Origin of the sequence: Streptomyces sp. NPDC058086 (assembly GCF_042885015.1) — a bacterium.
GTDB lineage: Bacteria > Actinomycetota > Actinomycetes > Streptomycetales > Streptomycetaceae > Streptomyces.
In genome coordinates, this window is sequence record NZ_JBHVST010000099.1 from 1 (window position 1) to 41,386 (window position 41,386).

Sequence of the window (41,386 nt, forward strand, 5' to 3'; positions counted from 1 at the left end):
GGACACACACGACCGCACAGCCCAAGGACACGGACCGGGGACCGTCGTGCTTGGTGTGAACCGAGTATGAGCTCGGTGTGACCGCGGCGAGTCCGGTGTGTGCGCGACCGGGACCGGTCGTGCGCGGCATAGAGTGCCACGGCAGATCTGGCATGCCGTGGAGGTAGAACGCGATGGGGAATCCGCCACAGCTCACCGTGGGACGGCTCCTCTCCTCATGGGAACTGGACGTGCCCGCGCTGCTGGTGGTCGTCGTCCTGGGCGCGCTGTACGGCTGGGGCGTGCTGCGTCTGAGACGCCGGGGCGAGCACTGGCCCCTGCCGCGCGTCGGCGCCTTCGCACTGATCGGCCTGGGCACTCTCGTCGTGGCCACGATGTCCGCGCTGGCCGTGTACGACCACGTGCTGTTCTGGCCGGCCGCCGTCCAGAACGTCCTCCTCGACCTGATCGCACCGCTCGGGCTGGCCCTGGGCGATCCGCTGCGGCTGGCCCTCCGTTCCCTGCCCGAGCGGGCCGCCGGGCGTGTGCAGCGGGCGCTGACCGGACGGCTGGTACGGCTGCTCACCTTCCCGCTGGTCAGCACGGCTCTGGTGCTCGCGACGGAGCTGACGGTGTACTTCACGCCGTACTTCGAGACCGCTCTGGGCAACGACTGGCTGCACGAGGTGATGTATCTGCATCTGCTGCTCGCCGGAAGCCTGTTCGTCATGCCGATGCTCACCCGCGAGGAGGCGCTGCCGAGGTGGTGTACGCATCCGGTCCGAGCGGCGCTGGTGTTCCTCGACGGGATCATCGACGCCGTACCGGGCATCGTGGTGATGACTCACGGCACGCTCATCGCCGGGGCCTGGTACCTGCGTCACGCGCCGTCCTGGGCGCCGGACGTGCTCCATGACCAGCAGCTCGGCGGTGGCGCGATGATCAGCATCGCCGAGTTGGTGGCGCTGCCCTTCCTCCTCGTGATCCTGGTGCAGTGGGCCCGTACCGAACGCGCCGAGACCGTCGTACTGGATCGCCGCCTGGAGGCGGAGCTGGTCCCGGCAGTACCCGCGCCGGGAGCGGCACAGACATCCGAACTCGTACGTCCCTGGTGGGAGACCGAGAACAGCGAAGTCGCCCAGCGCATCCGGCAACAGCGGCCGGGACGTTGACACACGCAAGTCGGGTGTGGGCCTGGGACAGGGGAGGGACAGTTGGCTGTTGACGGAGACGAGACGGCTGCGAGAGGCGCGGGGAGCGCCGCGCAAGGGTTCATGGCACTGCCAGGGCGCACGGAGGATGGGAGGCAGCTGTTCCTGAAGTGCCTGGCGGACATGGTTCGGGTTCTAAGGCTCGATGTCGCCCCCGAGTCAGACGCTGGTGATGAGCGGCAGTGGCGACACCAAGTGCGCGGTGCCTTGCGCGAGGCATGCCGCCAGGAGTTGGTGCTGTCCGAGGCGTCCTTCGGCGTCCTCATGAAGGCGGCGGTCTATGACCCGGACCCGAGCTTCAACCGCCAGTTCGTTGAGCCGGCTCTGAATGCCTTCGGATACCGACGCGTCCGCTCCGCGCTGCTGGACTATCTGCGGACGGGAACCAACCAGGAGCGGGCAGGCGCCGCGCGGGCTTGGTACCGGTCGGCGCTGCCGCTTCGGCTCTCCAAGGGCAGGGCAGAGGGCTCAGACATCGGAGGCCAGGCAGAGGTCGACGACAGGTCTGTCATGGTGGGCGAGTGGTACGAGGCTGCGCTCCGAGAGTTCGTGCGTAACGAGCACCTCGACGTTCGGCGCTGCATTCTCCCCGGACTGCCGCTCCGGAAGTCGGCGTACCCGCCTGAGCTGCATGACCTCGTGGAGGCGGCAGTGATGATCGCCCGATCGCATCCAGACGAGTACATCCGTCACCGCGTGGAGCACCAAGTCCGTGGTTGATGAGCCGTTGTGGGCCGTGGCTACGACCTGGGCCGACCCCCGGGTCGTAATTTCGCAGCGATGTACGGGCGCATGGTGGCCGGGTCCCTGGCCTCCCTTCGCCCAGAGATTGACCCACCCCCCCCGTGCGTCCAGACATGAGAAAGACCGTCCACCACTGTGGGCAGACGGTCAGTCGCTTGCGCTTCCTGGTCGCTGTGCTCACCCATTGGGGTAGCGGAGAGCACATTTCCAATCGCTCGGCGTGGGCTAGGTCTGCCAACGCGCTCGCAGGACTCCGTCGTTGTCGGGCATGACAGCGGTGAACAGAGGCGCACGTTCATCGGCGTACACGGACAGGAGCGCTGCGGCGCAGGCGCTGGACATCTGGGCGCGCAGCTCCGGGAAGTCGTTCTCGTCGGCGATGGCGCTGTGGATGCGGCCCTCGCTGTCCTGCCAGACGCCCTCGACGAGACCTTCCGCAGGGAGGGCTCCCAGGACAGCGTCGATATCGGAAGACAAAGGCGCCCATACAGCCAGCCGGGCCCGGGGAGCCACTCTGGCGCGAATTGTGTCGACGGTGTCGCCGGTGACGTGGTGCCATCGTGAGGCGCCTTCGAGATACATCTCCTCCAGGATTCCGGCACTGCCGTTGGCGACTGCCCGGTGCAGGTCAGCCCAGAAGTTATCGTCGCCGGGTCGCTGGCCACCGTCCTCTTCGGCCTCGAAGCCGTACGGGGAGGCATCCATGCGTCCCGGGAACAGCCCGAGCTCGCGGGTCCGGGCCAGGGCCTCCTCGCAAGGGCGGCTGCTGCTGATATAGACGTACTGATCCCATCCGACGTGCACTGCGAAGGTGCCCTCCGCTTCCAATCGGCACCAAGCGCCGTTGTCGCGCAGCATGCGTCGCACCAGCTCCAGCCCGATATCGAGCGTCACCTCCGCTCCGTCGTGGAAGCCAGCGAGGCCCGTCGGAAGGAGCCCGTCAAGTCCAAAGTCCTCCAGGGGCCGCTCAAGGCCGAAGTGCGCGAGGGACGGGACCTGCGGCTCACGCACAGCCAGGCGATCAATGCCGGTTTCCACGGCGAATGCGTCGATGGTCTGAAGATAGGCCGCCTCGATCTCGCCGTGATCGCTGATGGTGTCCTCGGTGCCGGTGTAGTGCCCGTGTTCGTCACGGTCGGCGGGGTCGTACTTGGTAACGCAGTACACGTAGGGGAGCTGCATGCCCCCATTTTCCAGCGCAGCCCTGACATCGCACCGCTAACGTACTGGTCACCAGCGATTTGGTCGCTGAAGTCGGCGGTTCGAAACCGTCCACGCCCCACCTCCCAGTGCGTCCAGACATGAGAAAGACCGTCCACCACTGTGGGCAGACGGTCTCTCAAAGCGGCCGGGTCACTCCGTGTCGGCAAGCGCCCGGTACAGCGTCGCGCGGGACACGTTGAGCGCCTTTGCGATGGCCGTGACGCTCTCCCCCTTGGCCTTGCGCGCCTTGGCCGCAGCGAGCTTGTCAGCGTCCATCACGGTCGGTCGTCCGCCCGTACGACCCTGGGCCTTGGCAGCGTCCAGACCCGCCCGAGTGCGCTCAACGATCATGTCTCGTTCAAGCTCAGCAAAGGCAACCATCATCGTAAAGAAGAACTTGCCCTCACCTTTCGGGGAGTAGCTACCGGCCAGCGTGCCGGTCAGAATCCGCAGCGCAATCCCACGGGCGTGGAGATCCTCGGCGATCGTGAGCACATCCTTGGTGGAACGGCCCAATCGGTCCAGCTTCCACACGGTGAGGGTGTCGCCCTCCCGCATGTAGTCGAGAGCAGCGAGCAGGCCGGCACGGTCAGCGTTCTTGCCGGACGCCCTGTCCTCGAAGATGCGGGCGCACCCTGCCTCAGCGAGAGCGTCCGCCTGAAGCTGCGCATCCTGCGCGTTGGTGCTGACTCGCTGGTAGCCGATCAGGGTTCCGCTGCTCTTCGTCGCCATAGCCCGATCGTCTCATAACTCGTCTCAAAACATCAAGCTTTTCGGGTACGTTCTGAGACGGGTTTTGAACACCGCAAGCACCCCTCGGGTCACCTTGGTGTGACCGTCTCAATAACCATCGTTTGATAGACGAGGCCACCCGTCGCACGACTGGCCCGGACAACGGCCATACTGTTCGAGCGGCGATCAGTCGTGCCCCCAGCTCAGCCGAAGGCACCAGCCCCGTGGAGGTCGATCCAACTTTGTGGACCGAACTGGTCAGCTCCCTGCCTGGTCCGGCGGTCTTCCATCCCCCGACCCCGGAGGCGTCGCTGGTCAGATGCGCCGCTGTCCTCGGGCATCCGCTGCCTGCAGACCTCATGGCTCTCCTTCGTGAGAGCGATGGCATCGAGGGCGAGTACGGAGCAGGTTTGATCTGGTCGACCGAGCGGATCGCCTCCGAGAACAGCACCCTTCGCGGGGACGTGGAGCTCGCCACGCTCTACATGCCCTTCGATCCGCTGCTCTTCTTTGCGGACGCAGGCAATGGAGACCTCTTCGCGATCCTCCCCGGACTCCGGCGCCCCGATGTCTTCGCCTGGAACCACGAGGACGACAGCCGCACCTGGGTTGCTCCGAGCCTGGCCAAGTACCTCGAGTGGTGGCTGACCGGGCGGATCGCCTTGTAGTCCTGTTGGGGTCCCGCCAGGTCACGGTGACATGATCTCAGCGCGGCTGGTGTGATCACTGCGTCGGAACCTTCATGGATAGCCCCGTTTACTGGGCTGAGTCCACGCGACTTCCGCAAGCTGATCACGATGCTGCGCCGAGAGGGAGCCGATGCTCCCCCGTGCGGGCCGACCCTGGTCGCTGGCCGTGGGCGGGGGTGCCCAGAAGCGAGCCGGAAAAAATTTCAGACCTGCCCTTCTCCAAGCTGTCAGGGACCGTCAGCGCGTCGCCATGTGCAGCGGGGACCACTCGTCCATCAGCTGATCCTTCTTCGACGCGTTGCAGAGCACGCAGACCACGCGCATGTTCGCGACCGTCGAGAGGCCGCCCCGCGATATCGGGATCAGGTGGTCAATCACACCCCCCTCAGGCAGCGGAACAGAGCAGTGGAAACACCCGGCGTCCCCGTGTGCCTTACGTACGCGACGCTGAAGGGTGACCCGGCGCGCCGCAGTGCGCTGCACCTTCTGGCATGAACGGCACACTCCATCACGGAACTTGAGAACCACGGGCTTACCGCAGCGACGACACGGCACCGGCTCAGGCTTGGTGCGGGCACGCTTACGGACGTGCTCAGTGGCACGTCGGCATGCTTCAGAGCAGTAGGTACGAGCAGGGCCGCTCGACAGCCCTACAGGCTCCGAACACTTCGGCCCCCGGCACGGCTTGAGGGCTGCCTCTTCCCTCCCGCGCTGCACCTGCTTGCGACGCTCAGCCCGGCGTGACTCGTCCACCTCCTCGGCGCAGCGCACGCAGTACAGCGCCCAGGGGGCCCGACCGTGCGGTTCGTCACAGCGGTGGCAGCGTGGAGCGCCAGCGGCAGCACGGACGGCCTCGCGCGCATGACGGGCGGCCACCTGCAACCGGGCTGACTCAACACACCGGCTTGCGCCGCACGTGCCGTGATCCGCACGGGGACGTGGGGCACCACATTCCGAACACGTGGCGCGCGACTCATCAAGGGCAGACAAGCGTGATCACCTTTCCATTTTTGTTGATCATGAACCGCTCCGGCGAGGGCGCTACAGGCCAGCAACCGCAACGGTCGAGACAGGGTTCCGGGCAGGGGGTAAAGAAGCAAAGCAGGGGAATAGCGGGCCCCACCCCCGGACGTCACTTGGTCACACCGCCGACGAAAGCTGAACCGAAGTGCGCCGCCATGCCCGACTCTAGACACAGCCGCCGACAGCACCTCAGGGGGGCACACACACCCCCAGGAGTGCCGAACAACCCGCCGCCGGGGGGTTACCGACAACGGGCCGTGGACGGCGCTCAGGTGGGCGCCTACTTACGACATTGGGATCTATTAGCGGCAGAGCGGCCGCTTGAGGGGCGATGTGCCGGGTCGCCTCTGGGCTCCCAGGGCCAGGGTGTCAGTGGTCCATGCAAGGGTGCCCCCATGGAACCTTGGGGAGTGATTGAGGCATTGTGGGATCGAATCCAGGCGCGCGATTGGTCAGGTGTCGCCGACTTGGTCGCAGAGGACGTCGTGGTCGAGTGGCCGGTCAGCGCGGAGCGCATCGTTGGCAACAAGAACTTCGTCGCGGTGAACAGCGAATACCCGGGGGGCTGGTCGATTCGGGTGCTGCGGATCGTGGCTGACGGCAGCGAGGTGGTCTCCGAAGTCGAGGTGCCGCATGACGAGTTCGGCGTGTTCCGCGTGGCCTCGTTCTGGACCATCCAGCAGGGACGGATCGTGCGTGGCCGGGAGTACTGGACGAGTGTTGGGGCTGATCCGCGCCCGGAGTGGCGGGCGGCTCTGGTTGAGCCCATGTGAAGCGGTTGCCGCTCGCAGCGACGTTCCGGCTGATTTGGCCGTGCCGTAGCAAGGGCCATGCGGGTTAGGTGAGTTGTGAAGCTGACCTGGGCCCGCGCGGCCTGCTCCCATCCTGCCCTGTCTGGTGTCTCCCGCGCACACTTCGGCGAGTTGTTCGCCGAACTCGCCGCCCTGTGGGAGGCCGCACGGCAGTCCGGACTTCGCGAAGCCCGAGGTGGGGAACGCCGCAGGGCGGCCGGCGCCGCGCGCAAGCCGAAGCTGGTCTTCTGCGACCGGCTGCTTCTTGCCCTGGTGCACCTGCGCCATCAACTGCCGCACGAGGTCCTGGCCGAGCTGCACGGCGTCGACCGCTCGACCGTCTCGACGGCGATTCGGCAGGTGCGGCCGTTGCTTGCGGCCCGGGGCTTCGCAGTGCCCGACCGGCCTGGAGTGCGGCTACGGACACTGGAGGATGTCTTCGCCTACGCCGAGGCCGAGGACGTCGAGCTTCGGCTCGACGGCGCCGAGACCCAGGTCAGATGCCCGCGGGCGGGCCGACCCGGGCGGCGGGCCTTCGTCTCGGGCAAGCGCCGACAGAACACGATCAAGACCACCACGTTCAGCGACGGGCAGGGCCGCATGCTGCTGTCCGGGGTGGTCCGGCCCGGCCGGATGCACGACCAGACAGCCCTGCGCACCGAGGGCCTCGCCGAACAGCTCCGACTCCACCCCTCGGTGATGTCCCAGGTCGACGCCGGGTACGCGGGGCTGGCCAAGGAGTTCCCCCGCCAGGTCACCGCCCCGCCCAAGAAGCCGAAGAACGACGCGTGCGACGGTGACAAGCGGGCCTGGCACGAGGCGCGGCGGCACCAGTCTTCAGCCCGGATCTGTGTCGAGCACACCAACGCCGAGCTGCGGCAGTGGGCACCCCTACGGCGCTTTACCGGACGCCGTGAAATCTACGAGGAGACCCACCTGGCGATCGCCGGCCTGGTCTCCGACCGCTCCGCACAGCGGCCCACCCGGCGCCGGACGAGCACCGCACTCATCCTCGTCCGCAACAGCGCCTGCTGATCACACCAGCCGAACCGCCAGGCCAGCACGTCCCGACCTCAATTTCCCCCGAGGTCGTTAGCTGGTACCTCCGTCCAGTGCACGGCCACCCGTTCCGCCGTGTTCGCGTTCCGGCCCCTGCCTACGCTGCGTGCCACGCTCACACGGTCAACGAACAGCGCAAGGAACTCCCGCCGTTCAGAAAGGTCCCAACCGGCCCACGTCGACTCCGGGCCAAGCGGGTCCCCCTCCGGCGCAGTCCACTCTGACGGGATGGCTACCGTGTCAGCCTCAGCGGTTCCCAGCGCTTCCACGCGCCCGGCCGTACGCGCCTCATGTGCTGTCAGTCGTTCCACGGACTCACGGAACATCTGATCACCCACGGCACCCGCGTACAGCCCTGCCTGCCGGTCGACGTACAGCGTGCGAAGCGCTTCTCGTACGTGCTCCAACTCGGCTCGTGCGGCTGCTAGTTCGGTCTGTCGCTCGCCCGTGTCTGCTTGCGCTGCAAACCGGCGTGCGGCCTCGGCGAGCCATTCGAGATCTTCGGGGTCTTCGGGGTCTTCGGGGTCCAGCGCAGTCAGGCGGGACCACACCGTACGGGTCACCACGTCATCAGCTGCGTCCATGTTGATGGCCAGACCACCGTGTCCCGGCACAGCGCCGGACTGGGCCCGGTTGCAGCGATAGAGCGGCTTGCCGTTGCGCTTGTCCGTGACCATGGAGCTACCGCAGACCTCGCAGAACAGCATCCCGGCGGAACCGAGCAGGGATGGCACGGAACGGCCACCCTGGCGAACCACCTGGGGCGTACGGCCGTCGAGTACGTCCTGAAGCCGCCACCAGTCATCGGCGGGAACGATGCCCTCATGCGCCACCAGCGGGGCCCCTGAGTCGCTGCGCAGGATGACGCGCTTGGTCCCCTGACGTTCGGCGGCGTAGCCAGCAAGGCGCGGGTCACGGAGGATGCGGAGCACAGTGGACGACACCCACGTCGTACGCTCCAGCGGCTTGCTTACGCCCCTGTCCCGCCGGGCGGTCACCCGCGCTGTCATGTCCGCCGCTTTGGTCGGCACGCCTTCACCATTCAGCTTCCGGGCGATGGCCGATGCAGCCATGCCACCGAGCGCCCAAGACACCATGTCGCGTACGTGGGGGGCCTCAGCGGAGTCCGGGACCAGCTTGACCACCACCAGTTCCCCGCGCGGCTCACGCGTCGACTGGAAGCCGTACGGGGCCATGCCGGACACGTGGCTACCCGCTGCCCTCAGCGTCTCTTTCGTCGCCGTGATGTACGCCGACTTCATGTCGGACTCTTGCTGGGCCAACGCGGCGATAAGGCCGAAGATCGCGACGCCCATGGGGGTGGACGTGTCCAGGTAAGGCTCTTCCACGCTGACGAGCAGCACGCCGTGTTTGGCCAACTCCTCATTGATCAGCATGGCCTCAAGGGCACCCTGTCGAGTGAGGCGGGACAGCGAGAACACGACCACTGCGTCTACGTGCCCGGCACGAACGGCGGACATCATCTCCTCGAACTCCGGCCGGACAGCCTTGGGGTCCCAGCCGGATTTGCCGACGTCGGCGAAGTGGCCCGCGTTGTCCCAGCCTTTGGCCGTGATCAGCGCCTCGCACTTGGTCCGCTGTGCTTCGGGGGACGACGCGGAGTCGTCCTCACGCTTCCTTGACTGTCGGATGTAGGAGACTGCGCGCACATGGTCCAGATTAGGGGTCCAGTCGGGGCCCCGTTTGACGAGAGGTGTCATGTGCCTAGCGTAGTAAAAATCAACGTACTGACCGTCCCGGCCGAGCAGCGGGAGACGCTGGAGAAGCGCTTCGCCTCGCGTGCCCATGCCGTGGAGAACTCCGACGGATTCGAATGGTTCGAGCTCCTCCGCCCCGTCGAAGGCACCGACAGCTACCTCGTGTACACGCGGTGGCGTGACGAGGAGTCCTTCCAGGCCTGGATGGAGGGCCCCATGAAGGCGGCCCACCAGGGCGGCGACGCGGGGAGCGGGGAGCGCCCCAAGCCGGCGGCGAGCGGGTCCACGCTGTGGTCCTTCGAGGTCGTGCAGCAGGCGGCGCCGACCAGCGCATGACTGGACGCCGGGCATGCCGTCGGCGGGCCACGCGGCCCCGGTTGCGGCCCGGCGCACGATGACCTGTTTGTAGCCCCACATCAGACGCGCCCTGCGACTGGTGTGGGGGCCATCGTGTCGGGGCCGGCCGCCGCCCCGCCGCTCGCTCCCGCCGTGTCGGCCGAGCGCCTTCCGGCGGCCGCTCCGCGTGTCAGGTGCCGCCGACTCCGTCGGTGTGGGTTCGTTCGTAGTGGCGGGCGACCCGTGCGCGGTTGCCGCAGATGTTGCTGGTGCACCACTTGCGCCGCTTGTTCTCAGCAAGGAAGAGCATCGAGCAGGCCGGGTTGGCGCAGCGGCGCAGGAGCCCGAGCCGCTCGTTGTCGGCGAGAAGCCCGATGGCCTCCGCGGCGATGGCGGCCAACGCAGCGTTCCCGCCGTGTTCGGTGTGCCAGCGTTCCTCGCCTCTGATGCCGTCGGCCGTCACGACCAGACGAGGACTCACGGGAGCCGCTGCCGCGGCGGCGTTGATGTCGTCCACCGAAGTGCTCCGCGCGGCGCGGCCCTCGAGGTGACTGTCCAGGACGTCGCGAACCGCCGCACGCAGGCGGCGCACGGCCGCGGCGTCGGGTACAGGCCCGGGCGGCAGGCTTCCGGACTGCAGTGTCCACCAGGCCGCCGAGGCCTCCGGGGTCCCCATGAGGTCCGTGGCCGGTTCGGTCACCGTCATCAGCGTGTCGGCCAGGTCCAGTGCGACGAGCGGCTCACCACCCATGGGGAACCCCGCCGCCTGAAGCTCGTCTGCACCAACTCGAATGCTCACGGATTCATGGTACCCATTAGCCAATTCGATGGACACAGCGAGCCGATCGGGGGAAGTGATGAGTCAGCGCAGGCCGGCGCACCCCCTTGCAGGAGTCACCTAATGCTTCTACGCTCAATATATCCATTAGTCATGGGGGTGGATCGCGGGGAAGCCGGGATCACGCCGCGTCCGGCAGGCACCCACGGAGTTCACCCGCCTCCGAAGAAGGGAACCGGCCATGGGACTGTCATGGCAGCAAGGACCGCTCTCCTCCACAGCACTCGGAAGGTTCCTCACCCCCGAGCCGTTGCCGGAGCGGCTGCTCTTCGCTGAGCGGCTCCGCCGCCGGATGAGGGTGCGGTTCGGCGGGGAATGGATCGCGGACAGCGAGGACGTCGTACTGCTGCACGAGCCGGGGCGCTACCCCGTGGCCTACTTCCCGCTCTCGTCATTGCGTTCCGATGTTCTCGAGGCGAGCGGGCGCACCACCCAGCACCGCGAGCTCGGCGAGACGTCCTGGTTCACCGTGGACGTCGGTGGCCGCCGCACCAAGCGTGCGGCGTGGCGGTTCACGGCGCTCCCCTCGTACGCCGGCGAGCTGGAGGGGCGAGTCGCCTTCGCCTGGAGGGCCATGGACGCCTTCTACGAGGAGGACGAACGGATCCTCGGGCACGCGGCGGACGCCTATCACCGCATCGACATCCGCGACGCGTCCCGCACCCTGGAGGTGCTCTCGGGGGACACGATGATCGCGCGGACGACCCGTCCGGTGGTGCTCTACGAGTCCGGGTTCGCGCCGCGGTGGTACGTACCGCGCGAGGACGTCCAGGAGAAGGAACTGACGCCGGTGGAGGGCCGGACGTTCTGCCCGTACAAGGGGCTGGCCAGCTACTACGACATCGGCGAGGCCAAGAAGGCGGCGTGGTCGTACCGCGAGGCGTACCCCGAGGTCGGGCGCGTCGACGACCTGGTCTCCTTCGAGCCCGACAAGGTCGAGGTCTACCTCGACGGTGCGCGGCTGCACCTCGAACCGGGCCAGCAGGTGGTGCCTCACGGGGTCGACCGCAGCCTCGGGACCGATGAGGTCCTCTCCCACTGAGACTCCCTACGGAGGGCAGCCGCTCGCGAAAGAGCGGTCCGGCCCTTTCGCGGTACGGGACCCGAGCGTCGCCTCACGGCGAAGGGCGCCCCCTCACCGTGAGGCGTGCTGTGCCGACGGGGCGGACCGGCTCATTCCTCGCGTTCGTACTCCGCCCGGGCACGTTCGGCGTCGAGATCTTCCTGTGCGGCACGGTAGATGTCACCGGCCAGCTTGCGGGCGGCCTGAGGATCGGAAGTCGAGGAGACCGTCCGGATCCGGTCAGCCCATTTATCCATGTCTTGCGGGGTTTCAGGATTCTTGCTCACACTACTTTTGTACCTTTTTGTAGGCTTCTTCGCCTCCCGCGCCGGAGGAAAACCTGCGCATGGCCCACGAAGCCGGGCTCCGACCGGCCGGATCACTGAGCAGCATGCTGAAGCGACCGACTTCGCCGTGCGGCGGCGCCGCACCGGGAGGATGAGATGGCGACCCTGCTCTCGGTCAACGTGGGACGGCCGAAGGACGTGCGCTGGCGCGACAGGACGGTACACACGGGAGCGTGGAAGCATCCCGTCGACGGCCCCCGGATGGTGCGCCGCCTCAATATCGACGGTGACGGCCAGGGCGACCTTCAAGGCCACGGCGGGGAGCAGCGGGCAGTCCTCGTCTACCAGACGCAGTCCTACGCGTACTGGCGCAAGGTTCTCGAGCGCGACGATCTGGAGTTCGGCCAGTTCGGGGAGAACTTCACCGTCGACGGGCTGGCGGACGACGAGGTGTGCATCGGCGACCGCTACCGCATCGGCGAAGCCGAGTTCGAGGTCACCCAGCCACGTGTGACCTGTTACCGGGTCGGCATGCGGCTGAACGAACCGCGCATGGCCTCCCTGCTCGTCGCCCACCACCGCCCCGGCTTCTACCTCCGCGTCATCGCCGAGGGCCGGGTCCGGGCCGGAGACCGGATCACCCGGACCCGCACCGGCCGAGGGTCCCTCACCGTCGCCGACACCGACGCCCTGCTCTACCTTCCGGACCCCGACCCGGCCAAACTGCGTGCCGCCTTGGCCATCGAGGCGCTCAGCCCCGGATGGCAGCAGTCCTTCCAGGAGATGAGCCACCGACTCGACCAGCCGCCCGGCCCCGCACCCGCCGCGCCGGGCTGGAGGGGCTTCAGACAGCTGCGCGTGACCCAGGTCGTACCCGAGACCCCCACGGTGTCCTCGTTCCTCCTTCGCCCTACCGACTCGCAGGCGCTGCCCCCGGCCGCGCCCGGCCAGTACCTGACCGTGCGCATCCCAGGAGAGGGCGGGCCCGGACTGGTGCGTACCTATTCACTGTCCTCCGCCCCCGGTGCCGCCGAATACCGGATCAGCGTCAAACGCGAAGACCGCGGCAAGGCCAGCACCTACCTCCACACCCATCTGCACACGGGCGACGTCATCGAAGCAGCAGCCCCCCGCGGGACGTTCGTGCTGGCCGATGACCACACGCCCGTGGCACTGTTCTCGGCGGGCATCGGCGTCACGCCCGTGCTGGCGATGCTGTACCAACTGGCCCTCGGCCACAGCTCCCGCGCCGTGTGGTGGGTGCACACCGCGCGTGATCCCGAACAGCAACCCTTCGCGGAAGAGACCCGGCAGCTCCTCGCCCGCCTGCCGCACGCCCGCGCCTTCATCTACTACACCGCCCCGGATCTGGAGATCGCCGGGGGGCCGGGCATCACGCACGGACACATGACCAGCGACGGGATCCGGGAGCTTGGCATCCCGGCTGATGCGCACGCCTATCTGTGCGGCCCCGAAGGCTTCATGTCGACGGTGACATCCGCGCTCCAACGGGCGGGCCTGAGCAGTTCGAACATACACACCGAAGTCTTCGGGGCGCTCGCACCCATCAACCCCGGCATCGCCCACAAGGGTTCCGGACCTCCTCACCAGCCGCCCGGCCCCGGGGGCACAGGGCCCTCCGTCACCTTCGCCCGCAGCGGCCTGTCCACCCGCTGGTCGGAACGGTACGCGACGCTGCTGGAGCTGGCGGAGGCATGCGAGGTCCCCACGCGCTGGTCCTGCCGTACAGGGGTGTGCCACACCTGCACCACTCCCCTGCTCACCGGTCAGGTCGAATACACGACGCAGCCCCTGGAGGATCCCGCCTCGGGTGAAGTGCTGCCGTGTTGCAGCATCCCCACGGCTGACGTCCTGCTGGATCTGTGAGCCCGCGGCGGAAGGCTCAAGGGGTTCGGGGCTTTCGGCACAGCGACTCTCGAATCCCGAATCTAACCATCAAAGATGACTTGACAGGTTAGACCTTGCATGCTGGACTGCGGCTAACCGTTCAAAGCAACCTTGGAGGTTGGCATGAGCAGCGTCGTGCATCACCGCACCGCCACCGTCAACGGCATGGATGTCTTCTACCGAGAGGCCGGAGACCCGGCGTCACCGGCGCTCGTGCTGCTGCACGGCTTCCCGACGAGCTCGCACATGTTCCGGAACCTCATCCCGGCACTCGCCGACACCTACCGCGTCATCGCGCCCGACATGATCGGATTCGGACAGTCGGCCATGCCGACGGTCGACGAGTTCGACTACACCTTCGACGCTCTGACCGACGTGACCGCCGGCCTGCTGGAACAGCTCGGCGTCGACCGGTTCGCGGTCTACGCGCAGGACTACGGAGCGCCCATCGCCTGGCGGCTCGCCACCGGGTCTCCGCAGCGCATCACCGCGATCATCACGCAGAACGGCAACGGCTACACCGACGGATTCGTCAAGGCATTCTGGGACGGGCTGTTCACCTACGCCGAGAACCCGACGCCCGAGAACGAAGCCCCCCTCCGCGCGGCCCTGACCCTCGAACTGACCCGCTGGCAATACCTGAACGGGGTCGCGGATCCGAGCCTCGTCAGCCCGGACAGCTGGACCATCGACCAAGCGCTGCTCGACCGCCCCGGCAACGACGCCATCCAACTCACGCTGTTCCGGAACTATCCGACCAACGTCGTCCTCTACCCCCAGCTGCAGCAGTACTTCCGCGACAGCCAGGTGCCACTACTGGCCGTATGGGGGGCCAACGACGAAATCTTCGGCCCGGACGGAGCCCGCGCCTTCCAACGCGACCTGCCCGACGCCGAGATCCATCTCCTCGAGTCCGGGCACTTCGCCCTGGAGAGCCACCTGGAGGAAATCACCGGCTACATCCGCGACTTCCTCGCCCGCGTCACCGCCTGAGACACACAGCCCGCGTGTTCCCGGCTGCGGTAACAGCCCTTCGCCGTACGGCACGTTGCCGAGGTCGGCGTACGGGTCGCAAAGCTGGAGGCCACCAGAGCGAAGCGGCGGCAGGGCGACGCCCTCACGGAGTAGTGATTTGGGCAACTTCGCCCCGGTGTGGGTGAGCCGCATCGGGGTGCAGACGCGCGGCGCGGCGCCGGGGCCGGGCAGGGCGACGACTGTCCTGTCGACGAGTCGCATGTTGCGGTTGGGCCATTTCGGCAACCCCCTTCACAGGAGCCACACATGCCGTGCGAGGATGCGGCTCCCGGTATCGAGTACCGGCGTAGAGGGGAACATCATTGAGATCAAGGAAACTGAGCCGTAAGCGGCGACGGGCGACCATAGTCACGGCAGCGGCCGCCTCGGTCGTCGCCGGCGCCGCGCTGCTGCCCAACTGGACCGCGGGCGCGTCGACTGTCGCCGACCCCGCCGTGGATCCGTCGACCAAGGCCACCTTCCAACGGCTGGCGGACGCGGTCTTCACCGACCGTACGGACGCCCTGGTGGACAGCGGCAAGACCAGTCGGAACACGTCACTCTCGTCGCGGTTCTCCGGCGACGTGCGGGTGTCGTCCACGCTGTCGCGCGAGGAGAAGTCCGCACTGTCGCAACTGCGGGGCCGCAAGTCCCGTCTGGAGTCGCTCGGGGAGAAGTACAGCTCGGCCAGCACGAGCGTTTCGCTGGACCGTACGCGACTGAAGGGCCGTCACGCCACGGTCAACGTCACCGAGACGACGACGCTGACCTACGAGAAGGTCAAGGGCAACGAGCCGAAGACCACCGGCTTCCAGGCGCACCACGAGCTGACGTTCAAGGCCGACCGCAAGGGCGACTGGCAGCTGACCGGCATCCGTGACACCGACGACGGCGTCGCGGTCAACCAGGTCGCCGCCACCACGTTCGTCGCCGCGCCCAAGACGGCCGCCGACGACGCCCCGCCCGCGGCGACCCGCTCGGCCATCACGTTGCCCGCGCCGGCCAAGCCGAAGAACTTCTCGGCCTCCGGCTACGACTACAAGGCCATGGCGGCGTACGCGGCCAAGTACTGGAACAACTACAACCCGGCCTACCCGAACTTCAACGGGCAGGGTGCCGGCGGCGACTGCACCAACTTCGTCAGCCAGTCCCTGAAAGCAGGCGGCTGGAAGCATGTCCCCGGCTACACGGACGACTTCCACAAGTGGTTCGGCAACTCCGACATCCAGTCGGACTCGTTCGTCGGCGTCAACGAGTTCTCGTGGTTCGCCCTGTCCTCCAAGCGGGTCACCAGCCTCGCCAACGTCTACCAGTTGGACGTGGGTGACGTCCTGCAGATGGACTTCAACAAGGACGGGTCCAAGGACCACAGCATGATCGTCACCTACCGCAGCCCGCAGGGCGTGCCGTACGTGTCGTACCACTCCAACAACACCTACAACAGGTCGGTGGCGAGCATCATCGCGTCGTACCCGAACGCGGCGTACTACGCCTACCGCACCTGAGCAGTCCTTTCCGGGGCGGGAGCCGGTCCGAGTGTCCGGCTCCCGCTCCTTTGCTTCCCGATCACTTACGGGAACAGTGCGATCCCGACGAGGATCAGCAGGATGATGCCGGCGACGAGCGCAACGGTCGCCCACGTTCCCCGCCGCTTCAGCGGCGTCGCGGGCTCTCCTCCACGGGGCCGGTCCTCCGGCAGTGCGGCGTCGGCCGGGCGCCCGCTCCTGTAGAACTCTTCGTCGGTCGGATAGACGTTGCGCGGATCATTGAGAGCGCGCGGATCGATCTCGTGTGGACTGGACATGAGCACTCCTTGCGCGGCCCTCGTCAGGGCCGGGGTTCCCGGGGGACGCCAGGGCCTGCGCCAGGGGCGGTGGCTCACCACTTCCCAGGCGCGCAGCCCTTCAGGAAGACGCCGCACAGGCAATCCGCCCTGCTCACCGCGCACAATCTGATCGTATACCCGAGCAGGTCCGTCCATGAGGTCCAGCGGGCCATGGGTGCTGGACCGGGCCGAGGCCGACAGCGAGCACGCCGTGCGCTACGCCCGAGAGGGCATCGGTCACAGGTCGAGGACCGCCCGGAGTGCGTTGTCGATGAGCACTTGCTGTTCGGGCCCGATGTTGCCGCGCAGGGTGGCTGTCTCGAAACGCGCCGCAGAAAGCTGGAGCAGGTTGACGGCGACGACCGAGGCGTCGACCGGGGTGGTCAGGCGCACGCTCATCGCCGTGTCGGGGTGCACGGCAGGGGCGTGCAGCACCAGGGCGACCACGGCGCCGTACGCGTCGGCCAGTCCGTCAAGGCTGACGACGAGGACCGTGCGGTTTCCCTTGCCGGTGTCGACGTCCCAGACATCGCCTTTCTGGATCGTCACCGGGCGTCGCCCCCGCCGCCCAGATCGAGGGGCCCCATCCGGGCGAGCCGACGGGCGGCGTCCAGCGTCATCTGCCGACGCACGGCTCGGAGGATGTAGTCGTTCAGGGAGGGGGCGTCGGCTGCGGCCTCGCGCAGCGCCTTGTCCATGGCGTCGGGAATCCAGGGTGATGGCAGTCATGACACCAAATGCAGTGGCATCACCGCCGTCATGCGATGACCAGTCGGGACGGCGGGCTTTCGCACTAGGGGGCGACGGTACCGAGGCGGTGCTCGGCACTCCGGTGGCCGCCTGACGCGCAACCCAGGCACTGACCGGTTCGGGTCACGGAGCGCCGTCGACCACTTCTATGGCGTTGCCGTCGGGATCCTGGAGGACGGCGATGCGCACGCCGGGACCCACCTCCATGGGCCCGTGCTGTACACGTCCACCGCGGGCCACCGCACGTTCGACGATCCCGTCGAGATCATTGACGTACATGGTCAGATAGCGCACGCCGGCCAAGTGAAAGAAAGGCCCGGCCTGTTCGGCGGAGGCAGGCCGCCGCGAAGGAATCATCACCTTGATCTGCGTGCCGGGTGCCGCGAGCCGGTGCACGACTCCAGAGCCCGATCTGACCGCCGGGAGCCGTTCCAGTTCGAACACGGCGGCGAAGAACTCCACCAAGGCTTCGTCGGCGCTGACCAGCCCGACTTCGACCCGCTGCAAGGTCACGGCACCCCCGGGTAGCTGCCCACATCGGTCGCTCGGCATCTGGCCCAACAGATGCGAGAATGATACTCTACCATACGAGAATGGCGTTACCGGCGTGAGTGCGGTGGCGTCGCCTCGTCACTGAAGACCGCCCCGGCCTTGTCTTGGCGATGTCGGACCACCGAAAGCGGGCGAGATGAATGGAAAGGCTGGGGATCGAGCTTCTCAGCGTCTTCGGAATGCCTCCGGTCGCGTTCGTGTCCCTGGCCGCCGACCTGGGTTGCCAGTACATCTCGACCGCCCTGACATCGAATCCGTACAACCCGTCGATTTATCCGCCGTTCTCCCTTCGGGATGATCCAGCGCTGCGGCGCGAGATGATTGCCGCAATGCGTGATCGCGACGTGTCGATCTCGCTCGGGGAAGGCATGGTGGTCCGCAAGGGAGCTGACATCCAGGACAGAGTCGGCGATCTCGAGATCATGGCGGAGCTCGGTGTCCGGCGGATCAACACGGTCTCTCTCGATCCGGACCTCGACCGCACCATCGACCAGTTCGGCATCCTCGCCGAGAACGCCGCTTCACTCGGGATGGAGACGACGGTGGAAGCCAGTCCGGGCCTGACGGTCCCGGATCTGCCCAGTGCGCTCGACGTCATTCGTCAGGTCGGGCGGCCGGACTTCCGCCTCCTCGTCGACACGATGCACATCGTGCGGTCCGGTTCCGAGCCGGACGACTTCGCGCGGCTTGATCCTGGTGTCATCGGCTATATCCAGCTGAGCGACGCCCCGTTGGTGCCCGCCATCCCCAGCTACATGGAAGAGGCGATGTTCGAGCGGATGGTGCCGGGGACGGGCGAACTGCCGTTGCTCGACGTGCTCGACGTACTGCCGCGCGACCTTGTCATCGGCCTTGAGATACCGCTCCGCGCGGAGGCGATGGCAGGCGTCGGCCCGCATGAGCGGATCGGTCGGTGCGTCGATGCCGCCCGCAGTCTCCTGGCTCAACTGGCCGACCAGCCCCATCGGGCCTGAACGCGCTGCTTCATCGACGCGCTGAGCACCTGACCACCCACAGCCCCCGTCTTCCGCACGGTGGTGCGAGGAGCAGGTTTTGGCTAGAACGGGCGAGCGTAGGGGTGGTTGCTCACGCGGTCGTAGATCCCGCGCAGCCACGGCCGGCGGACGGCGGCAGTCGTGGCGTCTGGAGGCACGCGCTCGCGTCAGGCCGGAACGGCCCCCAAAGATGCATCGGCAGCGGATCGTCGCGGAAGACACCATCGGGCATTCCGCCTGTCACTGGGACGGGCAACCGCTCGTGCCCGCCGAGGTCGCCAACAGGTGGGCCGTCGCAGCCCCGACCGCCGCCGCCCACCGTGGGCTCCAGACTCCGGGCGGCTCGACCGGTGGCGTGCCCTGCCGACCCTCGACCACCGCCTCCCAGTCGGCCGTGCGGCGCACGGGGCCTTCGGTGGGGGCGTGAACCAGAGCGAACACGCCCCGGGCTTCCGCTTCGTCCACCCCCTCTCGACGGTCGCCCTGACCGTCGTGGCGACCCTGGCACCACAACCGCACGCCGCTCGGACCTGCGGCCCCGCCACGGGCTGACGGTGGATCGGACGAGCCGCCGACGGCACAGGCCGAGTCGGGAGCGGTCAGGGTGAGCGTTCGGGACGCGGTGGGAGCGCCGAGTGCCGTGGCAAGGAACCGCGTGGACCCGCTTTCTCCGCCTGGTACCGGTCGAACGCGTCGCGCGCGTCGGGGACGAACGTCGTGTCGTGCATCGCAGCGCGCAGCTCAACCGGGGTGAGCCAGGCGTGCCAGGCGACTTCCGAGGGATCCGGTACAACCGGTTCGTTGAGAACCGCCTCGTGCAGGCCGAGCCAGTACGGACTGATGACGCCCCGGCACAGGTACTTGAAGAGGAACCGCGTCGGAGTGTGGACCCCGAGTTCTTCGGCGAGTTCGCGTGAGGCGGCTGCCGGATAGGTCTCGCCCACGCCCACGGCACCACCGACCAGCCAGTTGTACTGGCCGGGGAAGCGGGAAACGTGATCGGGGCGTCGATGGACGAGGATCCGACCGTCAGGGGCGCGGCAGACGGTGGTGGCAACCCGGTGCAGCCACCTTCGGCGGATGGCCTCGCCTCGATCCACCACCCCCAGTGTGTGGTCCTGCTCATCCACTCGCTCCACCATCTCTCCCACGGCGGACACGCCGTCACAGAACCGCTGGGCTGACGACACGCCCGGTTCAACGGCCGACTTGGTGTGGTGGCACAAGCTGCGAGATCAACTCCTCAGACGCCGATCGCCCCATCGATACGTTCACGGAGGAGATCGGCGTGTCCGTTGTGACGGGCGTATTCCTCGATCATGTGGATCAGCACCCAGCGCAACGACACCGTCCCACGCCATGCGTCCTTGCCCGTGATGTCGAGGTGGGGCGCGTCCCCGGTGAGGGCGTCGGCGAACGCGACCTCGGCGCGCCATGCCTGCCACCCTTCGGTCACAAGGTCGGGATCGGAAACCGCGCCGTCGAAGTCGCCGTCGGGTTCATCCGGCGACGAGAAGCGTGGCGGCGCGTCTTGACCGGCGAGGACCTGACGGAACCATCGGCGCTCCACGTCGGCGAGATGGCGTACGAGTCCGAGCAGCGAGAGCGTGGAGGGCTGGACGGAGCGTCGGGCCAACTCCCTTTCCAGACCCGCGCACTTCAGCTCCAGCGTCGTCCGCTGGGCCCTGAGAAATCCGCTGAGCATGGCTCGCTCTTCGCCGGTCGAGGGAGCACCGAGCCGGGGATCGTCGTCGTCTCCGACGAACATGGCGGCCCGCCTCCGCGGATTGGTCGTACTCATGCTGTCTCTCCTTCGGGGTTCGCCGGTGACGGTGGTGACGGCGGTGTGATGTCGACGTCCGGTGCCTCGTCGCTGGGAGGGAGCACGCGTTACTCCGTGCGAGTGGTGCATCCTCCGACAGCGTCGTAGCGTCGATACAGGAGCCGACCGCCGCGAGAAGGGGCGGACCCGGCACCGGGCCTGCTGGTCGAAAGAGATTGCGACTGGGAGCGAACATGCCAAGACGCACAGTGAGGACAGCGGTGACGTTCTGTGCCGCTGTGTCGCTCGCAGCAATCGCGGGAACAGCTTCCTCCGCCCCAGCTCCGTCACCGCCGTCCACGCCCACCGTGCAGCGCCAGGCGGGACAGCCCGTGATGGTCGACTGCTTCTGGCACGCGCAGGTGCGCCCCACCGATTTCATTCTCGCGTGCGGTGACGGCAACAGCCGCCTCACCTCGCTCCGCTGGTCTCAGTGGCACCCGGACTCCGCGGTGGCCGAGGGCTTCAACGTGGTGAACGACTGCAAGCCGTACTGCGCCGCGGGCAAATTCCACTCGTACCCGGTGATCGTGCGGCTCAACGCCCCGCAGCCTTGGAAGAAGCACCCCGATCTGTCGCACTACACCCAGCTGAGCCTCGTCTACCCCAGTGGGAAGCCGGACGGATTCGGGCAATGGGTCGACCTTCCCCTGTGGAACTGACTTCCGAGATCGAGGCGTTCCGGCTCGGTGGGGCGGCGTCAGTCGCGGCCGGCCTCCCGCGCGACGCGCTCCAGTCGGCTTCCATGACTGTCCCACCACGACCGATCGCCCGACGGCATGCTGTCGTTCCCTTCCCACATCCCGGTAGCCCCGTCGATGGACTCCCGGAGAATGTCGGCGTGGCCCGCGTGCCGGTGGGTGTCGGCGATCACGCGCACCAGGACGTGGTGCAGCGTCACCTCTCTTCGGTCCTCGGGCCACCACGCCACACGACCGATCGCGTCAAGCGCGAAGGTCTCGATCGTGGTGTCCGAGTGCTTCCAGGCCTGGCGATAGAGTCCGACGATCTGTTCGCGCGACTCGTCCGCGTCGGCCCACATGTCCGCGTTGGGCTCGGCGCCGGCCGTGAACCAAAGCGGCGGCTCTTCGAAGAACGGCCGCCCGAAGGTGTCGCCGAAGTACCCCAGTTCCACTCCGGCGACGTGTTTGACCAGCCCCAACAGATTCGTTCCGGTCGGCGTCAGCGGACGGCGGATGTCGTACTGCGACAGCCCGTCGAGCTTCCACAGCAGGGCGTCGCGGGCGGCTTGCAGATAGCGGAGAAGATCCGCCTTCGCATTCGACTCGATCATGTCCAACAGTCTCGCAGCCACCACTGACAGTCCGGCAGGGCCTGGTCGGGGTCCAAGGACTCTGACGGGACCGTCGTCATGACGGCGGTCCCGTCGTGGGAGCGTCGGGGTGGCGTCAGCGCACCGGCAGGGTCGCGGTGTGCTCGACGCGCACGGCGTCCAGGGCCCGGGGGCTGAGGCCGAGCAGTCGCAGGATCGTCGGGGCGATCTGCGTGGTCTCCACCGGGCCGCTGACGCGCACGCCGTGCGGGGTGGCGGCGCCCGAGACGACGAGCGGGACGTCGAGGTCGTCGGCGTGGGCGCCGCCGTGCTCGGCGATCTTGCTCTTGCCGCCGGTGTAGACGACGCCGTACCGGGCGATGCCGAACAGGTCCGGCACGCGCGCGTCGCCCGGCTCGACGTGGAAGTACCGGGCGGCCGCCGCACCGGCGTACAGGGTCTTCAGGCCGCTCGCGGTGAAGGGCTTGGCCTTGCCGGCGATGTCGTTGCCGGTGCCGGACTGGGCGAGCAGGTACGCCTTGGCGAAGGCGGTGGCGGCCTGCGAGCGGTCGTTGAGCCAGATGAGCATGGCGTCGTCGTCCACGGAGTGGGCGACCAGGTCACCCGCGCCCGGGTGGGCCTTCTTCCATGCGGCGTTGAGGCCGTCGAGCAGGGGGCCGTCGTCGATGCGGGTCAGGGCCTTGGGGTCGGTCGGTGACTGGCCGTGCTTGGAGGAGAGGATGACGGTCGTGCTGCCGTCCAGGTGCTGCTTGCGCAGTTCGGTGAGGAACGCTCCGACCTCCTGGTCCACGAAGGCCAGGTTCTTGGCCAGCAGCGGACCGGGGACACCCTTCGCCGCGTAGCCGCCTGTCAGCCCCTCGGAGGCGGGCAGCTTCTGAGCGGTCGAGACGGACTGGAAGTTCATGCCGAAGACCGCCGGGGTGCCGGTCTTGTGAGTGTGGCCGTGGTCGTAGCCGTCGATCTCGTTGAGGACGGCCTGCACCTTGTATCCGTCGTACTGCTCCGTCGCCGCGTTGTCCTTCGTCCAGTCCGTCCCGGCCGGGTAGCCGATCGCCTGGCTGTTGATCTCGGGCGCGAACAGGTCCTGGACGCCGTTGCCGGAGGGGCCGTTGAGGATCTCGTACGCGACGTGCTTGTCGGACCAAGCGGTCCGCAGTCCGGCCTTTCTGACCACGTTGAAGACCGTGTTCACCTTCAGATACGAGTGCGGATACACCGGCTTGCAGGTCTTGGGGTCGACCGGCAGCTTCGACGGGTCGATGAGGCCGCGGGCGGCACCGGTCATCTTGAGGATGCTGCCGGGCAGACCGGCGAGCCCCTGGCCGGCGTCGATGGAGTCCTTGTCGCGGTCGAGGTCCTCGGTGAAGTCGACCTCGGCGCCGGGCTTGGCGCCCGCGCAATGGGTCGTTCCGGCCGGGAGGAGGGCGGAGCTGTAGCCGTCGTCGTAGTAGATGCCCGTGGTGCCCGGGTTCCCGCCGGTGAGCTGGCCGACCAGGCCGGGGAACGAGTCGGAGGGGTCGGTGGTCCTCGCGTGGGTGTACTCGACCCCACCGGTGGCGAGCCGCGCGAGCGCTGACTCCGGGTGACGCGCGACGTACCAGGCCAGGTCGGACTGGTGCAGGCCGTCGACCGACAACAGCAGGACGTGGCGCGCGACGTGCGCGCGCGAGTGCGCGGAGACGGGTGTGGCGGCGGGTGTGGCCGCGGTGGCGGTGGCGGTGAGGCCGCCGACGGCTGCGAGCGCGGCGGCAGCCGCGGTGACGGGACGGGTGGGACGTCGGAACACGGGTCGTTCTCCTCTGGCTGTGCGGAGCAGGTGAAACCTGCGAACCATGCACCGACATAGGAGACGCACAACATGTACGGAAGCGGACTCGCGTGTCCCGTAATGCCCAAGAAACGCAACTGTGCAAGCAAAGGCTGCCTGGCGCCCGAGTTCCCATGGGTTCCCGCGAGCTCCCCTCAGGGGGCCGCATCGGCTCCCAGGACGCGCTCCATGCACACCAACTGCTCCCGCTCGTCCCATGACTCGGTCACGGTGAAACCGAGCCTTTCGTAGAGGGCGATGGCGCCCGATCGCCACTTCCACACCGACAGCTGCACCGTGCTGACACCGCTTTCCCTGGCGTGCGCCAGAGCGGCTCCGACCAGTTCGGACGCGATGCCCCGGCCCCGCGAGGCCGGGTCCGTCCAGAGCCTCTTGACCTCCGACCGCCCGCCGACAGGGGCGGTCACCACCAGGCAGCCCACCGCGGTGTCCCCGCTCAGCGCCACCAGCACGACATCGTCGACGAACGCGGCCCCCGGGCCCAGGACTTCCGCGCGATAGCGGTCCGGCAGCCCGCTGACATCGGTAACGTCCTCGCCCTTCTCGGCCTGGGTCTGTAGGTGGTAGGCCGCCAACAATGCGGCCAGCCCCTCGTCGACGGAACCGCTCTGACATGGCCGGCGGATGACGACAATCTCGCGTTGATCAGTCATGACGCCAGCATCACACGCCCACGGTCGGCCGCCCCTCGGTCCGTTGGAGCCCTGCGCATCCTTCAGGTGCCCGCGCCGGCCGCGATGTCCAACGCCGCGATGTAGCCGAAGGTCATCGCCGGGCCGATCGTCGAACCCGCGCCCGCGTAGCTGTGGCCCATGACGGCCGCGCTGGCGTTTCCGGCGGCGTACAGGCCCGGAATGACGGATCCGTCCGGACGCAGGACGCGCGCCCGGGCGTCTGTGCGCAGGCCGCCCTTCGTGCCCAGGTCACCCGGGACGATCTTGAAGGCGTAGAAGGGGGCCAGCCACAGGGGCGCCAGGCATGAGTTGGGGAGGATCGCGGGATCGGTGTAGTAGTGGTCGTAGGTGCTGTCGCCGCGGTGGAAGTCGGGGTCGTTGCCGTTCAGGGCGAGGGTGTTGAAGCGGTTGACGGTGGTGCGGAGGGCGGCGGCGGGCATGCCGATCTGTGCTGCCAGGGCGTCGAGGGTCCACGCCTTGTGTGCGGCGCCGGACGTGTACCACGCGTCGGGGAACGTGAAGGTCGGCAGCACGTCCTTGAAGAGGTAGCGGTTGCGGTAGTTCTGGTCGACGATCAGCCACGCCGGGATGTCGGGGGCGCTGCTGTCACGGTCGTACATGATGTGCACGACGTCGCTGTAGGGGGCCGCTTCGTTGACGAAGCGCGCGCCGGCGGCGTTGACGAGGAGCCCGCCGGGCAGGGTGCGTTCGGCGAGACAGAAGTACGGCTGGTCGGGCAGCGGGATGGCCGGGCCCCACCATGCGTCGTCCATCAGGTCGAGCGCCGCGCCGGCCCGCTGCCCCGCCTGGATACCGTCGCCGGTGTTCTCCTTGGCGCCGACCGTCCACTCGGTGCCGATGGGCTGTCGCTGGTACTGCTCGCGCATGGCCGCGTTGTGCTCGAAGCCGCCGGATCCGACGATCACCCCGTGCCGGGCTCTGATCAGTCCCGGGGTGCCGTTCCTGGTGACCAGGGCTCCCGTGGCGGTTCCGTTCTCCAGGTACAGGTCGGAGAGCGGGGTGTTCAGCCACACCGGAACCTGGGCCGCGAGCAGTCCGGCACGCAGACCGGCCGCCAGCGACTGGCCCATGGTGAGGGGCTTCTGGCCGAGGAGGGCCGCCTGCGTGCCGCGGGCCAGGCAGGTGGTGGCGACGGCGGCACCCTTCGCGCTGACCGCGGCGAGCGTGAGCCACTTGTAGTCGGAGCTGAAGACGACCATGCCGGTCGGTACGGTCATGTACGACGGGTTCAGATGGGCGAGTTCGGCACCGAGGATGTTGCCGTCGAGCTGGTCGGGTTCGATGGAGCGGCCGCCGGGCAGTCCGCCGGGGAGTTCGGGGTAATAGTCGCTGTACCCCTCCATCCAGCGGAAACGGAGCGGGCTGTTGGCCATGACGAAGGAGATCATGGCGGGGCCGCTGCCGAGGAAGGCCTGCTGGCGTGCGGCGGAGACGTCGGGGCCGACCACGGCCGCGAGGTAGGTGGCGGCCTTCGCCGGGGTGTCCGGCACCCCCGCGGCGAGGATCACCGGGTTGTTCGGGATCCAGACGCCCGCGCCGGAACGCGCCGCCGATCCCCCGAACGTGGGTGCTTTCTCGACGACGACGCAGCTCAGCCCCTGTTTCGCGGCCGTCAGCGCGGCGGTCATCCCCGCCGCTCCGGAACCGATCACCACCACGTCGTACGTGCCGAGGAGAGGCAGGTCGGCCGCGTCCGCGGCACCTGGCAGACCGGCCGCGAGCGCGAGCCCGGCTCCCGTCGCCGCGCCGAGCACCCGTCGACGCGATGGGCCGGGTCCGGAGGTGGAAGCGGTGGAATACGCAGAGGAGGCTTCGGTACGTCTCGCAGGGTCCGCGTTTGTGGACATGGCAGGGCGCTCCAGCCGGGCGAAGGAATGGGCGAGCGTGCTGTGCCCCGGGAAGCAACGGGTCTTCGGCGTCCCGGTTCTGATGCGGAGTCAGGAATGTCGCGCGGTGGTCTTGTGAAGTCAAGGGCTACGCCGGGCGGTCGGCAGCCGTTCCGTCGGTCGGGGCCACCCCCTGTCCGCCGTCCGGCCATGCGTGTGGGGGCGGCACCTTGATGCCGCCCCCACAAAAGTAGTTTTTCGACGAATGGCACAACGGATGTCACAGCGGACTGATTACGGGCTCTCGTCAGAATTCGACAAGCTTCCCGTCTTCGATCCGGCATTGCCATTCATGCTCGTACACCTCTCCCGTGTAGAACCCGCTTCCGCCCACCTCGTTGACATTCGTCAACGTGGTCCCGTTGATGGTGAGAATCAGCTTGGCCCGCCATGCCCAGCCGCCCGAGTTGATCACCTGCAGGCGGAAGTTGTACGAACCGTCAGGCATTTCCCGCTGGAAGCGCCGAACCTCACCCAGACTGGTCTGAACAATCAGCCGACCGTTCAGAAAAAGGTACGCGTCATCGTCGCAAGGTCCGATGTCGACCAGTAGATCCGCTGCCGCAGTCACCTTGTTCACCCCCCTATTCCTAGGAAGCCAGTCTCTCCGAAGCGAATAAGGACCGGAATACGAAAATAGGCGTATCACGGAAGGTGTAATCGATGCGCGCGCTCAACGAGGCTTCTGAAGCTCCTCCGGAGTTTCCTGCTTCTAGCGTTCCGCAGACTTCGGAGAACCAGCCCAAATGACGGATGAGATTACTCCAAATTCAAGTAACTGCGGGTGCGTTGGACGCCCACGGCGGCCGACGGTCCGCGCGGGGCCGACCGACAGTTGGGCGTACGCGCCCCAGGAGAGCGGCAGCACTGCCCAGTTCCCCCGGCCTCGACGACTGTCCGCCGCGTTGTGGGGTCGCCCGTCATACTGGGAACGGCGGGGAAGGAGAGGACAGATGGATCTGTGACCCCACAGCACGCGGGAAACAATCAGAACGGCGACAGCGACCAGCACAGCGCATACGACGACTACGGGAAATACGACGTCCTGGTGATCGGCGGCAGCGGCGTGGACACCATCGTCCGCGTCGACTCCCTGCCGGTCCCGCTTGCCGACTCCGTCCATGTCGGCCCGATCGAGGAGTGGCCCGGTCACACCGGAGGGAACGTCGCCCTGGGCGCCCGGGCGCTGGGCCTCAAGGTCGGGTTGCTCGACTGCATCGGCGACGACTGGATCGGCGCACAGGTGCGCGAGCGGATGACCAAGGGCGGTGTCGAGTTCCTCCCGCTGATCTCCCCCGCCGGAACGCGGCGCGCGGTCAACCTGGTGGACGCGTCCGGCCGTCGGATGTCCTTCTACGACAGCCGCGACCCGGCGGATCTGCGGATGCCCCGGGACTTCTACCTCCCGCGGCTGCGGCGCGCCCGCCACGTCCACCTCTCCATCATGAACTTCGGGCGCTTCCTCTACGACGACATCGAGGATCTCGGCGTCCCCGTCTCCACCGATCTGCACGACTGGGACGGTCTCGCGGACCACCATCGGGAGTTCGCCCTCCGCTCCGATCTCGTCTTCTTCAGCGCGGCGGGCGTGGGCGACAAAACCCCCGCGCTGATGCGGGAGATCCTCCGCGCCGGGCGGGCCCGCACGGTGGTCGCCACGGCGGGCGCGGAAGGCTCCTACGTCCTCACCCAAGACGGCGGCCCCGATCCGCTGCACATTCCGGCGGCCGTCCCGTCCGCTCCGGTGGTCGACTCCAACGGCGCGGGTGACGCGTACGTCTGCGGCTTCCTGTACGGCAGGCTCGCCGGCCGGGACGTCAGGGAGTGCGCCCGGCTCGGGGCGATCGCGGGTGCCCACGCCTGTACGGCACCGGGCTCGACCGCCCTCATCTCCCGGGAGGCGCTCCTGAGCCGCGCATGACCGGAAGCCGCCCCTGCTCGATGTCAGTGGCGGTTGCCATGATGGGTGGTGCAACAGGAAGTGCTTGATCAGGGGGGCAGAAGTGCGGGGGGCCAGTCTTTATGTCAAGCACGGCGTCCGGTGAAGCGCGGTGTCCGGTGACACGGCGGCGGTCGCCCGTCAGGCGGCGCACCCGGCGGCCGAGCAGGCGTCAACAGCAGGCAGAGGCAAGGCTGTTGGGGTTGGTGGTGGCTTCGGTCGCGACTGTCGCGCTGGTGGTGGCGTTGGTCCAATGGCTCGCGGACCACTGGTGGGTGGCCGTCGTCGCCGCGGTGCTCGCCGGGCTCGGGTGCGCCGGTTGGCTGCGCCTGCGCCGGGATCGTGCGCACTGGCAGGAGGTACGAGCGCGCGGGCTGCGGTACGCGATCGCGCAGTTGGACGCGTTGCACCACCAGGAGTTCGAGCAGGCGATACGGGAGCTGATGCGCCGGGACGGCTGCCCGGACGCGGCCCGGGTCGGTGGGCGCGGTGATCTCGGCGCGGATGTGAAGGCGACGGATCCGTTCGGGCGGCGCTGGGTGATCCAGTGCAAGCACCGTCGCGACGGGGAGCGCGGATCCGCGGTGGGCACGCCGGACCTACAGGTCCTCAACGGCACCGCCCGTCCCGTGCACCTGGCCGACGTGGCGGTCATGGTGACCAACGGGCGGATCACCATGCCCGCCCGGGACTTCGCCGAGCAGCAGCGCCTGCATCTCGTGGACCGCCGGATACTCGCCTCCTGGGCGGCCGGATCTCAGCCGCTGTGGGAGCTGCTGCGGGCGTTGCCGCCGCCCCGCAGACCGACCGCCCCGTCCTGACCGGGGGTGAGCGCGCCACCGCGCGACCACCCCTGCCCACCCGCTCACGGAGCTCATCCATGACCGGCTCCCGAGCGTGGGAGGTCCCTGATCCGACCGTAACCTCATCGGTAGAAGAACTGCTGCCTGAATCCGGCACAGTCGTGGCCGGACTGGGCTAGATTCGTGAATCCTCGGCACCGGAGCCCCTCGGTGGGGTCATGTCGGGGAGAATTCTGGAGCGGCGATGCACGCGTTCGAAAATCCTTCACCGGCTGCGACTGTGATGCAGGGTGGACTCGCCGACAGCCTCTTCGAAACGGCTCGCCGCGAGCCGGATCTGCCACAGATCGCGCGTCGCCTCGACGACGATCCCGGCATCTGGACGACGGTGACCGCGGCCGAGCTGTGGGACGAAGTGGTCGACCTGGCCCGGGGGTTGGTCGTGTCCGGCCTGCGCCCGGGGAACCGGGTGGCCGTCATGGCACGTACGCGCTACGAGTGGACCGTGCTCAGCTACGCGCTGTGGACGGTGGGCGCCGAGATCGTGCCGATCTACCCGACCTCGTCGCACGAGCAGGTCGCGTGGATCCTTCAGGACGCGGGCTGTGTCGCCGTGGTCGTCGAGGACGAGCAGGGCGTCATGACGGTCGGCTCGGCATGCGCGTCGCTCCCGTCGCTGCGCCACGTCTGGCAGTTGGACACCGGGGCCCTGGCGCAGCTGGTCAAGCGGGGCCGGGCGATCCCGACGACGACGGTGGACTCGCTGCGCCGCATCGTGCTGCCCGACTCGACCGCGGTCATCGCCTACACCTCCGGTACGACGGGGCACCCCAAGGGCTGTGCCCTCACCCACCGTAACCTCGCCAGCCCCTGCGACACCCTCCTCGAGGGCTGGAGACACACGGCTGCTCCCCCCGGTGAGCAGCCCGCCATCCTCGCCTTCCTGCCCTTCTCGCACGTGTACGGCATCATGGTCCAGGGGCTCTGTCTGCGGGGCGGCATCCTGCTGGGACACGAGCCCGATCTCAGCGAGGAGACGCTCTCCGCGGCGCTCCTCTCCTTCCGCCCGACCTATCTCTACGCCGTTCCGTTCGTCTTCGAGAAGATCTACAAGAACTTCCTGCGTACCGCGCAACGGACGGGCCGCGGAGCCCTGTTCGAGCGTGCCGTCCAGACGGCGAAGGACTTCGCCGCGGCCGCCGAACGCCAGCGACTGGGCACCGGCCCCGGCCCCGGCTTCGACCTGCGCCTGCAGCACACGCTCTACGAGAAGACCGTCTACCGGAAGCTGCGGGCCACGCTGGGGGGACGAGTGTGCGGCGCGGTGTCGGGCGGATCCCCGCTCAACCGTGAACTCGCCCTCTTCTACGCGGGCATCGGGATCGCCATCCACGACGGCTACGGACTCACCGAAACGAGCGGCGGCATCACGGCCCAGCCCGTGGGGCGCGAGAAGTTCGGAACGGTCGGCCGCGCCCTGCCCGGTACGGACATCCGGGTGGCCGAGGACGGGGAGATCCTGGTGTGGGGGCCCTCGGTGTTCCAGGGCTACGTCAACGATCCCCCGTCGACGTACGCCGCGTTCCAGGACGGCTGGCTGGCGACGGGCGACCTCGGGCGCCTCGACGCCGAGGGGTATCTGGCCATCACCGGCCGCAAGAAGGACGTCATCATCACGAGCGGCGGCAAGAGCGTGGCTCCCGCGGCCCTCGAAGAGCGGCTGCGCGTCCACCCGTTGATCCATCAGGCGGTCGTCGTGGGAGACAACCGGCCGTGTGTGGGCGCCCTCATCACCCTTGATCCCGACTTCCTCGCGCACTGGCGCGGGGTCTGGTCCAAGGGGGGCGCGTCGACACGGGACGCACGGGAGGAGAACGAGCTGCGGGAGGAGGTCAGACGCGCCGTCGCCGCGGCCAACAGCGCTGTCTCCCGTTCCGAGTCCATCCGGGTGTTCCGTGTTCTCTCCGAACCCTTCGACCAGACCAACGGCCTGCTGACCCCGTCGATGAAGCTGCGCCGGGACGCCATCTCACGGCGTTTCGCCGCCGAGATCGACGCGATGTACCAGACCTCGTCGAGGGTCCCGCGGGAGTACACGCCGAGCGAGCCCTCGATCTGGGACGATTCCGACAACGTATTCCGGTGACGAACTCCGCATCGGCCACTTCCCACGGTCGGGAGGTGGCCGTGCCACCTCCGTCCGGCGACACGTGGCGGCCGGCGCGACGATCGCGTGTCGGCGCTGGTCGCCTCGGCGGCGACGCTGTCCGTACCGACCACCAAGGCCGCCGTGGCGGCTGCGACGGCGAGGAGGTCGGCCCTGGCGGACGCGAAGTCGAGGAAGACGGACGACGCCGCCCCCGAGGGGCCACCAACGTCTGGTGCCGGGCCTGACCCGCTACATGACCGGGAACAACGACCACGCGGGCGCCCGCACCGCCGTCTTGCAGGCCACCGCCGGCCTGTTCGGGGTGACCGGTGACGCCTGCGAGGCCGTCGGCAATGCCGAGCAGCCTCGCCTACTCCGCCGCCGGCCTGCCCACCGGTCTGTCGATCGCCCCGGTCACCGGGCTGATCCCCGGCACGCCGACAACGGCCGGTGCCTTCACACCGGCCGTCTCCATCGAGAACTCCGCGTCACGGGCAGCACCCCCGGCATCTTCATCGTCGCCCCCGGCTACCTGGACAGCCGGAGCCTGACTTTCCGACCCTCGTGACCTCTCTGCGCCTCTTCCACTTCTTCCGCGGCGCGGGACATAGGTGCGTCCCGCGAGGGACCGCAGGGGCGTGACACGGATTCTGGCCCCCGGCATCCTGGTGGTGTTCATGTGACCACAGTGCTCCCAGGACGTCGGGGCAACCAGATCCCTCCTGTGAGGGGGAACGCGGATCCTGGTACCGCCGGCACCACCCTGCGCAGGTCAGCGGAGCTCGTCCGCGTCGACCGGAGGGTCGGTGCGGGGCAGCCTCAGGGTGAAGACCGAACCGGCGCCGAGTTCACTCGTCACCGCGACGGTACCGCCGTGGGCCGCCACGAGCTGGCGGACGATGGACAGGCCGAGCCCACTGCCGCCGGTGCGCCGACTGCGGGACTTCTCGGCCCGCCAGAACCGGTCGAAGACACTGGGCAGATCCTCCGCGGCGATACCGCTGCCGGTGTCGGCCACCCCGAGGACGACCTGGCCTTCCTCCTCCCGGGCGGAGAGGGTGATCGTGCCGCCGTCCGGTGTGTGCCGGATCGCGTTGGACACCAGGTTGCCGAGCGCCTGCCGCATCCGCACCGGATCCGCGTCGAGCCACGGAGTCCCGCTCCCCGCCGGCGCGAACGTCCCGTCCGTCCCCGTGCGCAGCCCGATGCCCGCCGACTCCGCGCCCACCCGGTGCGCCGCCGCGACCTGTTCGAGCAGCTCGTCGGCGCGGACGGCCTCGCGGTGCAGCGCGAGGGTGCCCGCGTCGGCCGCCGCGAGGTCCTGGAGATCGTCGATGACCCGCTGGAGGAGCACCGCCTCCTCGTGCAGGGAGGCGAGCAGATCCGGATCGGGGTCGACGATGCCGTCGCGGGTCACCTCCAGCCAGCCACGGATGTTGGTGAGTGGGGTGCGCAGTTCATGCGCGATGTCGCTGACCATCGCCTTGCGCTGGGCCTCCATCCGTTCCCGGCGCTCGGTCAGCTCGTTGAACGCGACCGCCAGGATGCCCGTCTCGTCGCGGGTGGTGACGGGCACCCGTACATGCTGTTCCAACGGCTGCTGCGCGGCCTGCGTGAGCGCGCGCAACGGGCGTACCAGCCGGGTGGCGACCAGCGCGGTCACGGCCACGGTGAGGGCCAGCACGAGCCCGGTGACTCCGACCACCTTGGCCTTGTTGGCGTTCGACATGTCGAAGTGCGGGACGGCGCTGTCCCCCGTGCCCAGGAACAGCTCGGCGACGGGCGCGACATCGGGGTCGAGCTGTTCGCGACGCGCTTCGGCGATGCACCCGTTCCCCTTGGCCTCGATCGCCGTGGGATGACCGCCCGGGTTCTTCCTCCCCAGAGCGAACTGCGGCTGCGGGGCCTGGCCGGAGAACTCCAGCGAGATGAACCCCTCCGCGGGCAGAGCAAGGCCTTTGCGCCGCAGGCACGCCTCAGCGAGGCTCGACAGCCTGGCCACCGCTCTCTCCTCGGTGTGCGTCAGGGTGTTGAGCTGTCCGTCCGCGCACACGTCAGGCACGGTCGAGTTCGGGAGGATCCCGTTCTCGTCCGACAGGACGGGCCGACCGCTCGGCGTCCAGGTGATCGTGGTGTCGACGCCGTTGCGCGCGGCGCACTTCTGCCGCACCGTCGCCAGCTTGCCCAGCCGTGCCCGCTCCAGGGACGTCAGCCGGTAGGGCCCCACCGCGCGCGGGTCGATGCCGCTGAGCTGGGCCCCGGGCTCCGAGTAGGTGTCGGTGTGCAGGGGGTCGACGGTGGCGGCGGCCCCGGGCGGCAGGGCGGTGCGGGACTTGGCGGAGTCGGCGATCGGCGTACGGTCCGCCGTCGTCAGCGCGATCCGTCGCCCCGTGGCGGCCGACAGCCGGCGCAGGGTGGCCTGGACGCCCGACCAGCTCGGATGGGTGGCGGCGTATCCGCTGAGTTGCCGGAGGATGTCCGTGTCGTCGGCGAGGGCCTGTCCCTGCTCCTCCCGGATGGCGCGGGTCGTCGTCTGCACCGCGAGCCACGCCGTCGCCGCCACCGAGCAGAGGGCGATGAGAACCGAGGTGATCATCAGCCGTACGAGCAGCCTCTTGCGCAGCGGTATGCCGGAGCTCACCCGCGCCCACCGCTGAGCTTGTACCCGACGCCGAACACGGTGAGCAGCCGCACCGGTCTGTGGGGATCGGGCTCGATCTTCTTGCGCAGGTTCATGATGTGCACGTCGATGGCCCGTTCGGTGGAGGCCCGGTCGATGCCGCGGGTGCACTGGAGCAACTGCCGCCGGGAGAAGACCCGCTCGGGCTCCGCCGTCATGGCGCGCAGGATCTCGTACTCGCCGGGGGTGCACTCCACGCGCGCGCCGTCGCAGTGCACCTCGTGCCGGACCGGGTCGACGGTGATTCCGGCGGCCCGTACGGCCCGGTCCTGCTCGTCGGCCGGGCGCCCGCTGCGCCGCAGGACCGTGCGGATACGGGCCATCAGCTCGCGCGGGCTGTACGGCTTGGTCATGTAGTCGTCGGCGCCGAGTTCCAGGCCGAGCAGGAGGTCTTCCTCGGCGGAGCGGGCGGTGAGCATGAGGACGGGGATGTCGTCGTCCCGGCGCAGCACCCGGCACACTCCGAAGCCGTCGATCACCGGCAGCATCAGGTCGAGGACGACGAGGTCGGGCTTGTGCCTCCGTACCTCGTCGAGCGCGGCCCCGCCGTCGTGGACCACGGTCGCGGTATGTCCCTCCTGAAGCAGTGAGCGGCGTATCAGCTCCGCCTGTTTCTCGTCATCCTCAGCGACCAGCACATGTGCGCACACGCGGCCGATAGTAAGCGCCTGCACCCGGGGAAAAGAGCGGCGCGAGGGGCTTCCCACACCCTGACAACTTCCTGATGTCCGCCTGCGAAGCTCAGGCACGCCACCCGACACGACCGGTGTCGAAGGTGTGCACGGATCTTGACGCTCTCCGATCCGGGGCCGTAGCTTCCCGGAGGATTTAAACGATTCAAAAGCGTGGCCCCTCAGGGGTCCTGTTTGTGCTGCCCTCCGAGAGAGTGGACGAGATCCATGAGCAACGACACCCCGGCCCACCGTTCGGGACTCCCCCGCCGCACTCTCCTCTCGGTCGCCGTCGCCACGGCGGCGGTCGGCGCGCTCGACTGGAGCCTGCCCGAACCCGCGAGGGCCGCGGCCGCCGCGGGTCTGCCGTTCGCGACGCCCGGGCACGCGGTGCGGCCGAAGTTCCGCTGGTGGTGGCCCGACGGCCTCGTGCAGCCCGACGAGATCAGACGGGAGATCGATCAGATCGCCGACGCCGGTTTCGGCGGGGCCGAGATAGCCGCGGTCCATCACAGCGTCACGGACCCCTCGGTCCTGGACACCGCGCGGCACGGCTGGGGCAGCGCCGCGTGGGTGGCGGGAGTGGAGGCGGCACTGGGCCAGGCGGCCCGGCGCGGCCTCACCATCGATCTGACCATCGGCCCCAGCTGGCCGGCGGCGGTCCCCGGCATCACGCCGGACAGCGAGGCGGCGGTCAAGGAACTCGCCTACGGAACGGCCACGTTGACCGCGGGAGGCGTCTACTCCGGTCCGGTGCCGGCTCCGGTCTACGCCGCCGCCGCGGGCGTGACCCGGCAGCAGTTGCTCCTGGTCCAGGCCGCCCGGGTGAACACCGCGAACTCCAGCCGCAAGGAGACGGGGCTCGACCTGGACTCGGTCCGGGACCTCACCGGCGCCGTCACCGACGGCACGCTCACCTGGACCGCGCCCGACGACGGCAGCTGGGTGATCGTCTCCTACTGGGTACGCGGTTGCGGACAGACTCCGGAGGGCGGCCCGCACACCGCCCCGGCCGCGTACGTGGTCGACCACTTCAGCCCGGCCGGCACACGCGCGGTGACCGACTTCTGGGAGTCCCACCTCCTCTCCCCCACCGTCCGGCGTCTACTCAAGGTCTCCGGCGGGGCGCTGTTCGAGGACTCCATCGAGCTGGAGACCGACGGGCTCCAGTGGACGCCCGCCCTCCCGGACGCGTTCCTCGCCCACACCGGCCGCTCCCTGCTGCCGCTGCTGGCCGCCGTGATCCTCAACCACGGCAGCCAGGTGTTCGCGTTCGAAGCCGCCGTCACCCGGCAGATCCGGCACGACTTCTGGGAGACGGTGTCCGTCCTCTTCAACCGGCACCATGTGACGGCCCTGCGCACCTGGGCCCACTCCCTCGGCCTCGAACTGCGTTCCCAGCCCTACGGTCTCCAGACCGACGCGATCGCATCGGCCGCGCTCCTGGACATCCCCGAGGGCGAATCCCTCGGCTTCAAGAACCTCGACGACTACCGCTGCCTGGCGGGCGGCCGGGACATGGCGGGGCACACCGTGTTGTCCTGCGAGGCGGGCGCCTACGCCGGCGGCGCGTACAACACGACCTGGCAGAAGTTCCTGCGCACCATGGGCGGCGCCTACGCAGCGGGAGTCAACCAGACGGTCGTCCACGGCTTCTCCTACGCCGAGCTGCCGGGCGTGAACTGGCCCGGATACGCCGCCTTCACCCCCTACAAGGGGACGGTCGGCTATGGAGAGTCCTGGGGCCCGCGGCATCCGACCTGGCGGCACGCCGCGGACGTGTCGGGGTATCTGGGCCGGGTTCACCAGGTGTTGCAGACCGGCCGTCCGCGCATCGACGTCGCGGTGTTCCGGCAGACCGGGTACACCGCCACCGGCATCGGCGCCTCCTGGTTCACCGCGACGGGCATCCCCCTGGGCTGGACCCACCAGTTCCTCAGCGGGCCGCTGCTCGACCTGCCCGCAGCCACCGTGCGCCACGGGCGCCTCGCACCCGAAGGCCCGGCGTACAAGGTCTTGTTCGTCGAGGGCGACTTCTTCTACGGCTCCACGGTCACCCTGGCGCTGTCCGACGCCCGCGCCCTGGTGCGCCTCGCCCGCGCCGGACTGCCCGTCGTACTGCTCGGCGCCTGGGACACCGTCGTGCCGCCCGGCGTCCCGGACAGCGGCGAGAGCGACGAACTGCGTTCCGTGGTGGCCGAGTTGCTGGCCCAGCCGCTGGTCCGCCAGATCGCCGACAAGTCGGCCGTCCCCACCGCTCTCGCCGACCTCGGAGTGCCGCCCGACGTCCGGTACGCGACCTCGTCGACCCTGCTCAACGCCCATCGTGTGGCCGACGGCGTCGACTACTACTACCTGTGCAACGGCAAGCACGCCGAGACCGTCAAGCCGCCGGTGGCCGCGATCGACCACGAGGTCACCCTGCGCCGCACGACCGCGGGCGCCGTGCCCTACCTCCTCGACCCGTGGACCGGAAAGGCCCAGCGCCTCGCCCGCTACACCGCAGACGGCGACACCGTCACCGCTCGCGTCACCCTCCAGCCCGCCGAGACCCAGATCCTGGCCCTCGGCCGCCCCGGTCTCTTCGGCGACCGCACCGGCAGGCGTCCGCACGCGGTCGACAGCGAGGCGGACGAGGTGCGCTTCACCGACGCCGGACTCGTCGTCCGGGCGACCGCGGCAGGGACGTACAGCACCGTCCTCTCCTCCGGCCGCACCGTGCGGACGACAGTCAAGAGCGTCCCCGCGCCGCTGGATCTCGCCTCCTGGCAGCTGTACGTGCAGGACTGGCGGCCCGGCGACACGGCCTACCGCACCACCGTCGTCGAGCACGAACTCACCCTCGACACGCTGCTGCCCTGGTCGCAGATCACCGAACTCGCGGACGTCTCCGGAATCGGCCGCTACCGCACCACGGTCACCCTCGACGACGGCTGGACCGGCGACCACGGCGCCCGCCTGGAACTGGGCACCGTGACCGACACCTGCCGTGTGACCGTGAACGGCCACCGCCTTGACCCCGTGGACCAGATCCATCCGGTGGTGGACCTGGGCGACCTGCTCAGGCGCGGGGTCAATGTCATCGAGGTCGAGGTCGCCACTCCGCTCTCCAATCGGCTGCGGGTCAGCGACCCCGCGGTCTACGGCGGTACGGCGCGGCAGGCATACGGGCTGCTCGGGCCGGTGCGGCTGGTGCCGTATGGCGAGGCACGGATCGGCTGACCGCACCGCGGCCCCGTCACCCGGGGCCGCCCTCGATGCCGGTGAAGCCGAGGACGCGGAGTTGTCCGAGCTGGTGAGCGGCCGCATCGACGCCGTACTCGACGTCACCGAACCCGAACCCCTCCCCGTCGGCGCCCTCGGTGCGGCGGGCGGGCCTGGTCAAGAGCGCCGGAGCGGTTCGACCGGGACCGGGTCGTCTGCCGGTCAGTCCCAGTCGGCCGAGGGTTGGCCGACCCGGCCGCCTGTGTGCGCTGACTGGACGTAGCCCTCGGGTGGCAGGGGAAGTGCGGCCACACACCGCGCCGAACACGCGTTGACCAGCAGGGGCAGAACGTCCGTGGCCACCCGCAGCGAGATCCAGACCGGGTGGAGCCCGCCGAGCTCGACCGCGCGGTCACAAACGCTGCATGAGGAGATGGCTGTCGTGCCCCAGCGGCGTGGGTCCAGGTCGTCGGTATCGAGTCCGACGACCGAACTCCCGGCAGACTGAAGCCGCGGAAAGGGGGGCCGCAGCCTGTAGTTGCCGAACAGAGTCCGCGTACTCACCGTGCTCCTGGTGAGCCTCGTGCATCTGGTGATCTCGTACGGGAACCAGTGCAGTCGGTAGGAGGTGTACGGGGTGAACTCCTCCAGGCTGGTCATCGCCCCGATCTCGGGCGGGATGCGGACGAGGTTGCTGCCGTAGAGCATGAGGTGCTTGACCGCCGTCAGCTTGACGATGGTCGGCGGCAGGGTGACGATCTGCCGCCGTTCCTGGGGGCTGAGCTCGACGAGCGGACGGAACTCCTCCCGACCGTCGGCGGCCGCCTCGTCGATGAGCGCGAGCAGATGCTGCCAGCCGGGGGCCGAGGTGTCCTGCAGTTCGGTGTGGAAACCGACGCGAGCGCGCGGATGGGAGTTGACCTGGTCGAAGCAGCGGCAGACGTCCCGGGAGGACTCACGTCCAACCGGGTTCGGATTCGGGTTCGGGTTCGGCTCCGGGCTCGATGTATCGCTCCGACGGTTCACGAAGACCTCCCGCTCCGCCTCATTCGTGATGGCGCCAACATACGGGCGCTTCACTCGACTTACCCAGCGAATTCGGCAGTAGGCAGGTCAAACCCCCAGCTGAGCTTGGGCTTTGCCCGCTGCTCGGGTGGCCGCGGCAGCTGTTACGGTCGCTGGTTGTGACGGAGCCGCTGCCTGAATTCCCCTACCATCCCGATCCCATGGCCACGGGCGCGATCCTGCCGTCCGACACGATGTGCGTCTGTTGCGGGCAAGCACGCGGATACATCTACACAGGCCCCGTCTACTCCATCGACGACCTTGCCGATCGGCTCTGCCCATGGTGCATCGCGGATGGAACAGCTGCCGGCCGCTACGAGGCCAGTTTTACCGGAGGGGCTGTCGGCGAGGACGTACCGATCGAGGTATTCGTGGCGGTGGACAGCCGTACGCCGGGTTTTACCGCATGGCAGGAACCTCAGTGGTATTTCCACTGCGGAGACGGTGCGGCGTTCCTCGGCGCGGTCGGGGCCGCCGAACTCGCCGCCCGTCCCGACGCGATCGAGACGCTCCGAAAGGAGGCCGGCGGTTGGGGATGGCCTCCGGACGAAGTGGAGCACCACCTCAGCACTTTGGACAGGGACGGCCAGCCCACCGCCTACCTCTTCCGATGCCGCGTCTGCGCAACTCACCTCGCGTACTCGGACTTTACATAGGCTTTCACGCCGCCCGCGTCCTGGCAGACCACGGGGCTCCGCCAACGGCGTCAGTGCCACTCCCACGACGGGAGTCGGTGCCGACTTCGTGATGGGCGGGGCGCCACGCCGTGGCGCGAACACCGCGAGGTGATCGACGCGATCGGCCGCTCCCGCAGCGAGCCGACCACACACATCCATCTCACATGTGGCTCACATCACATCGCGGATGTGGAACTCGTGCGAGGCCATCGGCGAACCACTGGTGTCCACGCGAACGACTTCAAGGGAAGTACATGAACCGAAGAGGCAACTGGTGACGCTCTCGCCGGGCATCGGTGCCTGGCACGGCACCCGGGACGACAACGAGCCTGCCTCCGACGCCTTGGTCGTCAAGGAGTCCTGGGAGACGCCGGACGTCTTCGCCGTGCTGTTCGACCGCCACGCCGGCGACATCCACCGCTATGTCGCCAGGCGGCTGGGCGTCGATGCGGCCGACGATCTGATGGCCGAGACGTTTGTGATCGCGTTCCAGCAGCGTCGTCGCTACGACCTCTCTCAGACCCAAGCACGTCCATGGCTCTACGGCATCGCGACCAACCTCGTCGGACGCCACCGGCGAGCCGAGGCCCGGCGCTTGCGTGCGATGTCACGTGCGGCCTCCCTGGCATCCAGCGAGGAGAGCGAGAAAAGCGAGCCCATGGAGGACCGAGTCGCCGAGAAAGTCAGCGCCGAACGCTCCTCGGCAGCACTGGCGGGCGCGCTCGCCAGGTTGCCCGCCCGTCACCGTGACGTGCTGCTCCTCGTCGCCTGGGGTGACCTCGACTACGCGGAGACCGCAGAGTCCTTGGGCATTCCCATCGGCACCGTGCGCTCACGCCTGCACCGGGCACGTGCGCAACTACGCAAGACAGTGGGCGCCCAGGATGCCCCCTCCACGGCTGCACTCCAAAAGGAGCACGATCATGGATGACCTCACTGAGCTGCGGGAATGGGAAGCCGACAACCTCCAGCTCACTCCACGGGCACGCGCCGCGGCTCGGGCCCGCCTGCTCGGCGCCATCGACCACGAAACGCGTCAGAGCACGAGAAGCCGACTCTCCCGACGCCTCGTTCTGCGCGGCGCCTTCGTCGGCGCTGCCGCCACAGCCGCGGCAGGTATCGCCGTCGCGGTCACGAGAGACGGCGACAGTGAGGGCACGCCTAACCTCACCATGCTCAGCGCAGCTCAGATCCTCCAGAAGGCTGCGGACGCCTCAAGAGCCGACCGCAGCCGGCTGCCCATCCCGCGCGACGACCAGTACTTCTACACCAGGACCTACATCGCACGGACACCCCGGAAGGGCGGCAGAACACGCACCTGGACGGACGAGAGTTGGATGTCGGTCGACGGCTCCAAGCCCTCTTTCCGGCAGGAGTACGGGAAAGTCCACCACGACCCGCCGCTCAGTAAGCATGAAGTGCGGTGGCCGCCCACTGTCTACGCCAAACTCAAGAAGTTGCCCACAGACCCTGACAAGCTCCTCGAAACGCTCCGCCACGGACAGAAGAGCACTCCGCAGACGGACCGAGACGCGTTCTTCGACGCATGTCTACTCATGCAGGGACCGCGGGTGATGCCGCCAGGGCTTCAGGCTGCCGCGTTCGGGGCACTCGCCGGCATCCCGCGGGTGCGCGTCGACCGAGATGAGGTGGACATCCTCGGCCGCCGCGGAATTGGGGTGTCCTACCCCGGCATCGACTTCACTTTCCTCTTCGACCGCGACACCTACGTATATCTGGGCATGCGGCTGAAAGGCAGCACAGTCAAGCTGGTGCACGGTCAGTGGCAGGAGACCAACCCGTATTTCGAAACGAAGGGCCTCCAGCAGATCGCCGTGGTCGACCGCATTGGCCAACGCCCCTAGGTCCTGTCGTCACATTCCCGTCGTCCGCCCGGAGGGCGGGCCCTGCGGCGTCATGGGGGTCCCCCCTGCTCGAGCGGAGTCGAGAGCTTGG

At 68.5% G+C, this 41,386-nt stretch carries 42 protein-coding genes and 1 pseudogene; 22 read left to right on the forward strand and 21 right to left on the reverse strand.

Annotated features, from left to right (window positions below; translation table 11 throughout):
• Positions 1-173: 173 nt before the first annotated feature.
• Together ACFVWD_RS45310 and ACFVWD_RS45315 are read left to right on the forward strand one after the other, a co-directional pair.
• Positions 174-1,151: a cytochrome c oxidase assembly protein gene (locus tag ACFVWD_RS45310; protein ID WP_389604012.1), complete on the forward strand. Its 978-nt coding sequence runs from the start codon at positions 174-176 to the stop codon at positions 1,149-1,151.
• Positions 1,152-1,193: 42 nt separating this feature from the next.
• Complete coding sequence (locus ACFVWD_RS45315; protein ID WP_389604013.1) at positions 1,194-1,910, forward strand: hypothetical protein; 717 nt, start codon at positions 1,194-1,196, stop codon at positions 1,908-1,910.
• 249 nt (positions 1,911-2,159) lie between these two features.
• Here the strand turns inward: ACFVWD_RS45315 and ACFVWD_RS45320 are convergent, their stop codons facing one another.
• Together ACFVWD_RS45320 and ACFVWD_RS45325 are read right to left on the reverse strand one after the other, a co-directional pair.
• Positions 2,160-3,116: an RNA-binding protein gene (locus ACFVWD_RS45320; RefSeq protein ID WP_389604015.1), complete on the reverse strand. Its 957-nt coding sequence runs from the start codon at positions 3,114-3,116 to the stop codon at positions 2,160-2,162.
• 171 nt (positions 3,117-3,287) lie between these two features.
• Positions 3,288-3,869: a recombinase family protein gene (locus ACFVWD_RS45325; RefSeq protein ID WP_389604017.1), complete on the reverse strand. Its 582-nt coding sequence runs from the start codon at positions 3,867-3,869 to the stop codon at positions 3,288-3,290.
• A 224-nt stretch (positions 3,870-4,093) separates the two neighbouring features.
• On the opposite strand from ACFVWD_RS45325, the gene ACFVWD_RS45330 reads away from it, so the two are divergent.
• Entirely contained in the window at positions 4,094-4,537 is a 444-nt protein-coding gene (locus tag ACFVWD_RS45330) for an SMI1/KNR4 family protein (protein ID WP_389604019.1), read from the forward strand.
• Positions 4,538-4,588: 51 nt separating this feature from the next.
• Positions 4,589-4,721 (forward strand): annotated as a pseudogene (locus ACFVWD_RS45335) (IS5/IS1182 family transposase); the annotation flags it as partial.
• 74 nt (positions 4,722-4,795) lie between these two features.
• Here the strand turns inward: ACFVWD_RS45335 and ACFVWD_RS45340 are convergent.
• Positions 4,796-5,434 (reverse strand): HNH endonuclease, encoded by a 639-nt coding sequence (locus ACFVWD_RS45340; RefSeq protein WP_389604069.1) that lies wholly within the window; start codon positions 5,432-5,434, stop codon positions 4,796-4,798.
• Between the two features lie 542 nt (positions 5,435-5,976).
• Between ACFVWD_RS45340 and ACFVWD_RS45345 the strand changes: the two genes are divergently transcribed.
• Together ACFVWD_RS45345 and ACFVWD_RS45350 are read left to right on the forward strand one after the other, a co-directional pair.
• Positions 5,977-6,354 carry a nuclear transport factor 2 family protein gene (locus ACFVWD_RS45345; RefSeq protein WP_389604021.1) on the forward strand — a complete coding sequence of 126 codons (378 nt, stop codon included), beginning with the start codon at positions 5,977-5,979 and terminating at the stop codon, positions 6,352-6,354.
• 75 nt (positions 6,355-6,429) lie between these two features.
• On the forward strand, positions 6,430-7,407 hold the full coding sequence (locus ACFVWD_RS45350) for a transposase family protein (RefSeq protein ID WP_389604022.1): 978 nt from the start codon (positions 6,430-6,432) through the stop codon (positions 7,405-7,407).
• A gap of 38 nt (positions 7,408-7,445) precedes the next feature.
• Here ACFVWD_RS45350 and ACFVWD_RS45355 read toward each other — a convergent pair whose 3' ends face one another.
• Positions 7,446-9,152, reverse strand: a complete 1,707-nt coding sequence (locus ACFVWD_RS45355; protein WP_389604024.1) for a recombinase family protein — start codon at positions 9,150-9,152, stop codon at positions 7,446-7,448.
• Here ACFVWD_RS45355 and ACFVWD_RS45360 point away from each other — a divergent pair, their 5' ends adjacent.
• Positions 9,153-9,485 (forward strand): antibiotic biosynthesis monooxygenase, encoded by a 333-nt coding sequence (locus ACFVWD_RS45360; protein ID WP_360269828.1) that lies wholly within the window; start codon positions 9,153-9,155, stop codon positions 9,483-9,485.
• 190 nt (positions 9,486-9,675) lie between these two features.
• Here ACFVWD_RS45360 and ACFVWD_RS45365 read toward each other — a convergent pair whose 3' ends face one another.
• Positions 9,676-10,284 (reverse strand): CGNR zinc finger domain-containing protein, encoded by a 609-nt coding sequence (locus tag ACFVWD_RS45365; RefSeq protein ID WP_389604025.1) that lies wholly within the window; start codon positions 10,282-10,284, stop codon positions 9,676-9,678.
• Positions 10,285-10,504: 220 nt separating this feature from the next.
• Between ACFVWD_RS45365 and ACFVWD_RS45370 the strand changes: the two genes are divergently transcribed.
• Positions 10,505-11,365 (forward strand): DUF427 domain-containing protein, encoded by an 861-nt coding sequence (locus tag ACFVWD_RS45370; protein WP_389604026.1) that lies wholly within the window; start codon positions 10,505-10,507, stop codon positions 11,363-11,365.
• A 131-nt stretch (positions 11,366-11,496) separates the two neighbouring features.
• Here the strand turns inward: ACFVWD_RS45370 and ACFVWD_RS45375 are convergent, their stop codons facing one another.
• A complete protein-coding gene (locus tag ACFVWD_RS45375) occupies positions 11,497-11,673 on the reverse strand; it encodes a hypothetical protein (RefSeq protein WP_159064543.1) in 177 nt (58 codons plus the stop codon).
• A 156-nt stretch (positions 11,674-11,829) separates the two neighbouring features.
• On the opposite strand from ACFVWD_RS45375, the gene ACFVWD_RS45380 reads away from it, so the two are divergent.
• The 3 genes from ACFVWD_RS45380 (at position 11,830) to ACFVWD_RS45390 (ending at position 16,100) form a co-directional block, all read left to right on the forward strand.
• Positions 11,830-13,560, forward strand: a complete 1,731-nt coding sequence (locus ACFVWD_RS45380) for an MOSC domain-containing protein (RefSeq protein ID WP_389604028.1) — start codon at positions 11,830-11,832, stop codon at positions 13,558-13,560.
• A 144-nt stretch (positions 13,561-13,704) separates the two neighbouring features.
• Positions 13,705-14,574: an alpha/beta fold hydrolase gene (locus ACFVWD_RS45385; RefSeq protein ID WP_389604030.1), complete on the forward strand. Its 870-nt coding sequence runs from the start codon at positions 13,705-13,707 to the stop codon at positions 14,572-14,574.
• Positions 14,575-14,918: 344 nt separating this feature from the next.
• Positions 14,919-16,100, forward strand: a complete 1,182-nt coding sequence (locus ACFVWD_RS45390) for an amidase domain-containing protein (protein WP_389604032.1) — start codon at positions 14,919-14,921, stop codon at positions 16,098-16,100.
• A gap of 65 nt (positions 16,101-16,165) precedes the next feature.
• Here the strand turns inward: ACFVWD_RS45390 and ACFVWD_RS45395 are convergent, their stop codons facing one another.
• From ACFVWD_RS45395 to ACFVWD_RS45410, 4 genes are all read right to left on the reverse strand, one after another.
• Positions 16,166-16,399, reverse strand: coding sequence for a hypothetical protein (locus ACFVWD_RS45395; RefSeq protein ID WP_389604033.1), 234 nt, complete (start codon positions 16,397-16,399; stop codon positions 16,166-16,168).
• Between the two features lie 258 nt (positions 16,400-16,657).
• Entirely contained in the window at positions 16,658-16,969 is a 312-nt protein-coding gene (locus ACFVWD_RS45400; protein WP_389604034.1) for a hypothetical protein, read from the reverse strand.
• The gene (locus ACFVWD_RS45405; protein ID WP_389604036.1) at positions 16,966-17,118 is read right to left on the reverse strand and encodes a hypothetical protein; all 153 of its coding nucleotides are present in this window, start codon (positions 17,116-17,118) and stop codon (positions 16,966-16,968) included. Before ACFVWD_RS45405 ends, ACFVWD_RS45400 begins: the two co-directional genes overlap by 4 nt.
• 175 nt (positions 17,119-17,293) lie before the next feature.
• The gene (locus ACFVWD_RS45410) at positions 17,294-17,683 is read right to left on the reverse strand and encodes a VOC family protein (protein WP_389604038.1); all 390 of its coding nucleotides are present in this window, start codon (positions 17,681-17,683) and stop codon (positions 17,294-17,296) included.
• A 236-nt stretch (positions 17,684-17,919) separates the two neighbouring features.
• Here ACFVWD_RS45410 and ACFVWD_RS45415 point away from each other — a divergent pair, with 236 nt between their 5' ends.
• Both ACFVWD_RS45415 and ACFVWD_RS45420 read left to right on the forward strand, forming a co-directional pair.
• The gene (locus ACFVWD_RS45415; protein ID WP_389604039.1) at positions 17,920-18,696 is read left to right on the forward strand and encodes a sugar phosphate isomerase/epimerase family protein; all 777 of its coding nucleotides are present in this window, start codon (positions 17,920-17,922) and stop codon (positions 18,694-18,696) included.
• 444 nt (positions 18,697-19,140) lie between these two features.
• On the forward strand, positions 19,141-19,269 hold the full coding sequence (locus ACFVWD_RS45420) for a hypothetical protein (RefSeq protein WP_389604041.1): 129 nt from the start codon (positions 19,141-19,143) through the stop codon (positions 19,267-19,269).
• A 47-nt stretch (positions 19,270-19,316) separates the two neighbouring features.
• Here ACFVWD_RS45420 and ACFVWD_RS45425 read toward each other — a convergent pair whose 3' ends face one another.
• The gene (locus ACFVWD_RS45425) at positions 19,317-19,868 is read right to left on the reverse strand and encodes an NUDIX hydrolase (RefSeq protein ID WP_389604071.1); all 552 of its coding nucleotides are present in this window, start codon (positions 19,866-19,868) and stop codon (positions 19,317-19,319) included.
• 92 nt (positions 19,869-19,960) lie between these two features.
• A complete protein-coding gene (locus ACFVWD_RS45430) occupies positions 19,961-20,518 on the reverse strand; it encodes a DinB family protein (protein ID WP_389604042.1) in 558 nt (185 codons plus the stop codon).
• Between the two features lie 260 nt (positions 20,519-20,778).
• Between ACFVWD_RS45430 and ACFVWD_RS45435 the strand changes: the two genes are divergently transcribed.
• Complete coding sequence (locus tag ACFVWD_RS45435; RefSeq protein ID WP_389604044.1) at positions 20,779-21,201, forward strand: hypothetical protein; 423 nt, start codon at positions 20,779-20,781, stop codon at positions 21,199-21,201.
• A 38-nt stretch (positions 21,202-21,239) separates the two neighbouring features.
• On the opposite strand, the gene ACFVWD_RS45440 is transcribed toward ACFVWD_RS45435, so the two are convergent.
• The 5 genes from ACFVWD_RS45440 to ACFVWD_RS45460 all read right to left on the reverse strand — a co-directional run bounded on the left by ACFVWD_RS45440 (position 21,240) and on the right by ACFVWD_RS45460 (position 26,822).
• Positions 21,240-21,833 carry a DinB family protein gene (locus ACFVWD_RS45440; protein ID WP_389604045.1) on the reverse strand — a complete coding sequence of 198 codons (594 nt, stop codon included), beginning with the start codon at positions 21,831-21,833 and terminating at the stop codon, positions 21,240-21,242.
• A gap of 115 nt (positions 21,834-21,948) precedes the next feature.
• Positions 21,949-23,619, reverse strand: coding sequence for an alkaline phosphatase family protein (locus ACFVWD_RS45445; RefSeq protein WP_389604047.1), 1,671 nt, complete (start codon positions 23,617-23,619; stop codon positions 21,949-21,951).
• 176 nt (positions 23,620-23,795) lie between these two features.
• On the reverse strand, positions 23,796-24,314 hold the full coding sequence (locus tag ACFVWD_RS45450) for a GNAT family N-acetyltransferase (RefSeq protein ID WP_389604048.1): 519 nt from the start codon (positions 24,312-24,314) through the stop codon (positions 23,796-23,798).
• A gap of 62 nt (positions 24,315-24,376) precedes the next feature.
• The gene (gene kstD, locus ACFVWD_RS45455; RefSeq protein ID WP_389604050.1) at positions 24,377-26,110 is read right to left on the reverse strand and encodes a 3-oxosteroid 1-dehydrogenase; all 1,734 of its coding nucleotides are present in this window, start codon (positions 26,108-26,110) and stop codon (positions 24,377-24,379) included.
• Between the two features lie 379 nt (positions 26,111-26,489).
• Complete coding sequence (locus tag ACFVWD_RS45460) at positions 26,490-26,822, reverse strand: hypothetical protein (protein WP_389604052.1); 333 nt, start codon at positions 26,820-26,822, stop codon at positions 26,490-26,492.
• Between the two features lie 465 nt (positions 26,823-27,287).
• On the opposite strand from ACFVWD_RS45460, the gene ACFVWD_RS45465 reads away from it, so the two are divergent.
• The 4 genes from ACFVWD_RS45465 to ACFVWD_RS45480 all read left to right on the forward strand — a co-directional run bounded on the left by ACFVWD_RS45465 (position 27,288) and on the right by ACFVWD_RS45480 (position 31,684).
• On the forward strand, positions 27,288-28,163 hold the full coding sequence (locus ACFVWD_RS45465) for a carbohydrate kinase family protein (RefSeq protein ID WP_389604073.1): 876 nt from the start codon (positions 27,288-27,290) through the stop codon (positions 28,161-28,163).
• Between the two features lie 227 nt (positions 28,164-28,390).
• Positions 28,391-29,002: a restriction endonuclease gene (locus ACFVWD_RS45470; protein WP_389604074.1), complete on the forward strand. Its 612-nt coding sequence runs from the start codon at positions 28,391-28,393 to the stop codon at positions 29,000-29,002.
• A 226-nt stretch (positions 29,003-29,228) separates the two neighbouring features.
• Positions 29,229-31,130: an AMP-dependent synthetase/ligase gene (locus ACFVWD_RS45475; RefSeq protein WP_389604054.1), complete on the forward strand. Its 1,902-nt coding sequence runs from the start codon at positions 29,229-29,231 to the stop codon at positions 31,128-31,130.
• A gap of 356 nt (positions 31,131-31,486) precedes the next feature.
• Positions 31,487-31,684 carry a putative Ig domain-containing protein gene (locus tag ACFVWD_RS45480; RefSeq protein ID WP_389604056.1) on the forward strand — a complete coding sequence of 66 codons (198 nt, stop codon included), beginning with the start codon at positions 31,487-31,489 and terminating at the stop codon, positions 31,682-31,684.
• A 221-nt stretch (positions 31,685-31,905) separates the two neighbouring features.
• On the opposite strand, the gene ACFVWD_RS45485 is transcribed toward ACFVWD_RS45480, so the two are convergent.
• Together ACFVWD_RS45485 and ACFVWD_RS45490 are read right to left on the reverse strand one after the other, a co-directional pair.
• Positions 31,906-33,774: a sensor histidine kinase gene (locus tag ACFVWD_RS45485; protein WP_389604058.1), complete on the reverse strand. Its 1,869-nt coding sequence runs from the start codon at positions 33,772-33,774 to the stop codon at positions 31,906-31,908.
• Positions 33,771-34,463, reverse strand: a complete 693-nt coding sequence (locus tag ACFVWD_RS45490) for a response regulator transcription factor (protein ID WP_389604059.1) — start codon at positions 34,461-34,463, stop codon at positions 33,771-33,773. The genes ACFVWD_RS45485 and ACFVWD_RS45490 overlap by 4 nt, the downstream gene beginning before the upstream one ends.
• 249 nt (positions 34,464-34,712) lie before the next feature.
• Between ACFVWD_RS45490 and ACFVWD_RS45495 the strand changes: the two genes are divergently transcribed.
• A complete protein-coding gene (locus tag ACFVWD_RS45495) occupies positions 34,713-37,706 on the forward strand; it encodes a glycosyl hydrolase (protein ID WP_389604061.1) in 2,994 nt (997 codons plus the stop codon).
• Positions 37,707-37,722: 16 nt separating this feature from the next.
• On the opposite strand, the gene ACFVWD_RS45500 is transcribed toward ACFVWD_RS45495, so the two are convergent.
• Positions 37,723-37,869 (reverse strand): hypothetical protein, encoded by a 147-nt coding sequence (locus tag ACFVWD_RS45500; RefSeq protein ID WP_389604076.1) that lies wholly within the window; start codon positions 37,867-37,869, stop codon positions 37,723-37,725.
• Between the two features lie 41 nt (positions 37,870-37,910).
• Positions 37,911-38,714 carry a leucine-rich repeat domain-containing protein gene (locus tag ACFVWD_RS45505; protein ID WP_389604063.1) on the reverse strand — a complete coding sequence of 268 codons (804 nt, stop codon included), beginning with the start codon at positions 38,712-38,714 and terminating at the stop codon, positions 37,911-37,913.
• A gap of 158 nt (positions 38,715-38,872) precedes the next feature.
• Here ACFVWD_RS45505 and ACFVWD_RS45510 point away from each other — a divergent pair, with 158 nt between their 5' ends.
• The 3 genes from ACFVWD_RS45510 (at position 38,873) to ACFVWD_RS45520 (ending at position 41,295) form a co-directional block, all read left to right on the forward strand.
• Entirely contained in the window at positions 38,873-39,409 is a 537-nt protein-coding gene (locus ACFVWD_RS45510; protein ID WP_389604065.1) for a CbrC family protein, read from the forward strand.
• A 295-nt stretch (positions 39,410-39,704) separates the two neighbouring features.
• Complete coding sequence (locus ACFVWD_RS45515; RefSeq protein WP_389604066.1) at positions 39,705-40,361, forward strand: RNA polymerase sigma factor; 657 nt, start codon at positions 39,705-39,707, stop codon at positions 40,359-40,361.
• Complete coding sequence (locus ACFVWD_RS45520) at positions 40,354-41,295, forward strand: CU044_5270 family protein (RefSeq protein ID WP_389604068.1); 942 nt, start codon at positions 40,354-40,356, stop codon at positions 41,293-41,295. Before ACFVWD_RS45515 ends, ACFVWD_RS45520 begins: the two co-directional genes overlap by 8 nt.
• The last annotated feature ends 91 nt before the right edge of the window (positions 41,296-41,386 follow it).

Coding starts and splice junctions, on each gene's coding strand:
- ACFVWD_RS45310 (WP_389604012.1), top strand. CDS start 174: ATGGGGAATCCGCCACAGCTCACCGTGGGACGGCTCCTCTCCTCATGG.
- ACFVWD_RS45320 (WP_389604015.1), bottom strand. CDS start 3,116: ATGCAGCTCCCCTACGTGTACTGCGTTACCAAGTACGACCCCGCCGAC.
- ACFVWD_RS45325 (WP_389604017.1), bottom strand. CDS start 3,869: ATGGCGACGAAGAGCAGCGGAACCCTGATCGGCTACCAGCGAGTCAGC.
- ACFVWD_RS45345 (WP_389604021.1), top strand. CDS start 5,977: ATGGAACCTTGGGGAGTGATTGAGGCATTGTGGGATCGAATCCAGGCG.
- ACFVWD_RS45355 (WP_389604024.1), bottom strand. CDS start 9,152: ATGACACCTCTCGTCAAACGGGGCCCCGACTGGACCCCTAATCTGGAC.
- ACFVWD_RS45370 (WP_389604026.1), top strand. CDS start 10,505: ATGGGACTGTCATGGCAGCAAGGACCGCTCTCCTCCACAGCACTCGGA.
- ACFVWD_RS45380 (WP_389604028.1), top strand. CDS start 11,830: ATGGCGACCCTGCTCTCGGTCAACGTGGGACGGCCGAAGGACGTGCGC.
- ACFVWD_RS45385 (WP_389604030.1), top strand. CDS start 13,705: ATGAGCAGCGTCGTGCATCACCGCACCGCCACCGTCAACGGCATGGAT.
- ACFVWD_RS45395 (WP_389604033.1), bottom strand. CDS start 16,399: ATGTCCAGTCCACACGAGATCGATCCGCGCGCTCTCAATGATCCGCGC.
- ACFVWD_RS45405 (WP_389604036.1), bottom strand. CDS start 17,118: ATGGACAAGGCGCTGCGCGAGGCCGCAGCCGACGCCCCCTCCCTGAAC.
- ACFVWD_RS45430 (WP_389604042.1), bottom strand. CDS start 20,518: ATGAGTACGACCAATCCGCGGAGGCGGGCCGCCATGTTCGTCGGAGAC.
- ACFVWD_RS45440 (WP_389604045.1), bottom strand. CDS start 21,833: ATGATCGAGTCGAATGCGAAGGCGGATCTTCTCCGCTATCTGCAAGCC.
- ACFVWD_RS45450 (WP_389604048.1), bottom strand. CDS start 24,314: ATGACTGATCAACGCGAGATTGTCGTCATCCGCCGGCCATGTCAGAGC.
- ACFVWD_RS45475 (WP_389604054.1), top strand. CDS start 29,229: ATGCACGCGTTCGAAAATCCTTCACCGGCTGCGACTGTGATGCAGGGT.
- ACFVWD_RS45480 (WP_389604056.1), top strand. CDS start 31,487: ATGCCGAGCAGCCTCGCCTACTCCGCCGCCGGCCTGCCCACCGGTCTG.
- ACFVWD_RS45495 (WP_389604061.1), top strand. CDS start 34,713: ATGAGCAACGACACCCCGGCCCACCGTTCGGGACTCCCCCGCCGCACT.
- ACFVWD_RS45520 (WP_389604068.1), top strand. CDS start 40,354: ATGGATGACCTCACTGAGCTGCGGGAATGGGAAGCCGACAACCTCCAG.